This is a genomic window from Lysobacter sp. MMG2, assembly GCF_016735495.2.
In the GTDB taxonomy this organism is placed as follows: Bacteria; Pseudomonadota; Gammaproteobacteria; order Xanthomonadales; family Xanthomonadaceae; genus Lysobacter_J.
Map to the genome: position 1 here is coordinate 1366052 of NZ_JAERQY020000001.1, position 56633 is coordinate 1422684.

At 66.2% G+C, this 56633-nt stretch carries 53 protein-coding genes, 1 tRNA gene and 1 pseudogene (2 of these 55 running past the window's edge); 17 read left to right on the forward strand and 38 right to left on the reverse strand.

The window, feature by feature from the left end; genetic code table 11:
* The 3 genes from JI752_RS06165 to JI752_RS06180 all read right to left on the reverse strand — a co-directional run.
* Nucleotides 1–1150, reverse strand: partial view of a M14 family metallopeptidase gene (locus JI752_RS06165; protein WP_216960775.1) — the 5' portion only. 359 nt of this gene lie to the left of the window's left edge; only the first 1150 of its 1509 coding nucleotides appear in the window; its start codon is at nucleotides 1148–1150; its stop codon lies off the left edge, out of view.
* Nucleotides 1151–1313: 163 nt separating this feature from the next.
* Nucleotides 1314–2855 (reverse strand): oligopeptide:H+ symporter, encoded by a 1542-nt coding sequence (locus tag JI752_RS06170; RefSeq protein WP_216960778.1) that lies wholly within the window; start codon nucleotides 2853–2855, stop codon nucleotides 1314–1316.
* Nucleotides 2856–3443: 588 nt separating this feature from the next.
* A complete protein-coding gene (locus JI752_RS06180) occupies nucleotides 3444–4328 on the reverse strand; it encodes a tryptophan 2,3-dioxygenase family protein (protein ID WP_216960783.1) in 885 nt (294 codons plus the stop codon).
* 165 nt (nucleotides 4329–4493) lie between these two features.
* Here JI752_RS06180 and JI752_RS06185 point away from each other — a divergent pair, with 165 nt between their 5' ends.
* The 6 genes from JI752_RS06185 (at nucleotide 4494) to JI752_RS06210 (ending at nucleotide 12669) form a co-directional block, all read left to right on the forward strand.
* Nucleotides 4494–7748 carry a lamin tail domain-containing protein gene (locus JI752_RS06185; RefSeq protein ID WP_216960786.1) on the forward strand — a complete coding sequence of 1085 codons (3255 nt, stop codon included), beginning with the start codon at nucleotides 4494–4496 and terminating at the stop codon, nucleotides 7746–7748.
* A 363-nt stretch (nucleotides 7749–8111) separates the two neighbouring features.
* Nucleotides 8112–9182: a pyruvate dehydrogenase (acetyl-transferring) E1 component subunit alpha gene (pdhA, locus tag JI752_RS06190; protein ID WP_216960789.1), complete on the forward strand. Its 1071-nt coding sequence runs from the start codon at nucleotides 8112–8114 to the stop codon at nucleotides 9180–9182.
* Nucleotides 9182–10210: an alpha-ketoacid dehydrogenase subunit beta gene (locus JI752_RS06195; RefSeq protein WP_216960792.1), complete on the forward strand. Its 1029-nt coding sequence runs from the start codon at nucleotides 9182–9184 to the stop codon at nucleotides 10208–10210. The genes pdhA and JI752_RS06195 overlap by 1 nt, the downstream gene beginning before the upstream one ends.
* A 12-nt stretch (nucleotides 10211–10222) precedes the next feature.
* The gene (locus JI752_RS06200; RefSeq protein ID WP_216960796.1) at nucleotides 10223–10585 is read left to right on the forward strand and encodes an SH3 domain-containing protein; all 363 of its coding nucleotides are present in this window, start codon (nucleotides 10223–10225) and stop codon (nucleotides 10583–10585) included.
* A gap of 99 nt (nucleotides 10586–10684) precedes the next feature.
* Entirely contained in the window at nucleotides 10685–12076 is a 1392-nt protein-coding gene (locus tag JI752_RS06205) for a dihydrolipoamide acetyltransferase family protein (RefSeq protein ID WP_216960799.1), read from the forward strand.
* Nucleotides 12077–12282: 206 nt separating this feature from the next.
* Nucleotides 12283–12669, forward strand: a complete 387-nt coding sequence (locus JI752_RS06210; RefSeq protein WP_216960802.1) for a VOC family protein — start codon at nucleotides 12283–12285, stop codon at nucleotides 12667–12669.
* Nucleotides 12670–12705: 36 nt separating this feature from the next.
* Here the strand turns inward: JI752_RS06210 and JI752_RS06215 are convergent, their stop codons facing one another.
* The 13 genes and pseudogenes from JI752_RS06215 to birA form a co-directional block, all read right to left on the reverse strand.
* Nucleotides 12706–13806: a sensor domain-containing diguanylate cyclase gene (locus tag JI752_RS06215; protein ID WP_216960807.1), complete on the reverse strand. Its 1101-nt coding sequence runs from the start codon at nucleotides 13804–13806 to the stop codon at nucleotides 12706–12708.
* Between the two features lie 109 nt (nucleotides 13807–13915).
* The gene (locus tag JI752_RS06220) at nucleotides 13916–14875 is read right to left on the reverse strand and encodes an MBL fold metallo-hydrolase (protein ID WP_216960809.1); all 960 of its coding nucleotides are present in this window, start codon (nucleotides 14873–14875) and stop codon (nucleotides 13916–13918) included.
* Between the two features lie 78 nt (nucleotides 14876–14953).
* Entirely contained in the window at nucleotides 14954–15265 is a 312-nt protein-coding gene (locus tag JI752_RS06225) for a hypothetical protein (RefSeq protein WP_216960812.1), read from the reverse strand.
* A gap of 98 nt (nucleotides 15266–15363) precedes the next feature.
* Nucleotides 15364–16602 (reverse strand): annotated as a pseudogene (locus JI752_RS06230) (tryptophan--tRNA ligase); the annotation flags it as partial.
* A gap of 242 nt (nucleotides 16603–16844) precedes the next feature.
* Nucleotides 16845–17045 carry a CsbD family protein gene (locus JI752_RS06235; protein WP_115841280.1) on the reverse strand — a complete coding sequence of 67 codons (201 nt, stop codon included), beginning with the start codon at nucleotides 17043–17045 and terminating at the stop codon, nucleotides 16845–16847.
* A gap of 199 nt (nucleotides 17046–17244) precedes the next feature.
* The gene (locus tag JI752_RS06240; protein WP_216960817.1) at nucleotides 17245–17397 is read right to left on the reverse strand and encodes an entericidin A/B family lipoprotein; all 153 of its coding nucleotides are present in this window, start codon (nucleotides 17395–17397) and stop codon (nucleotides 17245–17247) included.
* Nucleotides 17398–17574: 177 nt separating this feature from the next.
* The gene (locus JI752_RS06245) at nucleotides 17575–17712 is read right to left on the reverse strand and encodes an entericidin A/B family lipoprotein (protein WP_216960820.1); all 138 of its coding nucleotides are present in this window, start codon (nucleotides 17710–17712) and stop codon (nucleotides 17575–17577) included.
* Between the two features lie 154 nt (nucleotides 17713–17866).
* Nucleotides 17867–18001 (reverse strand): entericidin A/B family lipoprotein, encoded by a 135-nt coding sequence (locus JI752_RS06250; RefSeq protein WP_216960822.1) that lies wholly within the window; start codon nucleotides 17999–18001, stop codon nucleotides 17867–17869.
* A 125-nt stretch (nucleotides 18002–18126) separates the two neighbouring features.
* The gene (rocF, locus tag JI752_RS06255) at nucleotides 18127–19050 is read right to left on the reverse strand and encodes an arginase (protein ID WP_216960824.1); all 924 of its coding nucleotides are present in this window, start codon (nucleotides 19048–19050) and stop codon (nucleotides 18127–18129) included.
* 219 nt (nucleotides 19051–19269) lie between these two features.
* A tRNA-Thr gene (locus JI752_RS06260) sits at nucleotides 19270–19345 on the reverse strand.
* Between the two features lie 110 nt (nucleotides 19346–19455).
* On the reverse strand, nucleotides 19456–20205 hold the full coding sequence (locus JI752_RS06265) for an SPOR domain-containing protein (RefSeq protein WP_216960828.1): 750 nt from the start codon (nucleotides 20203–20205) through the stop codon (nucleotides 19456–19458).
* 9 nt (nucleotides 20206–20214) lie between these two features.
* Entirely contained in the window at nucleotides 20215–20955 is a 741-nt protein-coding gene (locus tag JI752_RS06270; protein ID WP_216960831.1) for a type III pantothenate kinase, read from the reverse strand.
* Nucleotides 20952–21950: a bifunctional biotin--[acetyl-CoA-carboxylase] ligase/biotin operon repressor BirA gene (gene birA, locus JI752_RS06275; RefSeq protein ID WP_216960833.1), complete on the reverse strand. Its 999-nt coding sequence runs from the start codon at nucleotides 21948–21950 to the stop codon at nucleotides 20952–20954. The genes JI752_RS06270 and birA overlap by 4 nt, the downstream gene beginning before the upstream one ends.
* A gap of 410 nt (nucleotides 21951–22360) precedes the next feature.
* Between birA and JI752_RS06280 the strand changes: the two genes are divergently transcribed.
* Together JI752_RS06280 and JI752_RS06285 are read left to right on the forward strand one after the other, a co-directional pair.
* Nucleotides 22361–22621: a DUF3827 domain-containing protein gene (locus tag JI752_RS06280; protein ID WP_216960837.1), complete on the forward strand. Its 261-nt coding sequence runs from the start codon at nucleotides 22361–22363 to the stop codon at nucleotides 22619–22621.
* Between the two features lie 63 nt (nucleotides 22622–22684).
* Nucleotides 22685–23392 (forward strand): M90 family metallopeptidase, encoded by a 708-nt coding sequence (locus JI752_RS06285; protein WP_345777333.1) that lies wholly within the window; start codon nucleotides 22685–22687, stop codon nucleotides 23390–23392.
* A 5-nt stretch (nucleotides 23393–23397) separates the two neighbouring features.
* On the opposite strand, the gene JI752_RS06290 is transcribed toward JI752_RS06285, so the two are convergent.
* From JI752_RS06290 to dusA, 5 genes are all read right to left on the reverse strand, one after another.
* Nucleotides 23398–24798, reverse strand: coding sequence for an ATP-binding protein (locus tag JI752_RS06290; RefSeq protein ID WP_216960840.1), 1401 nt, complete (start codon nucleotides 24796–24798; stop codon nucleotides 23398–23400).
* A gap of 138 nt (nucleotides 24799–24936) precedes the next feature.
* Complete coding sequence (locus JI752_RS06295) at nucleotides 24937–25623, reverse strand: response regulator transcription factor (RefSeq protein WP_216960843.1); 687 nt, start codon at nucleotides 25621–25623, stop codon at nucleotides 24937–24939.
* A 61-nt stretch (nucleotides 25624–25684) separates the two neighbouring features.
* Nucleotides 25685–25999: a hypothetical protein gene (locus tag JI752_RS19265; RefSeq protein WP_254200203.1), complete on the reverse strand. Its 315-nt coding sequence runs from the start codon at nucleotides 25997–25999 to the stop codon at nucleotides 25685–25687.
* Between the two features lie 175 nt (nucleotides 26000–26174).
* On the reverse strand, nucleotides 26175–27086 hold the full coding sequence (locus JI752_RS06305; RefSeq protein WP_216960846.1) for an arginine deiminase-related protein: 912 nt from the start codon (nucleotides 27084–27086) through the stop codon (nucleotides 26175–26177).
* On the reverse strand, nucleotides 27083–28099 hold the full coding sequence (gene dusA, locus JI752_RS06310; protein WP_345777321.1) for a tRNA dihydrouridine(20/20a) synthase DusA: 1017 nt from the start codon (nucleotides 28097–28099) through the stop codon (nucleotides 27083–27085). The genes JI752_RS06305 and dusA overlap by 4 nt, the downstream gene beginning before the upstream one ends.
* A 284-nt stretch (nucleotides 28100–28383) precedes the next feature.
* Between dusA and JI752_RS06315 the strand changes: the two genes are divergently transcribed.
* Complete coding sequence (locus JI752_RS06315) at nucleotides 28384–29247, forward strand: site-specific integrase (protein WP_345777322.1); 864 nt, start codon at nucleotides 28384–28386, stop codon at nucleotides 29245–29247.
* A 165-nt stretch (nucleotides 29248–29412) separates the two neighbouring features.
* Here JI752_RS06315 and JI752_RS06320 read toward each other — a convergent pair whose 3' ends face one another.
* A complete protein-coding gene (locus JI752_RS06320) occupies nucleotides 29413–29811 on the reverse strand; it encodes a hypothetical protein (RefSeq protein WP_216960852.1) in 399 nt (132 codons plus the stop codon).
* Between the two features lie 190 nt (nucleotides 29812–30001).
* On the opposite strand from JI752_RS06320, the gene JI752_RS19270 reads away from it, so the two are divergent.
* Entirely contained in the window at nucleotides 30002–30205 is a 204-nt protein-coding gene (locus tag JI752_RS19270; protein WP_256448100.1) for an SDR family oxidoreductase, read from the forward strand.
* Between the two features lie 353 nt (nucleotides 30206–30558).
* A complete protein-coding gene (locus JI752_RS06330; protein WP_216960858.1) occupies nucleotides 30559–31044 on the forward strand; it encodes a DUF1254 domain-containing protein in 486 nt (161 codons plus the stop codon).
* Nucleotides 31045–31272: 228 nt separating this feature from the next.
* Here JI752_RS06330 and JI752_RS06340 read toward each other — a convergent pair whose 3' ends face one another.
* Nucleotides 31273–31608 (reverse strand): hypothetical protein, encoded by a 336-nt coding sequence (locus JI752_RS06340; RefSeq protein WP_216960864.1) that lies wholly within the window; start codon nucleotides 31606–31608, stop codon nucleotides 31273–31275.
* Between the two features lie 479 nt (nucleotides 31609–32087).
* The gene (locus JI752_RS06345; protein WP_216960867.1) at nucleotides 32088–32954 is read right to left on the reverse strand and encodes an NmrA/HSCARG family protein; all 867 of its coding nucleotides are present in this window, start codon (nucleotides 32952–32954) and stop codon (nucleotides 32088–32090) included.
* A gap of 346 nt (nucleotides 32955–33300) precedes the next feature.
* On the opposite strand from JI752_RS06345, the gene JI752_RS06350 reads away from it, so the two are divergent.
* A complete protein-coding gene (locus JI752_RS06350) occupies nucleotides 33301–34308 on the forward strand; it encodes an NAD(P)-dependent alcohol dehydrogenase (RefSeq protein ID WP_216960869.1) in 1008 nt (335 codons plus the stop codon).
* Between the two features lie 23 nt (nucleotides 34309–34331).
* On the opposite strand, the gene JI752_RS06355 is transcribed toward JI752_RS06350, so the two are convergent.
* Nucleotides 34332–35258 (reverse strand): LysR family transcriptional regulator, encoded by a 927-nt coding sequence (locus JI752_RS06355; protein WP_216960872.1) that lies wholly within the window; start codon nucleotides 35256–35258, stop codon nucleotides 34332–34334.
* A gap of 349 nt (nucleotides 35259–35607) precedes the next feature.
* Nucleotides 35608–36051, reverse strand: coding sequence for a hypothetical protein (locus JI752_RS06360; protein ID WP_216960875.1), 444 nt, complete (start codon nucleotides 36049–36051; stop codon nucleotides 35608–35610).
* A 650-nt stretch (nucleotides 36052–36701) separates the two neighbouring features.
* Between JI752_RS06360 and JI752_RS06365 the strand changes: the two genes are divergently transcribed.
* Nucleotides 36702–41897 carry an autotransporter outer membrane beta-barrel domain-containing protein gene (locus tag JI752_RS06365; protein WP_216960878.1) on the forward strand — a complete coding sequence of 1732 codons (5196 nt, stop codon included), beginning with the start codon at nucleotides 36702–36704 and terminating at the stop codon, nucleotides 41895–41897.
* Nucleotides 41898–42388: 491 nt separating this feature from the next.
* Nucleotides 42389–43129, forward strand: coding sequence for an SDR family oxidoreductase (locus JI752_RS06370; protein WP_216960881.1), 741 nt, complete (start codon nucleotides 42389–42391; stop codon nucleotides 43127–43129).
* A 399-nt stretch (nucleotides 43130–43528) separates the two neighbouring features.
* Here the strand turns inward: JI752_RS06370 and JI752_RS19510 are convergent, their stop codons facing one another.
* Both JI752_RS19510 and JI752_RS06380 read right to left on the reverse strand, forming a co-directional pair.
* Complete coding sequence (locus JI752_RS19510) at nucleotides 43529–44572, reverse strand: HAMP domain-containing sensor histidine kinase (protein ID WP_216960884.1); 1044 nt, start codon at nucleotides 44570–44572, stop codon at nucleotides 43529–43531.
* Between the two features lie 382 nt (nucleotides 44573–44954).
* Nucleotides 44955–45284, reverse strand: coding sequence for a hypothetical protein (locus JI752_RS06380; protein ID WP_216960887.1), 330 nt, complete (start codon nucleotides 45282–45284; stop codon nucleotides 44955–44957).
* A 979-nt stretch (nucleotides 45285–46263) separates the two neighbouring features.
* Here JI752_RS06380 and JI752_RS06385 point away from each other — a divergent pair.
* Complete coding sequence (locus JI752_RS06385) at nucleotides 46264–47073, forward strand: hypothetical protein (RefSeq protein WP_216961907.1); 810 nt, start codon at nucleotides 46264–46266, stop codon at nucleotides 47071–47073.
* Between the two features lie 204 nt (nucleotides 47074–47277).
* Here JI752_RS06385 and JI752_RS06390 read toward each other — a convergent pair whose 3' ends face one another.
* The gene (locus JI752_RS06390; protein WP_216960890.1) at nucleotides 47278–48045 is read right to left on the reverse strand and encodes an alpha/beta hydrolase; all 768 of its coding nucleotides are present in this window, start codon (nucleotides 48043–48045) and stop codon (nucleotides 47278–47280) included.
* A gap of 120 nt (nucleotides 48046–48165) precedes the next feature.
* Between JI752_RS06390 and JI752_RS06395 the strand changes: the two genes are divergently transcribed.
* Nucleotides 48166–49008 carry an AraC family transcriptional regulator gene (locus tag JI752_RS06395; RefSeq protein WP_216960892.1) on the forward strand — a complete coding sequence of 281 codons (843 nt, stop codon included), beginning with the start codon at nucleotides 48166–48168 and terminating at the stop codon, nucleotides 49006–49008.
* A gap of 189 nt (nucleotides 49009–49197) precedes the next feature.
* On the opposite strand, the gene azu is transcribed toward JI752_RS06395, so the two are convergent.
* From azu to JI752_RS06420, 5 genes are all read right to left on the reverse strand, one after another.
* The gene (gene azu / locus JI752_RS06400) at nucleotides 49198–49653 is read right to left on the reverse strand and encodes an azurin (protein ID WP_216960894.1); all 456 of its coding nucleotides are present in this window, start codon (nucleotides 49651–49653) and stop codon (nucleotides 49198–49200) included.
* A gap of 56 nt (nucleotides 49654–49709) precedes the next feature.
* The gene (locus tag JI752_RS06405; RefSeq protein ID WP_216960896.1) at nucleotides 49710–50294 is read right to left on the reverse strand and encodes an SCO family protein; all 585 of its coding nucleotides are present in this window, start codon (nucleotides 50292–50294) and stop codon (nucleotides 49710–49712) included.
* On the reverse strand, nucleotides 50291–51040 hold the full coding sequence (locus tag JI752_RS06410) for a formylglycine-generating enzyme family protein (protein WP_345777323.1): 750 nt from the start codon (nucleotides 51038–51040) through the stop codon (nucleotides 50291–50293). Before JI752_RS06410 ends, JI752_RS06405 begins: the two co-directional genes overlap by 4 nt.
* Nucleotides 51041–51047: 7 nt before the next feature.
* A complete protein-coding gene (gene nirK / locus JI752_RS06415; protein ID WP_216960898.1) occupies nucleotides 51048–52103 on the reverse strand; it encodes a copper-containing nitrite reductase in 1056 nt (351 codons plus the stop codon).
* A 139-nt stretch (nucleotides 52104–52242) separates the two neighbouring features.
* Nucleotides 52243–52398 carry a hypothetical protein gene (locus JI752_RS06420; protein WP_216960900.1) on the reverse strand — a complete coding sequence of 52 codons (156 nt, stop codon included), beginning with the start codon at nucleotides 52396–52398 and terminating at the stop codon, nucleotides 52243–52245.
* A gap of 27 nt (nucleotides 52399–52425) precedes the next feature.
* Between JI752_RS06420 and JI752_RS06425 the strand changes: the two genes are divergently transcribed.
* Nucleotides 52426–52674 (forward strand): hypothetical protein, encoded by a 249-nt coding sequence (locus JI752_RS06425; protein ID WP_216960902.1) that lies wholly within the window; start codon nucleotides 52426–52428, stop codon nucleotides 52672–52674.
* Nucleotides 52675–52796: 122 nt separating this feature from the next.
* On the opposite strand, the gene JI752_RS19425 is transcribed toward JI752_RS06425, so the two are convergent.
* The 4 genes from JI752_RS19425 to JI752_RS06440 form a co-directional block, all read right to left on the reverse strand.
* Nucleotides 52797–52931: a hypothetical protein gene (locus JI752_RS19425; protein ID WP_256448101.1), complete on the reverse strand. Its 135-nt coding sequence runs from the start codon at nucleotides 52929–52931 to the stop codon at nucleotides 52797–52799.
* Nucleotides 52932–52944: 13 nt separating this feature from the next.
* Nucleotides 52945–53343 (reverse strand): SirB2 family protein, encoded by a 399-nt coding sequence (locus JI752_RS06430; protein ID WP_216960904.1) that lies wholly within the window; start codon nucleotides 53341–53343, stop codon nucleotides 52945–52947.
* Nucleotides 53344–53350: 7 nt separating this feature from the next.
* Nucleotides 53351–54580 carry an NnrS family protein gene (locus JI752_RS06435; protein ID WP_216960906.1) on the reverse strand — a complete coding sequence of 410 codons (1230 nt, stop codon included), beginning with the start codon at nucleotides 54578–54580 and terminating at the stop codon, nucleotides 53351–53353.
* A 143-nt stretch (nucleotides 54581–54723) separates the two neighbouring features.
* Nucleotides 54724–56633, reverse strand: partial view of a nitric-oxide reductase large subunit gene (locus tag JI752_RS06440; RefSeq protein ID WP_216960908.1) — the 3' portion only. 364 nt of this gene lie beyond the right edge of the window; the window shows 1910 of its 2274 coding nt (coding positions 365–2274); its start codon lies beyond the right edge, outside the window; its stop codon occupies nucleotides 54724–54726.

Genomic DNA, 56633 nt, shown 5'->3' on the forward strand with positions numbered 1-56633 from the left:
CGTACGCCAACGGGCGGCGCACGATGTGCTCGCCGACGAAACGGCCGATGTAAGGCACGCGCACGCTCACCGCTTCGCCTTCGAGCGTGTACGGATCGCGCGTGAGGATCTCCACTTCCCGGTCGGGGAAGGCGTCGAGCCGGTAACGCACGGCGATATCGTCGGGCGGCATCTCGCAAACGGCGAGCAGTTCGACGATCTCTTCCGCGTGCTCGCCCACGTAAGCCAGCGTGTGACGCAGGAAGGCGTAGGTGGTGTGCACCCGGTCGTAGAAGTCGATGTAGGCGTAGGTTTCCAGCAGCAGGTCGAGGCGGTTCGCCAGGCCGCGGTAGTTGCCGCCGAAGCGCGGATGGTGCGTGTAGGTGATCCAGCCCGTGCCCTGCCCGCCTTCGTCGCGCAGGAAGTTGCCGTACCAGAACGTATCGCGCCCGTCCTCGCGCTTCACCGCGTCCGTCACCGCGGGCAGCAGGTGCTCGCGCATGAAGTCGATCGGCTCGATGCGACCGCTCTGCACCGTGTGCGGGATGTCGTATGTCAGGTCGAAGCGGTGGATAGAACCGTTGGTGGCGTGGCAGTCGATGGTGAGGTGCGGGTTCCAGGGGTGCATCACGCCCGTCTGCAGCAGGCGCATCTCCTCCGCGTCCTGACGCATGTAGTCGCGGTTGAGGTTGATGCCGGCGGCGTTCACGCGCGTGCCCACGCCGCTGTCGGGACCGAGCTGGCCGGTGAAGTGCGCGATGTCGAGCGCGCGGTTCGCCGGGTCGATGCGATCGTTGCCGTCGGCGTTGAACAGCGGGACCAGCAGCAGCGTCATGCGATCGAGCAGGTCGCCGTGCGCGCCGTGCAGGATGTCGCGCACGAGCATGAGCCCGGCCTCCTTGCCCTCTACTTCGCCGGCATGGATACCGCACAGCACCAGCACCACCGGCAGGCCGCGGCCGTGCGCTTCCTGCGGGGAACGCGCACCGTTCGCGGAGAGCACGAGCAGCGGAAGCTCGCGGCCTTCCGGCGTCGCGCCGAAGTCCGTGACGTGCAGGCGGTGGTCGCCCAGTTCCTTCAACCCGTGGATGAACGCCATCACGTCGGCGTGGCGCGAGGTCTCCGCGTACTGGGTGCTTTCGGCGCGGGTGAGCAGCGGGGGCTGGGACATGCGGCGGCGTCCGACGGGCGTAGGCGACTACGGTAACCCGAGGGCTTCGCGGCGGGCCTCACCGCTTGTCCGCGCCCGGCGGCGCCGCAAACGACGACGGCGACCCGAAGGTCGCCGTCGTTCCAGCAAGGCCGCTTCCGCCAGACGGAAGCGGGCCGGATCGTCACTTCACGCCATGCATCAACTTCTGCACCAGGGGGGCGACCAGGAACAGCAGCACGCCCGCGCCGACCAGCGCCCAGAAGCCGAAGGTGTAGCCCGCCAGCGCCGACGCCGTGGTCATGCCGCTCTCGCCGCTCACGGCGCCCGCGAAGATGCCCGACAGGTTGTTGCCGATGCCCGTGGACAGGAACCAGCCGCCCATGCCGAAGCCGACCAGGCGCACCGGCGCCAGCTTGGTCACCATCGACAGGCCGATCGGCGACAGGCACAGCTCGCCGATGGACTGGATCCAGTACACCGCGAACAGCGTCCAGAACGGGATCAGGCCGGCGGCCGTGACCAGCTTGGACAGGGCGAACATCAGCAGCAGGAAGGCCAGGCCGTTGAAGATCAGGCCGAGCGAGAACTTGCGCGGGATCGACGGGTTGGCCTTGCCCATCTTCACCCAGCCCCACGCGATCAGCGGGGCCATGGTGATGATGGCGATCGAGTTGATGCTCTGGAACCACGCGGTCGGGAACACGCGCTCGCCGCTGAGCGTGTAGACCAGGTCGGCCAGGCCGCCGCTGAAGATGTCGCGGTCGACGATCTTGTCGGCGAGGAAGGTGAAGGAGCTGCCCGCCTGCTCGAAGAACATCCAGAACAGGATGTTGAAGGTGAAGATGATCAGCATCGCGATGGTCATGTCGCGCTGCTTCGGACCTTCGCGGAAACCCTCCACCAGCAGCATCGCGCACAGGCCCAGGAACATCACCGTCAGCACGCCCTGCAGCGCGCCGGCGCCCATGGCCAGCAGGAAGTACACCACCGGGATCGACACCAGCGCGCCGGCGAACACGTACAGCACCTTGCGCTTGTCCGTGCTGTTGACCGGCGGACGGCCGATGCCTTCCAGCTGGCGACGGCCGAACCAGAACCACACCAGGCTGATCAGCATGCCCACGCCGGCGGCCATGAAGACCACCTTGTAGGCCGGCATCGTTTCTTCGCCGAAGACCTTGCGGGCCAGGTACTGGGTCAGCAGCGGGGCCAGCATCGCGCCCAGGTTGATGCCCATGTAGAAGATGGTGAAGCCCGAGTCGCGGCGTTCATCGCCCACGGCGTAGAGCTTGCCCACCATCGTGGAGATGTTCGGCTTGAACAGGCCGTTGCCGACGACGATCGTCGCCAGGCCCAGCTTGAACAGGTGCTCGTTGGGCAGCGCGATCACGAAAAGGCCCGAGGCCATGATCACCGCGCCCAGCAGGATCGAACGCTGGTACCCCAGGATCCGGTCCGCGACATAACCGCCGAAGATCGCCGCGGCGTACACCAGCGCCAGGTAGGCGCCGTAGACGCGGTTGGCCTCCGCCTCGCCCGAGGCGTCGCCGCCGTAGAACTGCGCGACGATATAGAGCACCAGCGCCCAGCGGATGCCGTAGAACGCGAAGCGCTCCCAGAATTCCGTCATGAAGAGCATCCACAGCGGCTTGGGGTGGCCCAGGCGCTGCTCGAATGCAGGAATCGCGGCCGTGCCGGTCGCGGGTGTAGCGGTTCCGCTCATGCGGTATCCCCTGTGTGGATCAAGTACTGACAAGAAAGGAAAACCCACGCCGGGCGGCACGGGACCGGGGAGATTTACCGGGTGACGTCCATCACGTCAAACCCGCGTGAAGGCGAAAAGGCCGTGCTGCGACGCAGCATTCCGCCTGAACAGGCGCTCCGCGCACTCAACGGGACAAAGCGGCGGCCCTGACCGCCAAGGCGAGCAAACGCGGGAAATCCGGGTGGGCGTCCACGAGTCGCGCCTGCGCCTCCTCCAGCGCGCACCAGCGCAGCTCCGCGTGCTCGGCCAGCGGGGCCGGCGTGCCGTTCCAGCCCGGCACCAGGTACAGCCGCAGGCGCCACGGCTCCGGCGCCGCGCCTTCGATGACATCCAGATAGGACAGGCCAAGGGGGGGCGATGCCGAGTTCCTCGGCGAGCTCGCGCGCGATGGCCTGCTCGCCGCTCTCGCCCGCCTCCACGTGTCCGCCGAACACGTCCCACGCGCCGGCGAGCCAGTCGCAATCGTCGCTGCGCCGTCCCAGCAGGATGCGGTCCTGGCGTACCAGCAGCGCGCCCACGCAGTCGTGCACGCGCCGGTCCATCGCCCTAATTCGCCGGCGGCGCCCCGTAGCCGGCGTCGGCGCCGATCATCGTGCGCACGTCGAACAACTCGGGGAAGAAGGTCAGGTCCAGCGCCTGGCGCAGGAAGCCCACGCCGCTGGAGCCGCCGGTGCCGCGCTTGAAACCGATGATGCGCATCACCGTGCGCATGTGGCGGAAGCGCCACAGCTGGAACTGGCTTTCCAGATCGACCAGGTCTTCGCACAGGTGGTACGCGGCCCAGTGCGCGTTCGTGTCCTCGTAGATGCGCTCGAACACCGGCAGCAGCTCCGGATCGGCGACATGCGCGTGCGACCAGTCGCGCTCCACATGGCGCTGCGGCACCGCGTAGCCGTGGCGCGCCAGGTAGCGCAGCGCCTCGTCGTACAGGCTGGGGGCTTCGAGCACGTCGCGCAGTGCGCCTTCGGCCTTCGCGTCGTGCGCGAACACCTTCAACATCGCCGCGTTCTTGTTGCCCAGCAGGAATTCGATGGTGCGGTACTGCAGCGACTGGAAGCCCGAGGACGGGCCCAGGATCTCGCGGAACTTCATGTAGTCCGACGGCGTCATCGTCTCCAGCACGGACCACATCTCGGTGAGCTGGCGCAGGATGTTCTTGCAGCGCGCGAAGATCTTCTGGCACTCGCCCAGGCGGTCCTCGCGCAGGTTGGCGATGGCCGCCTTCAGCTCGTGGATCATCAGCTTCATCCACAGCTCGGCGACCTGGTGCTGGACGATGAACAGCAGTTCGTCGTGCTGGGGCGGGTTGGACAGGCGCTGCTGGGCCGACAGCAGCGTGTCGAGCTGCAGGTAGCCGGAATAGCTCATCCGCCCTTCGAAATCGGTGTGGATGCTCGATTCCAGTTCGCGCTCGTTCTTCTCGACCGTCATTTCAGGCTCGTGGGGCGCCGGATCGGGCCGGCCAGGGGGCCCAAAGGGTAGCGCATCGGGGGGCGGTCACTCGCGTGAAATACCCGCAACGCAGCATCCGGCACACTCGGCCGGTCCGCGACAGGGGCGTTGGCGGGCGAGGACGCTCAAACAACGGGGAAGACTATGGACAGGTTCGGGGGCCGCTGCGCGGCTGCGTTGTTCTCTCTCGCATTGCTGGCCGGGGCGAACGCCGCCCAGGCGCAGGTGGTCATCAGCCAGGTCTACGGCGGCGGCGGCGGAGGTACGGCGGTCTACGCCAACGATTACGTCGAGCTCTACAACCGCGGCACCGCACCGGCCTCGCTGGCCGGGCTGTCGGTGCAATACGCCAGCGCGACCGGCACCGGCAATTTCAGCGGCGTGGCCGTCCTGCCGGCGGCGACTGTCCAGCCGGGCAAATACTTCCTGGTCGCGATGAGCGGCGGCTCGGCCGGCGCGCCGTTGCCGACGCCCGACGCCACCGGGCCGGCCGCGATGGCCGCCGGCGCAGGCAAGGTCGCCCTGGTGCGCCAGACCGGCGCGCTCGCCTGCAACGGCGGCAGCACGCCGTGCACGGCCGAACAGCGCGCGTTGATCGCCGACCTGGTCGGCTACGGCAACGCCAACTTCTTCGAAGGCGCCGGCGCCGCGCCCACGCTGAGCGCCGCCACCGCCGCGCTTCGCAACAACAACGGCGCGACCGACACCGACCACAACAACGCCGACTTCACCGCCGGCGCCCCGACCCCGCGCAACAGCGGCTCCACGACACCGGAACCCGAACCCGCCACGCCGCTGACGATCGCGCAGATCCAGGGCAGCGCGCTTCGCTCGGCGCATGAAGGCGAACGCGTGGTGACCGAAGGTATCGTCACCGCCTTGAAGTTCAACAACGGTTTCTTCCTGCAGGCTGCGAACGACGACGGCGATCCGTCCACGTCCGACGGCATCTTCGTGTTCACCAGCAGCGCGCCGCCGGCCTCCGCCGCGGTGGGCAACCGCGTGCGCGTCACGGGCAAGGTCGAGGAATTCGTACCGGCCTCCAACGTCAACCAGCTCACCATCACCGAGATCACCGGGCCGACGGTGGAGCTGCTGGAAAGCGGCGTTGCCCTGCCCGCGCCGGTCGAACTGAGCGCCGCCGATCTCTCGCCTTCCACAACGCCGGGCACGCTCGAGCGCCTGGAAGGCATGCGCGTGAGCGTGGCGAACGCGATCGTGGTCGGCCCGTCGGAAGGCCGCATCGACGAAGACGACGCCACCGCCACCAGCGACGGCGTGTTCTACGTGACGCTGCCTGACGTCGCCACGCCGTTCCGCGAGCCGGGCATCGGCGTGATGGACGCCGCGCTGGCGTCGCTGCCGCCGGGCAAGAACCCGCCGCTGTTCGACACCAACCCCGAACGCCTGATGGTGCGCAGCCGCGGCCAGGTCGGCGCGTTCCCGCTGTCGGTGGACACCGGCGCCGACATCGCCGGCCTGTTGGGCGTGCTCGACTACTTCGGCGGCACCTGGGCCCTGCTGCCCGACACGGCGACGCCACCGACCGCCAGCGGCGGCCGACTGCCGCAGGCCGTCAACGACGCCGATTACGACGCGGTCACCCTCGGCGGCTTCAACCTGCTGCGCTTCTTCGATGAAGTCGCCGACAACAACGGCGCGCCGACGATCAAGCCCGAAGCGGTCGACAAGCGCCTGGGCAAGACGGCCGGCGCGATCTGCGACTACCTCAAGACGCCTGACATCCTCGGCGTGGTGGAAGTGGAGAACCTGCGCGTACTCGGCCTGCTCGCCGACCGCATCAACGCCACCTGCGCGAACTCGCCGGGCTACGTGCCGTACCTGTCGCAGGGCAACGACGTGGGCGGCATCAACGTCGGCTTCCTGGTCGCCACGCGCGACAGCGGCGCCGGCGTGGCGCGGGTGGAAGTGCTCGACGTGGTGCAGTTCGGCAAGGACGCTACGCTCGCCAACCCCGACGGCAGCACCAGCCTGCTCAACGATCGCCCGCCGCTGCGCCTGCGTGCCCGCGTGCACCAGGGCAACGGCGCGAGCTATCCGGTCACGGTGGTCGTCAATCATCTGCGCTCGCTGAGCGACATCGACTCGGTCGCGCCGGGCAGCGGCGGCTGGAGCAGCGAAGGCGCGCGCGTGCGCGGCAAGCGCGCGGCACAGGCCGCGTACCTGGCCACGCTCGTGCAGCAATGGCAGCAGGCGAACCCGGGCGAGAAGATCGTGCTGGTCGGCGACTTCAACGCGTTCGAGTTCAACGACGGTTACGTGGACGTGCTCGGCGTCATCAAGGGCACCGAAGCGGCCGAAGACCAGGTGCTGACCTACGTCGACAGCCCGCTGACGACGCCGCTGATCGACGGCTCGGAGCTGATCGCCGACGCGTCGCAGCGCTACTCCTACGTGTTCAACGGCAGTGCGCAGACGCTCGACCATGTGCTGGTGAACGAAGCGGTCGTGCTCGACGCCTCCGCCGTCACCGTGGAGCATGCGCGCATCAACGCGGGCTTCGGCGTGGACAACTTCGGCGACACCACCGTGCCGCTGCGTGTGTCCGACCACGATCCGGTGCGCATCAGCATCCGCGTGCCGGCGTTCCGCAGCGCGGACCTGTCGGTGGTCGCGTCGGCCACGCCTTCGACGCTGCGCGCGGGGGAAATCGCCACCTGGACGGCGACCGTGCACAACGCCGGCCCCAGCGCCGCCGACGCCACCGCCGTGGCGTTCGCCTTCGACGCCAATGTGGCGCCATCGGTCGACGTGCCGCCAGGTTGGACCTGCTCGGCGCCGACGCACGACGGCGCGACCACGACCGTCGCCTGCACCATCGCCACGCTCGCGACACAGGCAGGCGCGTCGTTCACCCTGCGCACGCCGATGCCGGCGCTGGCCAACGGCACCGCAGTGCGCATGGCCGTGGCCGTGCGTTCGCAGACGCGCGATCCGGCCAACGCCGACAACGACGCCACGGCGCACGTCACGGTGGTCACCGCCGCCGATCTGTCGGTGCGCATCGAAGGCGCGGTGTTGCCGGTGCGCAAGGGCGCGATCGCGACCTTCCTCGTGCCGGTTCGCAACGACGGCCCCGACAGCGCACAGGCGCCGACGCTGACGATCGACGGCAACGTCGCGGTGTCCGCCGCGGCGGTCGCCGCACCGTCGGGCTGGAGCTGCACGCGCGTGGCGACGAGCACCGGCTTCCGGGCGCAATGCGCACGCAGCGGCAGTATCGGCAAGGGCGTGCAATGGTTCGCCTTCGCCATCGTGGTTCCGGAGCGTCCGCGCACCGGCACGGCGCTGGAATTCAACGCGAACGTCGACGCCGACACGCCGGATCCGGATGCGTCCAACAACGCCGACAGCCTGAGCGTCGCGATCCGTCGCTGAGGTACCGGCATGACGAAGAGGGCGCGGTGCGAACCGCGCCCTTCTTCGTTGCAGGCCCGCGCATTCAGGCGATTCGCGGCCGCGTCCATACCGCTGCGTCGGGCGGCGTCTACCGTCTTTCCCGCAAAGTTGCATGCCGCACCGCGCAACGGCCCTTAACGCGAGCTTGGTTATGATTCGCGCACCAGCGTGTCGGCGCGGCCCTTGATTGGCCGTCTGCCGACACCTCGGAGCCAGGCCGGGCGCATGCCCGACCCAGCCTTCCGAACGGTCCCTGCCGGCACTGGATCCGGGATGCGGCCGCTTCGGGCTCCCCCTGCTTAAAACAGGCACTTTCCAGGCATCTCAGTCAGGACTCCCGCGATGACGGTCGCCGCGACCTTCGAAATCGAATACCTGCAATACCTCGGCCAGGACGGCACGCCCGTCGCCGAGCTCCCCGCCGCGTTCCGCGACCCGAAGGCGCTGCTGCCTGCGTTCGAGCAGATGCTGTTCGTGCGCACCTTCGACAGCAAGGCCATCGCGCTGCAGCGCACCGGCAAGCTGGGAACGTACGCCAGCTGCCTGGGCCACGAAGCCACGCATGTCGGTATCGGCGCCTCGATGCAGCCCGACGACGTGTTCGCGCCCAGCTACCGCGAGTACGGCGCGCAGTTCATGCGCGGCGTGCTGCCGCGAGAAGTGCTGCTGTACTGGGGCGGCGACGAACGCGGCAACGACTTCTCCGGCCCGAAGCAGGATTACGCCTGGTGCGTGCCGATCTCCACGCAGTGCCTGCATGCCGCCGGCGCCGCGCTGAAATTCAAGCTGATGAAGCAGAAGCAGTTGGCCGTGGCGTGCTGCGGCGACGGCGGTTCGTCGAAGACGGACTTCTACGCCGCGCTCAATTCCGCCGGCGCCTACCAGCTGCCGCTGATCCTGTGCGTGGTCAACAACGGCTGGGCGATCTCGGTTCCGCGTTCGGCGCAGACCGGCGCCAAGACGCTGGCGCAGAAGGGCCTGGCCGGCGGCCTGCACTGCCTGCAGGTGGACGGCAACGACCTGATCGCCGTGCTGGAAGGCATGCGTCGTGCCAGCGAACGCGCGCGCAACGGCGAAGGCGGCAGCGTGATCGAGTTCATGACCTATCGCCTGCACGATCACACCACCGCCGACGATGCACGCCGCTATCGCGACGAGAGCGAAGTGAAGGACGCCTGGACGCGCGAACCCATCGCGCGCCTGCGCACCTACCTCACCGCACAGGGCGTGTGGAGCGACGAGGAAGAGAAGGCCTGGGCCGAGGAATGCGCCAAGAAGGTCGACGTCGAGATCAACGCCTACCTCGAAACGCCCGTGCAGCCGGTAGAAGCAATGTTCGATTACCTCTACGCCGATCCGCCGCCGGACCTGCTGGCGCAACGCGCCTTCGCGCTCGCGCAGGAGGGCCGCTGATGAACGCCGAAGACAAGAAGAAGGTCGAAGCGGCCAAAGCAGCGACACCGACCGCCATCACACTGATCGAAGCAATCACGCAGGCGCTGGCCTACGAGATGCGCGTCGACGACAAGGTGCTGGTGCTGGGTGAGGACGTGGGCGTCAACGGCGGCGTGTTCCGCGCCACCGCCGGCCTGCAGCAGCAGTTCGGTTCCGAACGCGTGCTCGACACGCCGCTGGACGAAACCACCATCGCCGGCCTCACCGTCGGTCTTGCATCGCAGGGCATGAAGCCGGTCGCCGAGTCGCAGTTCGACGGCTTCGTCTACCCGATGGTGGACCACATCATCTGCCATGCCGCGCGCTTCCGTTACCGCACGCGCGGTCGCCTCACCTGCCCGATGGTGCTGCGCGTGCCGTGGGGCGGCGGCATCCGCGCGCCGGAGCATCACAGCGAAGCCAACGAAGCGATCTTCACCAACGTGCCCGGTTTGCGCGTGGTGATGCCGTCCTCGCCGGCGCGCGCGTACGGCCTGCTGCTTGCCGCGATCCGCGACCCGGATCCGGTGATCTTCATGGAGCCCAAGCGCATCTATCGCCAGTACAAGGAAGTGGTGCCCGACGACGGCGAAGCGCTGCCGCTGGACGTGTGTTACGTGCTGCGCGACGGCACCGACGTGACGCTGGTGACGTGGGGCGCGCAGGTCAAGGAATCGCTGGAAGCCGCCGAGAAGCTGGCGGGCGAAGGCATCAGCGCCGAGGTCATCGACGTCGCCACGCTGCGCCCGCTCGACTTCGCCACCATCGCCGAATCGGTCAGCCGCACCGGCCGTTGCGTGATCGTGCACGAGGCGCCGAAGACCGCCGGTTTCGGCGCCGAAATCGCCGCACGCCTGGCCGAGGAATCGATGTTCGACCTGCTCGCGCCGGTGGAGCGCGTGACCGGCTACGACACGCACATCCCGCTGTTCCGCCTGGAAATGAAGTACCTGCCCAGCGTCGAACGCATCGTCGCGGCGGCCAAGCGCACTCTGGCGGCGAGCTGAGGCGCGCCGCGCATGCGCCACGCACGCGTCGTCGTATCGCACCACGCCCCGGACCGCACGCCGGTCCGGGTCGCGCGCGGCGATGCCGTGCACCTGGGCGAACGCGACAAGGATTGGCCGGAGTTCGTGTGGACGACCATCGCCGAAGGCCATGAAGGCTGGGTGCCGGCAAAGCTGTTCAACCGCGAACAAGGGCCCGCAACCGCGCTGGACGACTACGACGCGCGCGAACTCGACGCCCAGGCCGACGAAGTGCTGACCCTGCATTACGAACTCGCCGGCTGGTGGTGGGCGCAGAATGCCCTCGGCCACCAGGGCTGGATTCCGGCGCGCGCGCTCGACCTGCTCGACGACGACGACGGCGAGGACGCATGACCGTCCGGCGCCTGCGGCTTACGTTCAAGACCTGAAAACCCGGGCGCGGCGCGCGTGGCGCGACGGCCCTTCACCGCACTCCAACGAGACACGACCCGTATGGCGAACGCAAAGAAGACCTTCTTCCTCCCCGACCTCGGCGAGGGCCTGCCCGACGCGACGATCGTCGAGTGGTACGTGAAGGAAGGCGACACGATCCGTCTTGACGACAACCTGGTGTCGATGGAGACCGCCAAGGCCGTGGTCGACGTGCCCTCGCCCGTGTCGGGCAAGGTGGTCAAGCTGGCCGGCGGTCCGGGCGACATCATCGTCACCGGCAAGATGCTGGCGGAGTTCGAGATCGATCCGTCCATGCCGCAGCGCGCCGAAGGCCAGGACACCGGTCATCACCACGGCGCCGGAAGCCATGCGCCTGACGACGGCGACAAGGTCGTCGCCTCCGACGAAGGCGGCACGATCAGCGACGCAGGCGAGCCGGCGCCCAAGGGCGAGGCGCGCGCGGATTCGGGCACGGTGGTCGGCGCGATGCAGAGCTCCGATGCGGTGCGCAGCGAACAGGCGGTCGCGGTGGGCGGCGTCAAGGCGATGCCCGCCGTGCGCGCACTGGCTCGCAAGATGGGCGTGGACCTCTCGCGCGTGCGCGCCACCGGCAGCGACGGCGTGGTGACGATGGACGATGTGAAGCGCGCCGCCGCCGACGGTTCGGCCAAGGCCGGCGCCGCGCCGGTCGTACGCGCCGCCGATCGCGCCGTGGCCGCTGCACCGACACCCGCTCCCGCACCGCAGGCCGCGCGCAGCACGCTGTCGCAGGCCGGCAAGCCGATGCGCACACAGCCGCCGGGCGTGGCCGCCAGCGGCCAGCCGGAGCAGCTCAAGGGCGTGCGCCGCAACATGGCGCGCGTGATGGCAGACGCGCACGCGAAGGTCGTGCCGACCACGCTGTGCGACGACGCCGACCTGCACGCATGGATCGGCAAGCAGGACATCACCGCGCGCCTGGTTCGCGCGATCGTCGCCGCATGCAAGACCGTGCCGGCGCTCAACGCGTGGTTCGACGGCGACACGCTGACCCGCACCCTGCATCCGCAGGTGGACATCGGCATCGCGGTGGACACCGAGGACGGCCTGTTCGTCCCGGCGCTGCGCAATGCCGACATGCTCGACGGCGCCGGCGTGCGCGGCGCGATCCAGCGCTTGCGCGCGCAGGTGGAGGACCGCACGATCCCGGCGTCGGAACTCAGCGGTTACACGATCTCGCTGTCGAACTTCGGCATGTTCGCCGGCCGCTACGCGACGCCGGTGGTGGTGCCGCCGTGCGTGGCGATCATCGGCGCGGGCAAACTCAGCCACGACGTCGTCGCCGTGATGGGCGGTATCGAAGTGCATCGCCGCATGCCGATCTCGCTCACCTTCGACCACCGCGCCTGCACGGGCGGCGAAGCGGCACGCTTCCTGAAGGCGCTGCTGGACGACATGGCATCGCCGAACTGATACACACGTAGCCCGGGGAAGCACAGCGCACCCGGGTCTCTCGCCGGAAGGCGCGCAACGCCCCGGGTGCGGCTTCGCCTTACCCGGGCTACATGAGTCGCGTGGCTGCGTGTAGTCGGGAGAAGAACGGCTTGCGCCACTGCTGACATGACCCTGTCAGCAGCTGCGTTACAAGGTGCAGTACGTCCTTCCACAGGAGTCTCGCCATGGCCCATCGCAGCCGTCTTGCCGGTTTCATCATCGACTGCAACACGGACAACCTCGACGCCGCGGCGGATTTCTGGGCGCAGGCGCTGGGCGTCACCATCGCCGATCGCAATGCGGGCGACGAAACCTGCGAATACCAGCAGTTCGGCGACACGCCGGGCGATCTGTACATCGAGGTGCAGAAGGTCGAGCACCCTTCGCGCGTGCATCTGGACATCGAGTCCGATGACATCGACGCGGAAGCCGAGCGCCTGGTGAAGCTCGGCGCGAAGAAGGTCGCGTTCGTGAAGCGCTGGTGGGTGATGGAAGCGCCGACGGGACAGCGCTTCTGCGTGGTGCGGATGAAGCAGCCGGAGATTCGCTCGACGCCGAACGAGTGGGCGTAGGCAGGCCGCTTGCGCTGCACTGCCGCGTGGCCTGCCTCACCCCAACATCGGCGTGTCGTCCACCACCACGCGATCGCGTCCGTTCGCTTTCGCCTTGTAGAGCGCCTGGTCGGCGCGGTCGAATACCTGCTCCGACCAGTCGCGTGTCGGCTCGCCCGCCGCAAGCCCGATCGACACCGTAAGCGCAAAGGGCAACGGTGCAGCCGCGATGCGCTGGCGAATCCGTTCGGCCACCTGCACCGCCTGCGCCAGGCGCGTGTCGGGCAACAGGATCAGGAACTCCTCGCCGCCGTACCGCACGGCGATGTCGCCCTCGCGTATCGACGCGGCGACGGCGTCCGCCACCGCGCGCAATGCGCGATCGCCGAGCAGGTGGCCGTGGCGATCGTTGACGTCCTTGAAGTGATCGACGTCGAGCAGCATCAACGTGTACGGCGCCTGCTGCAGCTGGCGCATCGCGTCGGGATTCTCGCGCAGTTGCGCCAGTGCGGCACGGTTGAGCAGGCCCGTCAGCGCGTCGTGCGTGGCGCTGTGCTGGAGCAGATCATTGCGGCGTTGCAGGTCGGCGCGCGCATCTTCCAGTCGCTGCGCGAACGCCTCGCGCTCGGACAGCAGACGACGTTGCTCCAGCGCGTACCGGCGCAGTTCGAGCAGGTGCTGCGTCTGCCGCGCCAGCACTTCCAGTCCCTCGCGCTGCGCGTCGGTGAGCGTGCGCGGCTTGTTGTCGAGCACGCACACCACGCCGAGCGCCTGGCCGTCGGGACTGAGCAGCGGCACGCCGGCATAGAAGCGCAGCGCATCACCGTCCACGCGCAGCGATGGCCGCGGCAGTTCGGGATGATGATGCAGGTCTTCCACCACCAGCATGCGGTCGGGCTGGCGGATCGCGCGGTCGCAGATCGCTTCGCTGCGTGCGGTCTCGCGCACGTCCAGGCCGATCTGCGCCTTGAACCATTGGCGATCGTGGTCGATCAGCGAGATCGCAGCCGCCGGCGCATCGCACAACGTCACGGCCAGGCGGACGATGTCGTCGTAGGCCTGCTCCGCCACCGTGCCCACGACCGCATAGGCGTCCAGCGCGGCCTGTCGGCGCGCCTCGTCAGGCGGGGTTGGCGGGAGCAGGCGGAGGGCGGACATGGGCGGCGCCAAAAGGTCGCTCAGGCTACTCTCCGGCCCGGTCGCGACCCGTGACGCGCACCACAACCTGCGCGGCTGCGGCCCGCTTGTTCAGCCTTCCGGGCCGGTTTCAGCGAACCTGAACGGGCCGGCGTGGCGCGGTCTCGCGCGCCAGCCAGATTTCCAGTCCCTGGGCGTTGAGTTCGATGTCCATCGCCAGCAGCTCGGCCGCTTCCTGCGCCGTAAGCGGTGCACCGTGCGCAGTGGCGCGTTCAACGTAGAGGTGCGTCAGCGATTGGACGAGGCGTTCGTGACGATCCGCATGGCCGTGCGCGGCGTGCGCCAGTGCCACCATCGCGTCGATCTGCGCGATCAGGTCGTGCGCCAGACGCGCCACGTCACCGACGCGGCCGTAATGCGTGAGATGCATCGCGACCGGATCGCGCGACAGCATGGCGCGTATGGAGGCCTTCAACGGCTCGGGTTCGAACTGCACCGGCGATGTCGTGGGAATCACGAACGGCTCGCCGCGTGCATTGTCGAACTCGCGATACGAGAGGCCGAAGGTGTCGCCGGTGAACCAGCTGCGGCTGCGTTCGTCCCACACGCACACGTGGTGGCGCGCATGACCGGGCGTGTCGATGCACAGCAGCGGACGACCGGCGAGGTCGACGGTGTCACCGTCGTGCAGCTCGCGCACGCGCGCGGCGTCGACGGGCACGATCTCGCCGTAGCTGCGCGCCATTTCGGCTTCGCCGTACACGGCCGTTGCGCCAGCGACGAGGCGCTCGGGGTCGATCATGTGCGGCGCACCGCGCGGATGCACGGCGAGTCGCGCGTTCGGCAACGCGCGCATCAATGCGCCGGCACCGCCAGCATGATCGAGGTGCACGTGGGTGAGGATGAGCCAGTCCACGTCCTCCGGACGAAGGCCCTGCCACGACAACGCATCGAGCATCGCCGGAAGCGAATGCTGCGTGCCGCAATCGACATAGGCACCACGGCCGTGCTCCACGATCAGGTACGCGGCATCGAAATACGGTCGATGGAATCCGGTGTCGATGGTGACGATGCCGTGCGCGTCATTCATGCCATGCACTCCATGGAGGACGGGGTCCAGTCTAGGTCGCAGGCCGTGGCGCGGCGATGCGGCCTTTGTCGCAGGCCGTCAGTGACGCCGACGCAGCCAGCGGCGGCGCACGAAGAAGGCCACCGTGAGCACCGCCAGGAACACGCCATAACCGACCGCCGTGGCGAGGATCTGCTGCCACATCTTGCCGTACGTCGGATCGGCGTTCTCGTGCGACCAGTACAGGCTGAGCAGGAAGGCGGTGAACGCAAGCAGCAGCGCGGTGCAGTCGAAAAGCTTGCGCGAAGCCGTGCGCGGCTTGCGCGGGAACATCCAGTACAACGCGCCCAGGATCGCGAACCACGGCAGGAACAGGATCAGCGCGAGGTTGAGCTCGATGAGCGGGTTCATGCGTCCTCGGCCGCGAACTGCGCCAGCGCTTCGACCACTTCGGTCAGTTCGACGCCCTCGTGCAGGTGGGCGATCAGTTCTTCGCCCAGATGCACCGCGTTCGCCTCGACCTGGCGAAGCGGTGCACCCCCTTCCTGTTTCAGGCGGCCGATGAGCTGGCCAGCGGTGCGCGCCGAATCGAATCCGGCGCTCTGCAGCAGCACGCGGTCACCGTCGACCAGCTTGAAGTAGAAGCGGCCATCGGCCTCGCGGTATTGCTTGAACGTCGGCGCCGCGGTCTTTGCGGCCTTCTTCGCGTGGGTGGACTGCACTTGCGAGAGATCGCGCAGGCCCACCGCTGCACGCAGCGTGTCCAGCGTCGGCCGCGCGTAGCGCTCGCGCAGGCGTTTGGCGCCGTCACGCAGCACGGATTCGATGTGGGCAGGTTGCGCGATCAACGCGTCGTAGCGCTCGCGCAGCGGCGCCACTTCACGGTCGATGCGCTCGAACAGCGCCTGCTTCGCTTCACCCCACGCGATGCCGTCGGCGAAGGCCTTGCGCATCGCCGCGGTTTCTTCGTTCGATGCGAATGCCTGGTAGAGCTGGAAGACGTTGGAATTGTCCGCGTCCTTCGCCTCGCCCGGTGCACGCGAATCGGTGACGATGGAATAGATCAGCTTCTTCAGCGTCTCGCGCGGCACGAACAGCGGGATCGTGTTGTCGTAGCTCTTGCTCATCTTGCGGCCGTCCAGGCCGGGGAGCGTCGCCACGTTTTCGTCGATCACCGCTTCGGGCAGCGCGAAGAACGTTTGGCCCGACGGTTCGCCATAGAGATGGTTGAAGCGCTGGCCGATGTCGCGCGCCATCTCGATATGCTGGATCTGATCGCGGCCCACCGGCACCTTGTTCGCGTTGAACAGGAGGATGTCGGCCGCCATCAGCACCGGGTACATGAACAGACCCGCGCTGACGCCGGCATCGTCGTCCTCGCCCGTCTCGCGATTCTTGTCCACCGCCGCCTTGTACGCGTGCGCGCGGTTGAGCAGGCCCTTGCCCGCGACGCAGGTCAGGAACCACGTCAGCTCCTGCACCTCCGGCACGTCGCTCTGGCGGTAGAACCACACCTTGTCCGGCTCCAGCCCGCAGGCGAGCCACGTCGCGGCGATCTCCAGCGTCGAGCGCTGCACGCGCGCCGGATCCTGGACCTTGATGAGGGCGTGGTAATCGGCGAGGAAATAGAAGCTCTCCACACCGGGATCGCGGCTGGCGGCCACGGCGGGGCGGATCGCGCCGACGTAATTGCCCAGGTGCGGGGTGCCCGAGGTGGTGATGCCGGTAAGTACGCGGGTGGGGCTCATCGAACACTGACTGCGGGAAACGGCCCCACAGTGTACCTGCCGGGGCCCGCGGCGCAGGGCGTCTCGGACGCGCCTTCCCGGACCGTTTTCAGGCGGCCCGACCCGGCACAGCTGCCCTGCGCAGAAGGGCGGATCGTCGGATCCGCCCTTCTGACTTCTCTTCGTACCGGGCAATCGTCCCGGTTGGCGCGTGCCGTTGACGGCCCTTGCCGCCCCGCTGCGGCACGCGCCGCATCGTGCAATCAGTTCAGCGATTTCTCGAAATCGCGAACCTCTTGCTGGGCACGATCGCGCTCCCAGCCGTAGCGCTCCTGCAGCTTGCCGGCGAGGTATTCGGCGTTGCCTTCGGCGACATCGAAGTCGTCGTCGGTCAGGTCGCCCCAACGCGCCTGTGCCTTGCCCTTCAGCTGGGTCCACTTGCCGGCGATGATGTCTTTGTTCATCCGTTGCATTCCTCTTGTGTGGGAGTGCGGTTGCCTCACCGCGTCATCAGCTTCGCAATGCACGCATTCGAATGAGGTCGCGATTACGTTAGGCACTGCTTGATGTCGGTGAACGCGCGCGTAAGCGGGTCGCGCTGCAAGCAAAGAAAAGGGCCGGATTGCTCCGGCCCTTCTCCATCCACGTTTGCGGATCTCTGCATCAGCACTTGCCGTCCTTGCAGTCCTCGGCCTTGTCTTCGACCTTTTCGCCGGCCTTCTGCACGTCTTTGCCCGCGCCGGCCATCGTGTTGCAGGCACTCAGGGTGCCCGTCGAGAACAGGGCCAGCAGCAGCAGAGCCATCAGACGCTTCATGAAATTCTCCTCGACCACGTGCACGCCGTTGCGTGCGGTGGCTGCATGAGACGCGAGCGTCCGTGAATGTGGAGTGGAAGTGCGCATGCATGATTCAGCGCGCGGCAAGGCTTCGTCGACGCAAACAAAAAGGCCGGCATGCGCCGGCCTTTCTGCAACACACTGGGCTTGCAGGCGTTACTCGCCCTTCGCCGCGTCTTCCACTTTTTCGCCCGCCTTCTGCACATCCTTGCCGGCGCCGGCGACCGTGTTGCAGGCGCTCAGCGTGCCGACGGAAAACAGGGCCAACAGGAGCAGGGCCATCAAACGCTTCATGGGTATCACCTCGGCTCGATTGATCAAACGCACGTCACGCCGCAGCGTGCGTGTGCATCTGACGCGAGCGGCCGTGAACGCCAAGTGGACGCGCGCCCCGGAAGGCGGACAGCAAAAAGGCCGGCGGATGCCGGCCCCGGACTGCCTGCCGGCGTCAGCGGCTGGCCTTGTCGTCGATCTTCTGGCCGAGCTTTTCCACGTCCTTGCCCAGGCCTTCCATGGTGTTGCAGCCATTGAGCACGACGAGGGAAACGGTGGCGAGCAGGACCAGACTGATGAAACGCTTCATGTGTCTCTCCGGGAGACGCGTGGGTGATGGGGAAAGGATGGCATGCCCGCGATCCGCCCGCATCCGCCCTGCCCCTCCGGGCAATGGCGGGATGTCAGCAGAAGTTCAGGCCCGCGCCGCGCGGCTCAGTCGCGCATCAGCGTGGACTTGCCGAACAGGCTTTCCACCAGATCCACGGCAAGCCTGGCGGTGCGGTTGCGCTTGTCGATGATCGGGTTGAGCTCGACGATGTCCAGCGACGCCATGCGTCCGGTGTCGGCGATCATCTCCATCACCAGCTGCGCCTCGCGGTAATTGGGCCCGCCCGGCACGGTGGTGCCCACGCCTGGCGCGATGCTCGGGTCGAGGAAGTCCACATCGAAGCTCACGTGCAGGTGCGTGTTGTCGTCCACGCCTTCCAGCGCTTCTTCCATCACGCGCTTCATGCCGATCTCGTCGATGTAGCGCATGTCGTACACGTCCAGGCCGTACTCCTGGACGAGGCGTTTCTCGCCTTCGTCCACGGAACGGATACCGATCTGGCGGATCTCTTCCGGCCGCATCGCCGGCCCTTCGCCGCCGAGGTGGGTCAGCGCGTCCGGCCCCAGTCCGCACAAGCATGCGACCGGCATGCCATGCACGTTGCCCGACGGCGTGACCTGGCTGGTGTTGAAGTCGGCGTGCGCATCGAGCCAGAGCACGCGAAGTTGCTTGCCGGTCTGGCGGCAGTGGCGGGCGACGGCGGTGATCGAACCCAGTCCCAGGCAATGGTCGCCGCCCAGAAGAATGGGCAGGCGCCCTTCGTCGAGTTCGGCGCCGACCGCGTCCATCACGGCCCGGTTCCAGGCCACGACTTCGGCAAGGTGCCGATAGCCATCGACCGGCTTCTGCCAGGGATTGCGCGGACCGTCCAGATTGCCGCGATCGATCACGTCGACGCCGCGCCTCACCAGCGCCTCGCCCAGCCCGGCGATGCGCAGCGCCTCCGGCCCCATGCGCGAACCGCGGTGGCCCGCGCCGACGTCAGTGGGTGCGCCGATCAGCGAAACCGGAGGGTAAGTACGACTCATCGAACGACGTCCTCGTAAGGGTGTGGATCCGCCGATGCGCACAGCATCCCGGGAAAAAACCAGGTGGCGGATTCGGAAGTCCAAGTGTAGTCGAGCCCAGCACACGGCCGTTCGAGACGGCGCGTCGTCGCGGCATGAATGGGACGACGCAATGGCGGCTGGGCGACATTGCCCCAGAAGCGCGAAGGCAGCCCGCGGGCTGCCTCTGCGTGCCTGGATTGGTGCCGCTTGTCCGATTCGAACGGACGACCTACTGATTACAAATCAGTTGCTCTACCGACTGAGCTAAAGCGGCGTTGCGATGCTTCGCGGATCCGGCCGGAGCGACCGGCCCGTCGACCGGGCACGTGCCGGCGACGTGCGCATTCTAGCCTGCACCGCCCCGCACGCCCATGACACCGCCTCTCAGCGGATGCGCGCGCAGTCGAGTTCGCGCGCGGGAACCTGCACGGCGGCCTCGGCGCGCGCCGGGTCGAACTCCGGCTTGGCCACGAGGTCGAGCCAGACCGTGGACGGGCCGCCGTCGCCCAGCGGTTCGGCGCGCACGGCGAAGCCGGCGGCAGCGAGGCTGTCGGCGCGGCGGCGGGCCGATTCCTCGTTGCGATAGCGGCCCAGCGCGATCGAGTTGGCCTCGTTGCCCTGGCGGACGATGAAGTAGTCGCCAAACCCGGCGCCGGCGATGCGTTGCGCGGCCGCCTGTGCCTCGGCCAGCGAGGCCATCGGCGGAAGGTAGACGCGCCAGCCGCGTGGCGAACCCGTGCGCTGTTCGCGCGGCACCACGCGCGATGCCACGGCCATCAGCACCTCGCGCGCACTGTTGGCCGCCGAGGCGTTGGCGAACGGTCCCACGCTGTAGCAGCGCGCGGACGCGGCAGGCGTCGCGGGTGGCGGCGTGGCAGCGATCGCCGTGTCGGGCGTGGGCGTGGCAGGAGGCGTGGCCGACGCCGGTGACGCAGCGGGCAGACCCTGCGCGACCGGAGCAGGTGCGGGCGCGGCCGGCTTCGCACCGGGCTTTTCGCTGACCAACTGCAGCCTCGCCACATCCGACGGCGGCACGAACGCAGGCGCGGGCGCCGGTGGCGCACGCAGCGTCCACCAGGCGGCCACACCAAGATTGAGCACCAGCAGCAGGACGACCAGGGCGCGAGCGAGCATGGGGCGATTCTAAGCGGCGGTCTCGACGCAGGCCCAGCGGGCCAGGCCTTCCAGCACCAGCGTTGCGACTTCGGTCGCGTTCGGCAGGTGGTGGGCCAGCGCATCGGACCCGCCGCCGTGCAGCAGCAGCGCGGGCGCCCGGCCCAGGCGCTGCGTCGCGGCCGCCAGGCTTTGCTGGATCAATGCGACGCCCGCGCCTTCGCAACCCGATGCCAGCGCGTCCTCGGTGTCGCGGGCGAAGTCGTCGTACTGGCCGCCGACGTCGGGCAACTGCGGTGCGCGGGCGTGCAAGGCTTCGCGCATCAGCGTGGGCGACGGTGCGATGCGACCGCCGACATGCCGGCCTCCCGCATCGATCAGATCGACGGTCAGCGCCGTGCCGACGCCGCACACCAGCGCCGGACCGCGTACGCGCGCGTGCACGGCGAGCAGGGCAAGGAAGCGGTCCACGCCGAGCTTGCGCGGATCGGCATAGGCAATGCGCACACCGCCGAAGCGCGGCTGCGTCCGGGCGATGGAAATGCGACCGCAGCGCGCGACCAGCGCATCGAGCACCGCCACCCGCAGGCCGGGCTGAGCGACGCTGGCCAAGTAGGCCACGTCGATCCGCGCGGGCAGGTGGTGCGCCATCGCCGCGGCGACATCCTCCTCGCGATGGGGCAACGCGATCGCCTCGCCGATGCCGCCATCGGCATTCAGCGGTGCGCACTTCAAGCGCGTGTTGCCGAGGTCGAACAGCCACGCGCTCATGTATCGGCTCCGCTGCGCACGCTCACTTCGCCGGAATGGAAACTTCGCTCCCCGCCCTCGTCCAAGCGCACGCGCAAGGCGCCATCGTCAGCCAGGCCGAGCGCGCGACCGTGCAGCACGGCGGTGGGCGCATGCACGGTGACGGGGCGGTCCGCCAGCGCGTCCACGGCGGCATAGCGCGCACGGAAAGGAGCGAGCCCGTCGGCATCGAACGCGTCCAGCGCCGGCAGCAGTCGCGCGAGGACGGCGGAGGCTATTGGGTTGCGGTCGACGGACGCCCCCGGTTCGGCAAGGCCGGCGAGGTCGCACCATGGTTGATCGATTGCGGCCGCTACCGTGGTCGGCATACGCACGTTGATTCCCAGGCCGATCACGGCGCGCACCGGCCCGGCATGTTCACCGCCGCCTTCGACGAGGATGCCGCCGAGCTTGCGCATGGGCCCGCCGGGCTCTGCAACCACCAGATCATTGGGCCATTTCAGCCGGACGGCCGGGAAGCCAGCGTCGTGCAGCGCCTCGGCCGCGGCGACGCCCGCGACCAGGCTCAGTCCGCCCAGCCGCGCCAGCCCGCCACCGAAGTGGCGCGACACCGACAGGTAGAGATGCGCGGCCAGGGGCGAGGTCCATTCGCGTCCGCGTCGGCCGCGCCCGCCGGTCTGGCGCTCGGCGAGCAGCACCAGGGCACCCTGCTCCGGGGCCGGGCGTCGCAGGAGTTCGCTGTTGGTGCTGTCGATCGTCCACGCGGTTTCCAGCGCCGCCACCGACGCATGCACGTCAGCCGGCAGCCCGGCCCGGATGACATTCACATCGATCAGATGCACCGGCGTGGCCAGGGCATAGCCCTTCCCCGCCCGCGCCTCGATCGGCACGCCGGCCTCGCGCAGGGCTTCGATGCGCTTCCACACGGCGGCACGGGTCTGCCCGCCCTCGCGGGCCAAGGCATCGCCCGACACCGGCCCGGCGATGAGCCGCTGCAGCAACTGGCGCTCGTCCATCAGCGCAAGCGCCCTGGCGGGTAGCGGGCGGCGGTCATGGAGGATGGGGGGCGGGCATCGGGCGTCATCGCGCGGATTATGCGGGAACGGCACTGGCCGACGAACGGCGCCCGGGCGGCGAACGACCCACGGGAAAGCCCGATACGGGACATCCCCGGGGACTAATCGGCGGGACGGTGGCCGAGCGCGACGAAGCGTTGCAACCCTTTGCGCCAGGCGCGCATCGATAAGAGATGATTGCGTCTGCAAGGCGCCGTCCGGAGGACGCCGCCGCCGGCCCATCCGGCGGTACCGCCCGAACAAGGAGAGTTGCTGCAATGCACCACCCGCCCGTCCGGCCTCTGTCCTGTTTTCGCGCTATAGTCCAGTCTTGCCCGGGGTCTACCCCGGGTCCGTCCGAGGATTCCGCCATGTTCCGGATCTGCCTGTGCCTGCTGATCGTGGTCGCCAGCTCGACCGTGGCTGCGCGCGAGATCAAGCTCAGCTCCGCCAACAGCGGCAGCTGCCCGGAAGCGTCCTCGATCGCACGCGAGAGCGCCCGCTCGAATCCGCGCGCGACCGCGCCGGCACGCGACACCAAGCCCGCCCGCCCCAGCGTCCATAGCGACGCGAGCAGCGGTCGCATGCAGTCGCCGCGCTGGCACAGCTTCCTGCCGGGCATGTTCCGCTGATCAACGCGCGAGCGTCGTGATTTGCTAGGACTGTTCCGGCGCCTGCGGTTTTCGCCCGCTCCGATTCCCGATGACATCTGGCACGCCGCGCATGCGCGCGTGCCTTGGTTGCGCGCGCTCGATCCCGCACGCGATGCGCGCCTGCGTGAACTCACCGCACGCTTCCTCCATGAAAAGACCATCACGCCCGTTGGTGATCTCGTGCTCGACGACGCGCAGCGCTGCACGCTTGCCGCGGTGTGCTGCCTTCCGCTGCTGGAGTTCGGCGCGGAAGGACTGCGCGGCTGGTCGCAACTCATCGTCTACCCCGACGCGTTCCGCGTGAATCGCACGCATGTCGATGCCGCCGGCGTGCTGCACGAGTGGCAGGACGAATTGATCGGCGAGGCCTGGGAAATGGGGCCGGTGATCCTGTCGTGGGCCGACATCGTGGCCGATTGCGAAGACCCGCGCGCAGGCTTCTGCGTCGCCGCGCACGAGATGGCGCACAAGATCGACGTCCTCGACGGCGCGCTCGACGGCACGCCTCCGCTGCCGCGTCCGTGGCAGAAGGAGTGGGCGCGCGACTTCCAGGCCGCCTACGACGCATTGTGCAAGCAGGTCGATCGCGGACGCGAAACGGCGATCGACGGCTACGCCGCCGAAGCGCCCGAGGAATTCTTCGCCGTCGTCACCGAGTACCACTTCAGCGATCCGCACCTGCTGCGCGCACAAATGCCACAGGTCGCCGCGCATCTGGAACGCTTCTACGGCCCCTCGCCTTTCGCCTGAGCGCCTTACAAGCCCGGCGGCAAAACCACTTCGAACCGCGCGCCGCCCAGTTCCTGCGAGCGGCTCACGTCGAGCGTGCCGCGATAGCTGCGCACCACGTCCTGCACGGTCGCCAATCCGATCCCGTGCCCCTGCACACGCTCGTCGCCGCGCACGCCGCGCTGCAGGATCAGATCGATCTTGTCTTCCGGCACGCCGGGGCCGTCGTCGTCGACGGCCAGCAGCAGACCCGGGCGACGGTTCGGCGCGATCTCGCCCTCCTTCACCGTGAGCAACACGCGCGAGCGCGCCCACTTGAAGGCGTTTTCCAGCAGGTTTCCCAGCACTTCCTGCAGGTCGCCCGGCTCGCCGTAGAACTTCACGCCCTCGTCGATATCGAATTCGCAGATCACGCCCTTGGCGGCGTAGATCTTCTCCAGGCTGCGCACGATCTGGTCGGCGTAGGGTTCGATCTCCAACGGCGCGGCGAACAGCACATGGCCCGAGCGCGCGGCCCGCGCGAGCTGGTACGACACCAGATCGCTCATGCGGCGCACCTGCGTGTCGATCTCCTCGCGCAGTTCCTGCACCGGGACGTCCTCGCCGACGCGCGCGCGCAGAACCGCCAGCGGTGTCTTCAGGCTGTGCGCGAGATCGGCCAGCGTATTGCGCTGGCGGTCGAGGTTCTCGCGCTCGCTCTCGATGAAGGCGTTGATGCTCTCGGTGAGCGGTTCCAGCTCGCGCGGATGGCGTCCGCTCATGCGCGAGGCCAGGCCGCGCTGCACGCGCTTGAGTTCGTCGATCACGCGCCGCAGCGGGCGCAGGCTCCAGCGCAGGATCACCGCCTGCAGCAGCATCAGGATCAGGCCCGCGCCGCCGAGGTAACGCCACAGGGCCTGGCGGAACACACTCACCTGCCGGCTCAGCGCGGTCGTGTCCTCCAGCACGTAGATCGTGTACGGGAATTCCGCGCGCGCATCGTCGCTGCCGGCACTCCAGATCAGGCCGCGACCGTAGCGGTACGCCTCGCCGGCCTTGCCGCTGATTTCGGTGATGGGCAGCGCGCGCTCGAAGCTTTCCTCGTTGGGCTCGAGCATCTTGCCCGCCGGCAGGATCGGCCCCTGCGCGGAAGTCGAATCCCAGTGCCCATTGGGCAGCACGACCTCCGCGTACAGGCCGCTGCCGGGACGTTCCAGGCGAGGATCGACGGTTTCGTAGGGCGGGATGAACTCGCCGTTGCGTGCGAATTCACCGCCGGCGACATACGCGAGCGCGAGGCTGCGCAAGCGCTGGCGCATGTTGCTCTCGGCCGTTTCCAGGAACGCGCGGTCCAGCGCGTAACCCGCCAGCGCGAGGAACGCGATCAGGCCCAGGCTCGCCGCCAGCAGCTGGCGGGCTTGCAGCGAACGCGGCTGGCCCCAGCTCATGGGCGACCGGCCAGGCGTCCGGCGTGGAAGGAAAGGATCGGCGACGGCATCGCCGCCAAGGGTACCCACCGCGCCGCGCGTTGACGATGACTCGCCGACGCCCGGCGCTGCTGGCTCATCGAATCCGTGCGCTGGTGCTTATTGCTCTCCGCTGCGCGCGATGGCGAAGCGGTAGCCACGGCCGCGCACCGTCTCGATCGGCTTGAGCGAGCCATCGGGATCGAGCTTCTTGCGCAGGCGGCCGATGAAGACCTCCAGCACGTTGGAGTCGCGGTCGAAGTCCTGCTGGTAGATGTGCTCGGTGAGATCGGCCTTCGAGACCAGTTCGCCGGCATGCATCATCAGATATTCGAGCACCTTGTACTCGTAGCTGGTCAGGTCGACATTGCTGCCGTTGACGCTCACCGTCTGCGCGGCGAGGTCGAGCACGACCGGGCCGCACTCCAGCGTCGGCTTGCTCCAGCCGGCCGCGCGGCGCACGAGCGCGTTGAGGCGGGCCAGCAGTTCTTCGATATGGAAGGGCTTGACGAGGTAATCGTCGGCGCCCTGCTTGAGGCCCTCGACCTTGTCCTGCCAGCTCGAACGGGCGGTCAGGATCAGCACGGGGAACTTCTTGCCTTCGTCGCGCAGGGCCTTGATCAGCTCCATGCCCGACATCTTCGGCAGGCCCAGGTCGATGATGCCCAGGTCGAACGGGACTTCGCGGCCCATGTACAGGCCTTCTTCGCCGTCCTGGGCGGCGTCCACGGCAAAGCCTTCCCGCTTCAGGCGGGCGGCGAGGGTTTCGCGCAGCGGAGCTTCGTCTTCGACCAGCAGAATTCGCATGTTGACTCCAATGTCTGTCGTTCTGTCCCGGCCGCAACCGGGCTCCGGAGAGCGTGGCGGGTCAGTCGTCGTCGCGGCGTGTAGGGGGTTCCTGCTGCGGGCGATCGCGCGACTGCGGATCATCCATGTAGATGCGGACCCGGCCGCTGGAATCGACCACCTTCACACGGTTCACGTCACGCCCGTCATAGGGCACCCGCTCCGCGCTCAGGACCTGACCGCCCGTGCGGCGTTCGACCCGACGCACCGAATCGGACAACGCCTGCCGGTCGTTTCCGCGCTCGTGTCCCCGGCCGCCGCGATCATGGTCACCCCGATCCTGCGCCCAAACCATGCCCGCCGTCGCCATGAGCGCGGCAAGCAGAAGCAGGGACATCGGACGGGCTGACGGCATCTTCATCGAGGTTGGGCACACAAGCGAGGCAATATCGCACGGCCGTGCGACAGTGTGCATTCTCAACCGAAGCGGTGAATCCGGTCTGAACTTTTCCGATTGCCCATGGCCGGCATTCAGACCCTGCCGCGTGGCGACCCTGCCTGGGCGCGCTGGACTAGTAGATCTCGCCCACGCAGCAGCGCAGGGATCCCCCGCCGGCCTCGATGGCATCCAGTCCCACGGTGCGCACCTGAAAGCCCGCAGCGGCCAGCACCTCCCGATTGCGCGGCGCCAGGGCGTCGGCGGCCCGGGCGCTCATCCACACCATGTCGCCCGACAGGGCAATCGCATTGCCGACCAGCGCCCGGTGCTCCCGCTCCGACAGCTGCACCACGTGCGGGGTGTAGAAGTCGGCGATGGCGCGTGCGATCGCCGGGTCGGCGAAGCCCCGCTCGCTGATGATCGCCGCCCGTCCGGCCAGCACCGACAGGACCACGTTGGTGTGGTACTCCCCCGACGCCAGGTCGAACAGCAGCGTCGCGCGCAGGCCCAGCGCTTCGTGCATCAGCCGGGCGCCGGCTTCATCGCAGCGTTCCGACAGACCGCATAGACCCAGCCCGCGGGCCCGGTCGATCACCAGCGCGCCCGTCAGCTCGCACGGGTGCGGCTGCAACGACAGGTCGATCTCGGCGTAGTCGAGGACTCCGCCGAAGAAGCCGCGAATATCGGCCCGCTCGGCCTCGCGCTGCCGCACGGGGTGGCGCATGCGCCCCACCACGTAACGCCCGGCCGCGGTGGCGAAGACGTTGTTGGGAAAGACCGCATCGGGCGTGGCCGGATCGCCGGGAAAGCACACGGTCGGCAGCACGTCCGAAAGCGCGCGGTGCAACGCGTGGTGCTGGTCCGCAGCGCGTGCGGCATCGAACCCGGCCGCCTGCGCCATGTAGCGGTTGTCCTGCGCGGACTGCTCGGCCAGGCGGAAGCCGTCGGGCGCCACCAGGAACGCGGCACGCGCCGTCGCCGGGCCGAAGTCGTGCGCAAGCGCCTGTGCATGCGCGAAAAACGCCTGCGCATCACGCGTGATCATGCTGCGTCCATCCGCTCGCCGGCAAAGGACTCGGTGACCTGCAACGCATGTTCGACCAGCGACCAGTCCGCCCCCGGCTTGTGCGCGCCTTCGCTGAGCACCTGCCGGAACGCACGCCCGCCGCGCTCGCCGGCGAACAACCCAAGCAGGTGGCGCGTGATGTGCTTGAGGAAAACACCGCGTGCAAGCTGATCCTCGACATAGGGACGCAACGCGCGCAGAAGATCGCCGCGGCTGCGCAATTCGCCGCCGAACCAGGCGACGTCGAGGCGATGCAGCAGGTAGGGATCGTGGTACGCCGCGCGGCCGAGCATCGCACCGTCGGTATGTGCCAGATGCGCGGTCGCCTCCTCCTGGGTGGCGATACCGCCGTTGACGACGATCTGCAGATGCGGGCGTTCGCGCTTGAGCTGGTACGCCCAGTCGTAGCGCAGCGGTGGGACCTCGCGGTTCTCCTTCGGAGACAGCCCCTGCAGCCACGCATTGCGCGCATGAATCACGAACATCCCGCAGCCCGCCGCGGCGACGGTGTCGACGAAGGTGAGGAAGCGGCCCCAGTCGTGGTCGTCGTCCACGCCGAGGCGGCACTTCACGGTGACCGGTACGTCGCAGCTTTCGACCATCGCCGCGACGCTTTCGGCGACCAGCTGCGGCTCGCGCATCAGGCACGCGCCAAAGCGCCCGGCCTGCACGCGATCGGAGGGGCATCCGCAGTTGAGGTTGATCTCGTCGAAGCCATGTTCGGCGCCAATGCGGGCCGCCTGCCCGAGCAGCTCCGGCTCGCTTCCGCCCAGTTGCAGCGCGACGGGATGTTCGATCGGATCCATGGCCAGCAGACGCGCGCGATCGCCGTGGATCACCGCGTTGGCATGCACCATCTCCGTGTACAGCCGCGCATGCGGCGCCAGCAGCCGGTGGAAGACACGGCAGTGGGTGTCGGTCCAGTCCATCATGGGCGCAACCGACAGTCGGATAGCCTGCGGATTCAACGATTTCTGTTTATCTACAGTCACTTATGGCTCTCTATTGATCCTGCCCGCTCCCGAAATTTCCCCGTCATATCCTAGCCTCGGTGCACCATTCGTGTACCACGCCCACTTGGTACAACACGGCGACCTTTCAACAGCGCGGCGATCGGTGGAGGGCTATTGTCCGCCGAAAAGGCTTTGCGCCCAAATCGCGGACCTTTCCGACGAAGAGTGCAGCCCGCACCTGGGCGGATCGAATTGAGCGCGAACTAGCGGACCAGGAAGCTCGAGGTGTCGCCGAGCATGACGGAGCCACCGTCGCGGAGCTCGTGGATTGGTACAGCACGTACGTCGGCCAATTGAAACGAATCAGCCTCACTCAGCGGGGAAATCTGTCGAGGGTCAAGGAGGGACTTGGGGACAAAGTGGCCAGCAAGCTCACAGCTGCGGACGTCATCGAGCACACGCGGAAGAGGCGCCAGGGCGAGCACATCAACAAGGATGGGCACCGCGTGCCAGCCTGCGGTGGCGCCACTATGAATGTCGAACTGGGCTACCTGTCCGAAATGCTCAAGGTGGCCAAGTCGATGGGCAAGCTCACCTTGCCCCACGACCCAGTGGCCGAGGCACGGCCTTCGCTGCGCCTAGTAAAACTGGTTGCCAAGTCGGTCAAACGCAACCGACGCCCAACCCCCGAAGAGCTTTCGAGATTGAAGGCGCATTTCGAGGCCAATGCTTGGCGAATGAAGCTGCCAATGGCCGACATAGTCGACTTCGCCATCGGAACCGCCAAGCGCGAGGGCGAAATCACGAGACTTCTTTGGGAAGACTTGGACGCGCCTACCAGAACAGCAGTACTTAGAGATGCAAAGCACCCGCGGGCGAAAGAGGGGAATCACAAGCGCTTCCCCTTGCTCGCCGACATGTGGCCCCTAGTCGATCGCCAGCCCACGAAAGATCGACAGAGAATCTTCCCATTCAAGCCCGATTCGATCGGGACAGCGTTTCGGCGCGCATGCATCGCTCTTGGAATACAAGATCTTCACTTCCACGACCTTCGGCACGAAGCGACGTCCCGCTTATTCGAACAAGGGTACAGCATCGAACAGGTCGCCACAGTCACGTTGCACGAGAGCTGGCAAGAGCTGAAGAGATACACACAGCTACGCCCGGAGAGCCTGCATAGGGACTGATTGTCGCCGGTGGCTGCTTCCAGTCGGGCACTCCTTCGTCAAGCATAGAACGATTAAGGTCGCCCTTCGGATACCGGATATCCGCTTCGAGTCGAAGACGGACCTTACATTGATTCGTCGTGCCTCCGCGCCCAATGCCCGCTATCGGCCAGAAGCGGACATTGCTCAGAGATCCGCAGCGTCCTCAGCGAGCGACCAGTCCTTCATGTCTGGGAGCACGCGCGCCCTGACAAATTCGAACACGTCTTCGTAGACGTCGCTAACGATGTTCCACGTACGGGGCGATGCCTGATTGCTTTCGCCAAAGACTGGATGAAAGTAAACGACCTGATCTGTGATCTGGCCATTCACCACCAACAGCCCCGCAAAGTCGTCGCAGTCCTGCTGACTGGCAAAAACAAAGACTTCGCCGCCGCTTACGTCTTCGCGCTGGAAAGCGCGGGCCGCGAACTCAAAGTCCGAGGCGTCGGAAAAGAAATGCCATGGCGTGAACTTGGCCAAGCCCTGATTAAGGAACCAACGCAGGGCGTTTGGCCAGGTCGGATCAATCTTGCTTCGTTCCATGACGTTGCGTGGTCCGTATGTCCGCTATGGGTCGGAAGCGGACATTAGCAGCCCGGCCGCATGCCGTCCTGGCCGAACGTCCGGTATCGGCCAAAGCGGTCATTCAGGCCGACTTCGATTGCTGGTTCAGAGGATGGAACGAAACGTGCCGCCTTCCACCCGGACCGCGGCGCCGTTCGATGGGCGCCGCATGGTCGAAGCCATCATGGATGATGACGCGCTTCTCGAAAAGGCCTGGGACCGTATTCCGCTGAGACGGGCAGGCCGACCTGAAGAGATTGCCTCGGCGGTCGCTTTTCTTGCTAGCGACGAAGCTGCCTGGATCACCGGGATTGTCTTGCCGGTTGATGGGGGGCAGACCTGCACGGATGGGGGTCCGGAGTGGGGCAAGTAGGGGCGCGAGAAGCCCGGACCATCGTCCGGGCTTTTCGTTCGATCGAGTGCTTTGCTTTGTGATGACAGGCCCTTGCAACGGAGGGTCGAACGCAAGCAGGCCTACAAGGACAGCGACTGGGCCAAGGAGAACGTTTTGATCGCGGTGGCCGGTGCATCGGGCGCCGGTACCAGCAATCAGGCATCCGCTATCGGCCAGGAGTGGACTCTTCGGGCTTACAGGTACTTCGCCTTGAAGTTCCGGCGCCAGGTGCGCCATCGGCGTCCGCCCCAAAAGGAGAGCCGGCATCCACCAGCCAGGTCACGCAGCCCCAGGCCGCGGCCGACATCGCGGGGATACCGCCCGGAACGGTGATGACGCCGGGCTTTGTCGAAGCGGCAGGTCGGATGATTTACGTGTGGGGTTGGCCACTGGTCAATTACAACCGTTCGCTGGCCATGGCCGGCGTGCCCGAGCCGGGGCGTAATGGCGGCGTGCTGCCGGTGGCACCGCTCGGATCCATCAGCATGCTTACCGACTACATCCAGGCGGATCAGAAGTTCGTTACCTGCCCCAATCAAGACACTGTCTATGGAGCGGGTTATCAGCACCTCGACACGCAGCCGGTTGTCATCCAGGTACCGGATCTCGGCGATCGCTTCTTCGTCTATCAGATAGCGGACTCGCGTACGGAATCATCTGCTCGATCGGACAGCAGTACGGCACGAAGCCAGGTTTCTACCTGTTGGTCGGGGCAAATTGGGAGGGCGAGACACCGAAGGGCATTAATGCCGTATGCCGAGCATCCACTGACTTGGTCGCGGTCCTCTGTACGTGCAGCATGCCTCCCCGGGACCTGAAAGGGAAAGCAATTGGCTGCCGGCGCCCGAGGACGAGTTTTCGCTCTATATCCGTGCGTACTGGCCGGACGCGCCAATCACGAAAGGACGACCCGCGGTCACCCGGCGTCACTCGTGGGGTTGTCAAGTGTCCGCTTTGGGTCGAAAGCGGACATTAGCAGCCCGGCTGCCGGGCGTCGCGGTCAAACGTCCGCTATCGGCCAGAAGCGGACATGCCCTGCTTGGCGATCAGCGGCCGACCGTGATGGGGTTGAGCTTGTCGCCTTGCTTGTAGAACGCAGGCAACCCGGCAGCACGAGCAATGATCGCGACATCAACAATGTCTTGAACGGTGGCATCGTCCCCGAACAGCAGAACGACCGAGGTGAGGCCCTCAGACGCCTTGGCTGCACGAATCGCATCGCCCATACGGTCAGGGGTGTAGTTCCGTCCTCGCCACGAGAACTCGTCGCCTGGCATCGCTGAAATCTCGGCGGGAACGTCGCCTGCGTATGTCGCCGGCTTCGGGACAGATGCACACGCAGCCAAGAAAGCCGAAGCCGCGACAATCGCCATCCGTTTCATGATTTCCTCCCCCAGTCGCCCAACATGCCTGAAGCGAGATCTTCAGTGTGCGCTTTGGGTCCAAAGCGGACACCAGCAGCCCGGCTGCCTACCGTCCCGACCGAGCGTCCGCTATCGGCCAGAAGCGGACATTCTCGACATCACCGCTTCCATTCACTCAGGGCTTTGAACATTTCCCTGACCATAACGATCAGAGCAAGTCCGACGACAACGTAGAAGATCCATGGCTCATCAATGTGCCTGGACAGCCATCTCGCAACAAGGACTGCAGCGAACGCGATGATCACGTTCCTGCGGAAGATCGGATTTGGATTCCGCTCGCGCATCGCCTTTGTCACGCAAGTGGCCGCTTTGGTCGAAAGCGGACATTAGCAGCCCGACCGCCGGGGCGTCCCGTCCGGACGTCCGCTATCGGCCACAAGCGAACGTTCCCGACGGGCGCTGGGCAACAACCCAGCGCTACTCCTCGCGTCTGGATGCTACCGGCTGGCCACCGGAAAGTTCGTCGCGGCCCACGCAGAGAACGTGCTCGGCTCCCGGCCTGCAATCCTGATTGCAAGGTCGATCTGGTCCAACGAGGGCGAGCCGAGATAGGTGTACTCCTGGAAGTACCGGAACGTCTGGGCAATCTCCGCCGGAAAGGCCTCGTCCTGGACTTGCGCGAAGGAGAATGCGTGCCCTTGGCTATTCAGTGTGCGGATGATGTCATCGAAGCTCATGAAGTCGCCGACGAGGGGCAGGTACTCCCCGTTGCCCGCTCGGCCGGGGTCGGCGAAGGCGCCTGCCACTATGTGCCCGATCTCGTTGATGTCGCCCATATGGATTCCGCGGACGCCGGGATCGAGCGGTAGAGCCCACCCCAGTGACCCATCCGCCTGCTTTTGTGGCGCCAGCGGGCCCGTCAGATTCTGGTAGTACATCGGCGGGATCACGAACGTATGGTGCTCGAAGCCGGCTTCGCGGATGATCGCGTCCACCTTAGCTTTTCCGGTGTAATGAGGAACGTTGTACTTCCCACCGCTGATCTCTTCGACGTTAGGCAGCGTGGACCAGATGAGATGCCGGACGCCAGCGCGCTTGGCGGCGCGGATCGCCGCTGTAGCCTGCATGATCTCGTCGGCGCCTTGTTCCCAGAAATTGGTGACAAGAAAGACGCCGTACGCTCCAGTGAAGGCAGCCTCAAGGCCGCCAGGCTGGTTAAGATCGGCCTTGTGAACTTCATGACCCAGGTCGAGGTGACGACTTGGATTGCGGCTCAAGGCGCGTACGTGATACTGGTCGTGAGCCCGAAGGGCACGCACTACGGCACCGCCCTGCTGGCCCGATGCGCCGATGACGGCGATCACTTTTTTTGCTTTCGATGTCACGTGGGTTCCTCATTTCCTGAAATAGCCGCCCGCGAGATCGCTGCTATCCGCGGGTTTGCGCGCGACTCGCCATGGCTGGCATGTGTCTGGAGTAGCGCACCGCGAATCTAGGTGCAGGAGTCCGGTTTGATTAGCCGGCAAATATGGGTTTCAGTCATCCATACGCAGGAGCGCTTGGTGGCTTCCGTTGGGCACCCGTATTGCTCGCATGGATGGACGGGTCTAATCCACGGCCGCATCTGGCAGACGGGGAGGCCGCGCAGGATGATCCAGCAGCGACGCACCGAGTGCGTCAGCAACTCGAATTGCCCTCCGGAACCACGACATGCTTGCTTACAGACTGACCGCTCCCGACCTGAATGCACTTCACCTGTTTGACGAGGCGATACCCGAGCCTGGCCCGACCGAAATCATCGTGAGGATGCGCGCCGCATCTTTGAACTACAAAGACACCTTCTATCTCGCCGGAGACAAGGGCATTCGACTGCCTCGCCCCACCATTCCGCTGTCGGACGGTTCTGGCGAGGTGATTGCCGTGGGGTCGCACGCAACACGCTTCTCGGTCGGCGATCGCGTCGTCGGAAACTTCGTGAAGGATTGGTTGTACGGCTCGATCCCCGAACATGCCGTGGACTCCAGTACGACGCTCGGCCATGGCATCGACGGCTGCCTGGCCGACTACCGGGCCTTCAACGAACAGGGCCTGGTCCGCCTGCCCAAGAATCTGTCGTGGGAGGAAGGTGCGACACTCCCCTGCGCCGCGCTGACCGCGTGGAACGCGGTCCGTCACGTCCGGGCCTGGGAGACGGTGCTCATTCTGGGCACGGGCGGTGTCGCCCTGTTTGCACTTCAGTTTGCGAAGGCGCTCGGGGCCAAGGTGATCGTCACCTCGTCCAGCGACGCAAAGCTGGCACGGGCGATCGACGTTGGGGCTGATCAGGTCGTCAACTATCGCAACAACCCGGAATGGCACCAGCAGGTCCGTAAGCTTACTGGTGGCCGTGGTGTCGAACACGTCGTGGACACCGTAGGACCGGACACGCTGGAACGGTCGATTGCGGCCACTGCCCGGGATGGCCATGTCCACCTTGTCGGCCTGATCAACCCTGCCGGGTCGGTCAACCCCTTGTCGATTCTCGGTGGAATGGTGAGCGTTCGAGGCGTCCGCGTAGGTTCGAGAAAGATGTTCGAAGAAATGAACGCCTTCATCGAAAGCAAGGACATCCACCCCATCATTGGCCATCGGTATGCATTGGACGATGCCAAGGCGGCGTTCAACCGCCAGCTCGACGGACCCGACTTCGGAAAGATCGTGGTCAATATCGACAATTGAGAGGCGCCGCGCAGACCTCCTTATCAAGTCTTTGCGCGCGAGCTCGATAGCGGGTGCACGAACCCTTCATCGACGATCTTTGCCATGGTGAAATCGATGAACTCGGTCACCGCGCGTGGCTGTTGCCGGCGGCTTGAGTAGACCAGGTAGATGCCGGCGACGTTGGTGCCGTACTCGGGAAGCACTTCGACGAGTTGCCCCTCTTCCACATAGGGAGCGGTGGCGGTGGTTGGCAGCAGGCCGATGCCCACGCCCGTCAGCGCTGCGTCCAGCAGCGGATGCATCATATTGGCCTGGAACCGCGCAATGACCACGACCTCTTCGTCACCGCGCGGTCCGGTCAGCTTCCAGACGGTCTGGCCTGCGGTCTTCGACGCCACGATGCAATCGTGCTCTGCCAGTGATGCGATCGAGACTGGCGTTCCACGCGATGCGAGGTAGCCTGGGCTTGCCACTAGAGCGTTACGAACGGTACCGATCTGTCGAGCCACCTGCGTCGGGTCGGCTTCCAGGCCGCCGCGAATAGCGACATCGATGCCCTGATCGATCAGGTCCACCTTTTCGTCGCTAAGCAGGAACTCCAGGCGAACCTTGGGGTGGTCGGCCAGAAAGTCGGCCATCCATGCCACTGGAAACCAGCGAAAGAAGTCCGCGGGCGCTGCCACACGCACGTTGCCGCTGGCAAGCTGACTGCCTTCCCCGACCTGCCTGGCCGCTTCGACCAGGGCTTCCACCTGCTCCGCGCTGTGCTCGTAGAACGTCGTCCCCGCGGAGGTCAGCGTCAAGCGGCGGGTGGAGCGCTGGAACAAGCGCACACCAAGATGTTGCTCGAAACCCTGTATCCGACGGCTGACCGTGTTCGACGGCATCCCCAGACGCCGCGCTGCCGCGGCAAAACTGCCGGCCCGCACGACGTGGACGAAGAGGGCGATGTCGTTCAAATCAAGCATAGCTATCCTCATGCTTCGTGGGGCGGGCGAAGTCCCGCCGCCGTCGCCCACTACTCACACCAGCGACAGCCATGGCCTCGGATCTGACATTGGATGATCCGTCACAGACAGGATGGAAGCATTTGCTACGACCACGCCTGGTTTCGCATTGTCGCGCGGTTCGGGAGGCCCGGTCACGACACGGACCGATTCCATGAGCAGGTGACGCATCTCCGAGGCACAAAGCGACGCCGGGTAGTCCGTCAGTAGCTGCCGAAGCACGAATGTCCGCTTTGGGTCGAAAGCGGACATTAGCAGCCCGGCGGCCGGTCGTCCGGCCGAGCGTCCGCTTCGGCCAGAACCGGACGTTTCAAAGACGGGTGACCGCTCCACCATCGTGCTCGAACTGCTCCCGGGATTGAGTTGAAACCTCCTCGGCAACGGAATCCGGATCGAAGATATCGCGGTAGAGCAGTCGTACAGGCCGATGCGTTTTCAGGAAGCCCTGGAATGAATCCGGAGCTGCATGCCGCTCATCTGGCTCGGCGGATGCCAGCCAAGGAACACGCAGGTCATTCCTGCCGAGAATGGCGTTAACTCGGCCCTCTACTTCGGTGTACGACGGTGACTCACTCCCTGCTGCTCTGAATTCATTGCCAGTGAGCTGCGTCACGATGATCTCGGGTCGCTCAACACTGGTGAGGGAAACCCAGCCGCTGGTAGCCATATCTGTGTCTGCGGTGAACTGCACGGAAGGGAAGCACTTTCCGGTTGAAAGGGACCGCAGCCAAATGATCGTGTCGTAGATCGCCATATGTCATCTTTGGTTTGGATGCCTTGGTGTCCGCCAGATGCCGTTTGGCGGATGTCCGCTTGGGGTCGAAAGCGGACATTAGCAGCCCGGCTGCCGGGCGTACCGGTCGAACGTCCACTATCGGCCAGAAGCGGTCATTCGTCAGCCGGCGATTCGGATGACTGGAATTCCCGTACGGCACAATCAATAAGCTCGTCGATCCCGATTCCGAACGGGTCCAGCCATGCGGCTTCTTCGCGCTTTGCTTACCCAAATAGGGTCGCTGAATTGCGGGAACGCAATGTAACCGACGACGCAGAATCTGTCGGTCTGCAAGCCATGCGCTATCCACCTAGCTCGAGCTCACGCTTTGCCCAGTCAGCCGGCGCCGTAACGGGATGTGCACGTCCACTGCGCGATAGTCCCGGCGGTTTTCCCCTAGGAAAGTCCTGAGCTTTCAGGACGGTATGTGTCGCTGCGCGGCGCAGCCCATCACAAGGAGGAGTGCGCCACGAGCGCAGCTGATCAGGGAGAGGGAAAACGCCATGAACGGTCTACCCTTGGTGCTAGTCGCCAACCGTCCGTATGCCCCACCCGCGCGGCTGATTCTGCGCAATGCTCGAAGGCTTCATTCGCGATTCGTCCGCAGGGCGACGCTCCCGCTTGCGATCGTGATCGCGCTGTCCAGTCTGCCACCTGCTGCCAAAGCGCAACTCGTGGTCAACGACGGTGAGACGGTGACCGTCGATGCGCCGCGCGCAGAGACGACGGTGACCGTCGGCAGTTCCGGCAATGGAACCTTGAACGTGATGGGGGGCGGCGCATTGGTCGTCGACGGCCTCACGCAGTTGGGCGTCGGCGGCAGCGGACTGCTGTTCCAAAGCGGCGGCATCGTCACCCTGACCAATGGCCCTCTCGAACTCGGCGGCGGAGGCATCTACCGCCTTGCTGGCGGTGTCCTCCAGGCCGGCGGGACGAACGGCATCACCGGCACGGGGACGTTCGAATTTTCCGGCGGCGCGCTGATGGTGACCACCTCGCCACTTACGGCCAGTGTGGCGGCATCGTTCGCGGCAGGCACCACGTCCACGATCAACACCAATGCACAGTCAACCACGTGGAGCGGTTTGTTCACCGGCAGCGGCGCATTGAACAAGGCCGGCACCGGCACGCTGACCTTGACGCAGCCAATCGGCTACAGCGGGCTCACCACGATCTCCGGGGGGACGCTGGCACTGGCTGGCGCCAGTCAGATCATGAGCGGCGGCGTCTTCGTCGATACTGCGGGCACGTTCGACATTTCGGCCGTGACGGGTTCGATTCCGCCGGCGTTTCCCGCCCCCACCATCGTGCTGCCGAGCCTAACCGGCTCGGGTACGGTCAATGCCGGCACCAATACGCTTGCGGTGGACCTGGCGGGAAATGAAAGTTTCTCCGGCACCGTCAATCTTGGCGGCGAAGGTTGGCTGCCCGCGCACGGGCTGTTCATGAAGGCCGGCGCCGGCACGCTCATCGTCGATGGCGCGACCATCAGCGGCGGCCAGACCTTCGTGCTCGCGGGTGCGCTGGCGCAAAACAGCGGCAACACGGCGATCGACGCGCTGGTGCTCGGCATCAGCACGGACCCGCTGGGTCAGCCCACCAACGGCACGCTGCTCGTATCGGGCGGCTCGCTGACGATCGACACCAGCCTGACCATCGGTTCGTTCGGCGCCATCGGCCAGGTGAACCAGAGCGGTGGCGACGTGCGGATCTTCGCCGGCTGCGGCGATGTTGCGCGATGCGCTTCGTTGAACATCGGCAACCAGGGCGGTACGGGCACGTACACCATCTCCGGCGGATCGCTGGTCTTCGACGGTCCCGGCTTCGTCATCCTCGGCCGCAACGACGGCGCTAACGCTAGCACCGGCATCCTCAACCTCAGCGGCACCGGGCAGGTGACGGTGAACCAGGGCCAGATCGTCGTCGGCAACAACCTGGCCGCGAGCAATCCCGGCAGCGGCACCATCAACCAGACCGGCGGCACGTTCACCGTCGCCAACGCCGCGAACCTCTTCCTCGGCGGCAGCGGCACCGGCACCTACAACCTGGCCAGCGGCACGTTGCAGATCGGCGGCTCGTCGCTGACACACAGCTACCTCAACCTGGGCGGCAGCTACGCGTTCAATCTCAGTGGCGGCACGGTGCAGGTCATCGGCTCGACGTTGAACACCAGCGTCGATGCCACGCTGCTCGCCGGCACCACCTCGACGATTGATACCAACGGCTTCGGCGCTAACTGGTCGGGTGTGTTGTCGGGCGGTGGTGGCCTGACCAAGACAGGCGTCGGCACGCTGACCCTGACGCAACCGATTGGCTACAGCGGCCTCACCACGATCTCGGCCGGCACGCTTGCGTTGACCGGCGCGAGCCAGGTGTTCAACGGCGGCGTCCTGGTCGATGCTGCGGGCATCTTCGACATCGCTGCGGTGACAGGTTCGATTCCTCCGGCGTTCCCCGGACCGGCCATCGTGCTGCCGAGCCTCACCGGCACCGGCACCGTCAACGTCGGCACCACGTCGCTGGCGTTGAACCTTGCCAGCAACGAAGCGTTCGGCGGCGCGGTCAATCTCGGCGGCGAAGGCTGGCTGCCCGCGCACGGACTGTTCATCAAGACCAGCGCGGGCACACTCACCGTGGACGGCGCCACGTTCAGTGGCGGCCAGACCCTGGTGATGGATGGCGCGTTCTCGCAGTCGAGCGGCAACACCGCAATCGATGCACTCGTGCTCGGCCTGAGCATCAATCCAGTGACGGGCCTGCCCTCGGCAGGCACCTTGACCGTGAGCGGCGGTTCGCTGGCGGTGGACACCAGCCTGCAAGTCGGCTCGTTCGGCGCCACCGGCCAAGTGACGCAGACCGGCGGCGATGTGCGCATCTTCGCCGGCTGCGGCGACATCGCGCGATGTGCTTCGCTCAACATCGGCAACCAGGGTGGCACCGGAACCTACGACATCTCCGGTGGATCGTTGACCTTCGACGGCCCCGGCTTCTTCATCCTCGGCCGCAACGACGGCGCCAACGCGAGCATCGGCACCTTGAACCTCGGCGGCACCGGCGTGGTTGCGGTGAACCAGGGCACGCTCGTCGTGGGCAACAACCTTGCCTCCAGCAATCCCGGCAGCGGCACGATCAACCAGACCGGCGGAACGCTCGCCATCGACAACGCGGTCACGATGTACCTGGCCGGCAGTGGCAACGGCACCTACAACCTGCTCGGCGGCACGTTGCAGATCGGCGGCACGTCGCTGGCGCACAACTACCTCAACCAGGCCGGCACGTATGCCTTCAACCTCGGCGGCGGCACCGTGCAGGTCGCCGGCACGGCGCTGACGACGGACGTCAACGTCACGCTGCTTGCGGGCAGTGCGTCGTCGATCGATACCAACGGTCTGGGCGCGACCTGGTCCGGCGTTCTTTCCGGTCCTGGCGGACTGACCAAGGGCGGCGCCGGCACGCTGGCGCTGATGGCCGTCAACACCTACGCCGGCCCCACCGCCATCAACGCCGGCACGCTGCAGTTGGGGGTCGATGGTGCATTGCCCACCGGCACCGCGTTGGTGGTGAACAGCGGTGGCACGCTGGACATGGCCGGCTTCGATACGACGGTCGGCGATCTCACCGGAAACGGCGCGATCGCCAACGGCGGTGGCACGCTCAGTGCGGGCGCGGCGGCTGACACTACCTTCGGCGGCGTGATAAGCGGCGCGAGCGGCTTCATCAAGCAGGGAAGTGGAACCCTGGCGCTTTCGGGTGCCAACACCTACAGCGGTGGCACCACGGTCGCAGCCGGGACGCTGCAACTGGGCGCCGGCGGCGCCAGTGGCTCGGTCGTCGGCGACATTGTCAACAACGGCACGCTGGCGGTGAACCGATCCGACACCTTCACGCTCGACGGCACGATTTCCGGCACGGGCGCCCTCGTGCAGCAGGGAACGGGAAGGACGGTTCTGTCGGGAGTGAACACCTACAGCGGCGGAACGCAGATCAACGCCGGCACGTTGTCGGTCGCCTCCGACGCCAACCTTGGCGCGGCGATGGGGCCCATCACGTTCGATGGCGGCGCGTTGGCCAACACGGCTGCATTCGTGCTCTCACGACCGATCACGCTCGACAACGGCGGCGGAGCCTTCGACACGGTTACCGACCTCACCGTCAGTAGCGCGATCACCGGACCGGGCGCATTGACCAAGGCGGGCAATGCCACGCTGATCCTCACCGGAGACAATACCTACACCGGTCCGACCAGCGTCAACGCCGGCACCCTGCAGGCCGGCGCCGCCGGCGCGTTCGGCGCGACCTCGCAGATGACCGCGGCGGCGGGCGCGACGCTGTTCCTGGATGGCATCAGCCAGACCTTCGCCAACCTCGACAACGCCGGAACGGTGCAGCTGGCCGATATAGGCGCCACGCCGGGGACCAGCGTGACCATCACCCACAACTACCTCGGTCGCGGCGGCGCAATCGCCCTGAATACCGTGGTCGAAAGCGACGACTCCCCCACCGACAGGCTCGTGCTCGACGGGCCCGATGCCAACGCCACCGGAGCCACGCGACTGTTGATCACCAACGTCGGCGGCGAAGGCGCCATCACCGAAGACAACGGCATCGAAGTGGTCCACGCCCACAGCACCACCACATCCAATGCGTTCACGCTCGGCGCGCCCGTGTTTGCCGGACCTTACGAGTACACCTTGCAACGCAGCAGCTTCGACGACAGTGCGCCGGAGAGTTGGTTCCTGCGCTCCACGATCGACTGCAACGCGCCGGACGCCCCATCGTTGCCGTGCGACGACGTCGAACCGGGGCCTGGGCCTTCCCCACCGCCACCGAATTATCGCCGCGAGGTCTCGCTGTACGCGGCGCTTGCGCCTACCGCGCTGCAATACGCACGCACCCTGCTCGACACCCTGCATGAGCGCACTGGCGAGCTCGACCAACTGCGCGGACGTAGCGACCTCGGCAGCGGCTCGGGCCTGGAAGGCAGCTGGGGCAGGCTCATCGGCGTGGACGGCGAACGCGAAGGCCGCGACGGCATTTATGGCGAAGGGCCGACGTACGACTACCGTTTCTTTGCGTTGCAAAGGGGCGTCGATCTGCTGCGTCGCGAGCACGATGGCGGCCACAGCGATACCGCGGGCGTGTACTTCGCCCTGGGACTGGCCAAGAGCGACGTGAAGCACTACGACGGCACCCTCGCCGGCGACAACTTCATCGAGGGTTACAGCCTGGGCGGCTACTGGACGCATTACTGGCCCAACGCCGCCTACCTGGACGGCGTCGTGCAGGCGACGTGGGTCGATGCGCGATCGAATTCCTCGCGCCCCCTGCCATCACTGGAGAGCGATGGCTGGAGCGGTGCGGTGTCGCTCGAAGGCGGGTACCCGTTCGGCATGGGTGGCAGCGGCTGGATCATCGAGCCGCAGGCACAACTGGTGTACCAATCGATCGACATGGACGACGTCGCGGTAATCAACACGCAGGTCCGCTTCGACGACGTGACTTCGTTCGCAGCGCGTCTTGGCGCACGCGCCGCAAGGAGTTGGCAGCGGGGCGACGCCACCGAGCCGCTGCAGCTTTCCGGCTGGGCGCGATTGTCGGCCTGGCATGACTTCGAGGGCGAACCCGAAACCGAGTTCTCAACTGCGATCGGTTTCGCCGCATTCCCGACCGACATCGGCGGTAGCTGGGGTGAGTTCAAAGTGGGCCTCACCGCCGAAATCAGCCGCAACCTTTTCATATTTGCGAGCGCCGGCTACCAGCAGTCGGTCGATGGAAGCGACACGCATGCGTGGGACGGAAAACTGGGAATTCGGGCGAACTGGTAGCGTGACGAGCGCTCCGCAACGTTCGTCTGGCCGCACCTCATTCGAGGCTGTCCACTCCTTTAGCTCGCATGCTCGCAGGTCCCCTGTCGGCCAGAATGAGTCATTCGCCAGCGCCTGAATCACGCCGCGCGAAGCGGAGTCGGCTTGGATGAATCTCCGTCTTCCCGGGCGAGATCTACCGCGCGCCCGGGACGTGGACCGAGCATGCGCACCCAACGCTGTGCTACTTCGACGAAGTGAGCAGGAGAGGTCACTTCGCCGCGTGGGAACAGCCCCATCTGTTCAGCGCCGAACTCCGTGCGGCCTTCTACCCGTGGCGCAAAGCTTCGCCGGTCAGCCCCACGCCCGTCGTATCGGAAGGCGTCGCAACGAACTTGTGATGCATTGGCTTACAAAGCGGCGGCAATGGCGACATCCGCCGGATACACCGCAGGCGCGTAATGGTCCAAAGCCAGCGGATCGTCTGCTGGCTCCATCCAAAGGACTCGAACATGACGAACCTGCCCTCACAGACCCCAAAGGCCGCGCTGGTCTTCGGGGGTTCGCGCGGCATTGGCGCCGCCATCGCCCGCCGCCTCGCCCGTGACGGTTACGCGGTGGCCATCACGTACGCGTCCCGTGCCGACAAGGCGGCGGAGGTGGTCGATGCTATACAGGCCGATGGTGGTCTCGCCATCGCGCTGCAGGCCGACAGTGCGGACGCGGAGGCAATCACGTCCGTCGTGCGTGGAGCGTCCGCCCGGTTCGGTCCGCTCCATGTGGCCGTGGTCAACGCCGGCATTTACAAGGGAAGCCCGCTACAGGAGTTCTCGCTCGACACCCTCGACCAGATGCTGGCGATAAACATACGTGGCGTGTTCCTGGCGATCCAGGCGGCGGCTGCAGGCATGGCCGAGGATGGGAGGATCATTACCATCGGCAGCAACACCGCCGTGCGCGGAGGCGTCGTGGGCAGCAGCGTATACGCGATGAGCAAGGCGGCCGTCGCAACGCTGGTGCGTGAACTCGCCTTGGACCTAGCGCCGCGTCGGATCACGATCAACAACATCCAGCCCGGCCCGATCGAAACCGACATCACCGCCGACTTCCTCGAACCCCTGATCGCGCGAAACCCGTTGAAGCGGGTTGGCCGGCCGGACGAAGTCGCCGCGCTGGCTGCTTTCCTCGCCAGTGCGGACGCCGGATACATGACCGGCGCGAGCCTGACGATGGACGGTGGCTACTCGATCTAGCGAGCGAAAGCCTCGTCACGCGCCCGCATGAACCGAACCGGCCGGACACGTGGGCGACGTCATCGATCTCATCGGGTCTTCCAGCCTCCGCCCAGCGAAATCCGCTTCGGGGCGAAAGCACCCGCTAGTACTCCACTTCGGCTCTGGCCGAATGTCCGCTATCGGGAAGCGGACATTCGCCACGCCCCGTGACCTCCGGCACCGATGAGGTGCTGCCTCGTCAAGTCGAACTCATGGGATTGGAAGGAACGCACTCGGCAACCCGATAGGTTTGATTCCAGTCTACTGGTTGAGCGCGGATCTGCTCGGGCGACGTCATCAGCAGCACCCTTTGGCCGCGCGATTTGATGCGCCGGCTTACCTCGCCACTTCCTGAGCCTTCTGCTGCGGAGGGTCTGGTTACTGCTCCACGACTGCAGCGGGTTCATCGCCCAGCGCGTGCCGGGGGAGGTCGATGGTGAAGACGCATCCGATACCAGGCACGTCACGCACGCTCAGCACACCGGAGTTGGCTTCGATGCTGCTGCGGGAGATGGACAGTCCCAGACCCAAGCCGCTTCTGTTCTGGCCTCTCTGGATGAAGGGCAGGAACATCTTCTCCGCATCGCCTGACGGCAGGCCACCACATTGGTCTTCAACGTCGATGAGGATGCGATCCGCCACGGCGTAGGCATTGACGCTGATCTCGCTGTGCGGGCGCGAGAACTTGAAGGCATTCTGCAGCAGGTTTCCGGCTGCCGAGAGCAGCAGGTCACGATCCACGTCGACGGCCAGCAAGGGATCCACGTCGGACACCTTCAGCGTGAACCCACGCACGTTGGCCTCTAGCGAGGCGGAAAGCTTGAGCTCCGCCAGAAAATCGCGGACGGAGAACAATCGGCTCTGAAGTGGCAGGCCGGCTGTCATCCGGACCTCAGCCAGGGAGCGGTCGATCAGGTTGCCCAGATTCACCAGAGATCGCTCGAGTACGCCGCCGGTGGCACCGGTCACGCCCACGCTGCCATTCCTGATCGCAGAAAGTGCCAGCGTCGCCGTCGCCAGCTGGTTACGCAGTTCGTGGGCGAGAAAACCCAGCCGCGCGTTCAGATCGTGCGCGTGCTGGTCCGCGACGACGATATCGCGTTGGTACCCGAATTCGGTGACCGCATTGGCGATCGCGTTGTCCAGGCAGCGATTGAGAACCCGGAACTCGTCCACTTCGATCTGCGCATCCAGCTCGAATGCCAGATCGGTGATGGCCTGGCAAAGGTCGCCGTAGTCGTGGACCACTTCCTCGACAGTGAAGCCATGCTGCATCAACTCCTTGCCGTGCTGGGCCGCCGTGTCGCCTATCTCCGATAGGGCCGGCTTGCCGCCACCGGTGCGCCCAGAAATGCGTCGGCTCTGCCGCGGATCTGAGGTCTGCTCCAGTTCCAGCGTCCTGATGACCTGTTCGAGAAACACAGATATTCCGTGTTCAAGCTCCGCCCCGGACACGCCACGGGCCGACCTCGCCTTGACCTTCACCCTGCATCGAGCAGCCAGTTCGTCCCGATTCGCGATTAGAAAGCGGTGCATCATCACAGCACCATACCCCTAGCGCGCAATCGCGAAGCGGCGGAGCGATCTACCGTCTGTCGGCGGAACCGCCTGTGCAAGCGGCAGGCGAAGGCCGCTGCGGTGAGGACCGAACACATTCTCAGATCCTTTGGGTCATGAGTGACATTGGCCGCGGCGCCGGACACTTCCGTCGTCGCAGGTACCAAGCGGAATGGCGAGCGACGCTGCCGTGCGTTCTCACGGTGGCGTCATTGGAGCGAGGCCCTTCCCTCATCCGCGTCGCGCGTCACCAGCCATGCAGCGCCAACACCAGCAGGGCCGCAATGCCTGTGATCGCCGTAATCCAGTATGCGAGCAGCATCAGGTCGCGATGGTGGCCGCAGTAGCGAATGCCGTCCCTGTCCATGCTGTCCAGGTATTCCCGGTTATGCAGATAAAGCATCGTGCTGCGCGCGCTTAACAACGTCCTGTGCTGCCAGAGGACCGGCTGGGAAGCATGCAGCCACTGCTGCGGGTGGCGAGTCCTGAGGCGGTGCAAAAACGCTACCCACACCAGCGTCTCCACTGCCATGGCGAATGCAAACGAAACACATGCGATGACCGTTACCTTGTTCATGACCGCACTGCAGCAATCTTGCTGACCGTTGTTTCTCGTGCGCGCGCGCGTCTGACACGGGTTCGGACGACCATTTCTTCGTCAACCGCCCGCACGCCCGTCGCTCCTTCCATGCCCGCTTGGTGCGCAACATTTAAGTGCCTCGCGCCGGGCAGGCAGCGCCTGGCGACTCGATCTCTGGCACCTGTCGCACTCCTGCCGGCTCGACGCGTCCGGCGGTATGGCCGTTGGATTCGCGTTTCTTGACTGCGTCCCGACCGACACAAAGAACATTGGCGAAGCCGCGAAGCTTCGCCAATGGCAAAATTCGACTCGAACCGCGAATCTGGCCGGTCGTTCTGGCCCGCTTCAGCACCAACATCAACGGGCTTTGGACTCCGCCGATTAACCGCGTGGCTTCACTTCTTCTCGATGCTGCGCCGCGTGACGTGAGCAAGCTGTTACGGTCTCAGGATCGCATGCCCTTCAGGGCAGTGCTTTGCGAGGCATCCGGGACGACCGAAGTCACGCAGGCTTTGTGTAAGGAGCCGGACGGGCTGCGATCATCGGTAGCCGCCCTCCACCCCGGGTCGGGCGACCACAGTGGAAGGGGTGTTATCAGGGACCTGACTGCATCCGACAGCGTAGACCAGAGCATCTCGACGATGGTTTTCATATGCGTATACCACCCCTGGGTGAGCCTCCATAGGAAGGTCACAGGGGCGCGAGGGGCTCGGCGCATCTGCGGCTTTGACGACGGCTGGTCGTGAGCCCTCACACTATGGGCGTCCTTGACATGCGTACCTCGAATCTGCGGAACGCGGTTCATCTCGCGTACCCGCAAGTGCGCAGGCCACCGCAAGGGGCAGACGGCCAGGTACCGAGATCGCAACGACTGGTCTTTCGGAACGCGCACTCCGGGGGCCCGTCGTAGCCGGGCTGCAGTGGAGAAGTCCGCGAGCGCTTAAGGCATTGCCGACTCACGTTGAGATCACCCGGAATGGCGCAGCTTGAGTACGCACTACGACGCAACGTCGTAATGGCTGTTCAGCCGCGCCGCCCTGCCCGTCCTCTCCGCATAGAGCCCGACGCTCTCCTGTCACCCGACTTGGGCGGCGATCTGCACAGCAGCGCGGCCGGTGCCTCCGTCGTGGACGCTACCCATCCCGACGACGTCTCCCGTCTCAAGCAGAGCAGCCGCTCGACCGAGAACATCATGAACGCCTCCAGCAGCCCCTTATTCACCGACCCCCTCAAATCGATGCCCGGATTCTTTGGCATCCGACTTGATACCCAACCTGCGTATCGCATCGAGGATACTGATCTTAGCGCGCAAACGTTAGCGCTTGAGTACGATATCGCCGTGCAACGCGCTGAGAACGAAGGTCTGGCGATCCAGACGTTTGGGAGGGCTGAGAGTCCGAGCCTTTTTGCTCGCATATCGAAGTACGTGAGGAAAGATTTCGACCCGGCCGCCAAGGAGCAGGAGCGCACCCTCGAGCAGCTTCTTGTTGATCTCAGGACTGCGACGAACTGCGATACGCAGCTGCGCATGCGATCAGCCCCGTTGATGGCCTTGATGGCATCCGATCTTCGGGACGCCAGGCGCTTCCCTACCGAAGGAGCCCTCTCGGCAAGGCCGATGCGGGCATGGCTCCAGCGCTACAACGGAATTGAGTTCCTTCAAGCGGCGAAGCGACACCACGCTCAAGTAAATGCGCAAGCATTGCGCATGGCATGGCTGGCTGCCACGCGGCGCATACGGGCTGGCTGGGCACGTTTGGACTATCTAGTTCCTCCGACCCGCTAACGTGCCGATGAGATGTCCGCTATTGGCCAGGAACAGACATCGAACAAGGCAAATCCTTAGACTGGAACGCTTCGTGAATCGCGGTTTCGTAGATTCGCAGCTGGATAGGCCTTCAGTCTGCTTTTCGGCAGATCGCTCGACGACTGATCAACGCAGTTCGTCGGGAAGCCCCTGCGGACTCCCCGACAGACCCTGTGGGCAGGATTACTTCGCGGCTGCGCGCGCTGCCTCGATAATCACCTTCGCCACCGCTTCCGGGCTCGACACCATCGGCACGTGGCTAGTCGGCACTTCGGTGGTGGTGGCGCCGATCTTCTTCGCGAGCGCACGCTGAGCGCCCGGGTCGATCATGCGATCCTGGCCGGCGACGATGTACCACGACGGCTTCGCGGTCCACGCGGCCACGGTGACACGCTGTTCGAAGTTCGCACCGCGCACCGGACCCTGGGTGGCGTGGATCAGGTTGGCTTCGGCGGCGCTCACGTCCTGAGCGAAATCGCGGGCGATGGCGTCGGCGGGCAGAGTGAGGAAACCGTCGGCGTCGGCGATGAAGTGCGCGAAGCCCGGAGGCGCCGGGAAGCCGGTGGTGTCGGCGGCCGAGTGGGCCCCGAGCGTCGGCGCGAAGGCCGCGACGTAGACCAGCGACTTCACCTTGGCGTTGCCGCCGGCCTGGGTGATGACTGCACCGCCCCAGGAATGGCCGACCAGCACGACCGGACCTGTCTGGGCGTTGATGATGCGGTTGGCGGCGGCGACGTCGTCTTCCAGCGAGGTCAGCGGGTTCTGCACCGCGACTGCGTTCAGGCCCTGAGCCTGTAGCAGCGGTATGACCTTGTTCCAGGACGAACCGTCGGCGAAGGCGCCGTGCACTAAGACCACGGTCGGGCGAGTGTCGGCGATCGGGTCAGGGGTCGCGGCGGTGGCGGCGGCGCTCAGGCCGAGGGCGGAGGCGAGGACCAGCGGGGCGAGCAAGTTCATGGCGGAGTTCCTTAGGTGTGTGTCGGCCGGGTCGTTCCCGGTGAGGCCACTATCCCGGAGTCGCCCGCACGTCATGTGTTGTAAAGTCCAGAAAACTTGCCATGGAGTCCAAACATGACCGACAGGCTCGATGCCCTGCTGGGGAATTTCTCGGTGCGGGCCACGGTCCGCAACACCGGCACCATCTGCGGCACCCATGAATTGGCGGCGGAAGACGGCGTGGGCCAGCTGCATCTGGTCAGGCGCGGCACGGTGGTGGTGCACCACGCCGTAGGCAAGCCGATCACTATCGATACGCCCAGCCTGCTGCTGTACCCGCGGCCCTGCGGCCACCGCTTCGTAGTGGAAGGTGAGGATGGCGCCGACTTGGCCTGCGCGGCCCTGGTCTTCGAGTCCGGCACCGAAAATCCGCTGGTGTCCGCGCTGCCGGCCTGCCTGTGCCTGCCGCTGGACCAGCTGATGGGCGCCCGCCTGCTGCTCGACCTGCTGTTCGAGGAAGCCTTCGAGCAGCGCTGCGGCCGCCGCGAAGTACTGGGCCGCCTGTTCGAACTGGTGCTGATCCAGGTGCTGCGTCACCAGATGGGAAGCGAGCAGCTGCAGACCGGCCTGATGGCGGGCCTGGCGCACCCGCGCCTGCGGCGCACGATCACCGCGATGCACGAACGGCCGCGCGAGGAGTGGACGCTGGAAGCGTCGGCGGCGGTGGCGGGCATGTCGCGTAGCTCGTTCGCGCAGACATTCCGCACCACGGTCGGATGCACGCCGGGCGAATACCTGCAGCGGTGGCGGATCCTGCTGGTGCAGAAGGGGTTGCGTGGCGGAAAGCCCTTGAAGTTACTGGTCGACGACGCCGGCTATGCCAGCGAGTCGGCGCTGTCGCGGGCGTTCAAGGCGCAGGTGGGGGTAACGCCCAGGGAGTGGAGGGGGCGAAATCATGTGCAGCGCAGGCCTGACTAGTCCGCTATCGGCCAGAAACGGACATCGTCAAATACCGACTTCGCATCATCGGGGCGACGGACAGGCGGAGCTGTTCGGGGGGAATGCGATCCATGCGGCCATTATCCCTCAGCCGACGCAGCTCGCGCCGGGACTTCGGGCATGGCCGGCCGGGGCGCCTCGCGACACCCCGGCGCAGGTACTGCTTGGTTACTTCGTCACGACCAGCTTGCCCTTCATGAGCATCGAATGGCCCGGGAAGCTGCAGAAGAACGTGTAGTCGCCGCCGGCGGTGAGTTTCTTGCCTGGGAAGGTGGCCGTCGCCTTCTCGCCACCACCGATGACCTTGGTGTGAGCGATCACGCGCGTGTCGGCCTTGTTGACGTAGTTGTTCGGCAGGCCGGCCTTGATGCCGTCGCGCCCGATGGCGTCCACGTCCTTGGTCGCGGCGATGACGACGTTGTGGCCCATCGCGGACGCCGGCAGCTTGCCCGTGTGCGTGAGCTGGATGGTGATGGTCGGGCACGAGGCCGAGACGGTGATCTGCTTCTGGTCGAACTTCATCGCATCGTCGCCCTTGAGGACGATCGTGCAGTTGTTGGCGGCCTGTGCATGGCCGGCAACGAGCACGCCCAGCATCAGCAGCGAGGTGGACAGGACTTTCATGGCATCTCCTTGGGGGACGGGTTTGGACGTGAGGTGGTAGCGGGTGAAGGTAGGTGTCAGTGCAACGTGGCCAGATGTGCGCGTACCGTGGCGACGAAGGCGGGGTCCGGCTGCAGGCTTTCGACCTGGCTGCGTGCGACCTCCCGTCCGTCACCATCGAGCAGAATCAGCACGCTGGTGTGGCTGAAGGAACCGTCGGCCTGCGCGCGATAGCGCACGCCCAGCGCTGCCGACAGCGTGCGGACATCGCGCGCCTGCGGTTGTAACAGGCGCCAGCGCCTTGTATCCAGACGGTGCTGGCGTGCGACATCGGCCAGGACGGCCGGCGTGTCGCGCGCCGGATCGATGCTGATCATCGCGAAGTCCAGCCGCGCCTGCTCACCGGCGGTCAGCTGCGTCTGCAAGGACTTTCCGCTGCCGATGATCAGCGGGCACATCACATGGCAGCCGGCATAGAACATCGAAACCACGGTCGGTCGGCCGCGCAGGGCATGCCAGGCGAGATGGCGCCCGGACTGGTCGGTCATCGTCGCCTGCACTTGATAGATCGAGTCGCCGGGCAGCGCCCGCTGCGCCAGTGCCGGCATCGCCGACAGCAGCATCGCGGCGCCCAGTACGAGCGCATGGATTGCGCGTCTCATGAAGCCCCCCGCACACAACGAAAGCCCAGGTTTCCCAGCGTGCTGCGCGGCGCCATCGCCGACAGCAGCGCCACGCGCTTGAGGACCGCGTAGTCGTCGCGATCGGCGAACGACAGGCCCGTTGCACCGCAGAAGCGCAGGCGGTCGCCATCGTCGGAACCGCGCTTGTCGGAGTCGCCGAGCAGGCTGGCATGGTCGCCGACCCACTCCCAGTTCGTACCGTGCAGGCCCGACACGCCGTAGGCATTGGCGGGTGCGCCGGGACGCGCGTCGAAGCCACGCGGCGTACCGTCGTCGAGCAGACGCGCGCGCCAAGCCGCATCGCCGCGCGCGTCACGGCGCGTGGCGTCGGCGGCGGCGGCGAACTCCCACTCGGTCCAGTCGGGCAAACGCGCCCCGATGGAAGCGCAGTACGCGTCGGCTGCGAACCAGCTCACTTGTGTCACCGGGGTTTCGGGAGCCTGCCCTGCCGCATCGGCCTGGCGCCAATGCGCCAGATACGCCGAGTCCGCCAGCAGCGATGGCACCCGATCGCGCCGCCACTGCGGCTGTACGCGCAGGAAGGCTTCGAACTCGCGCACGGTCACGGCCCGCCGCTGCATCGCGAAATCGTCCACGCGACGAAGGCGCTCGTCGCCCTCGTAGCGCACGGTGGAACGGTACATGCCGCCAGGCACAACGGCGAAGTCGGGCGGCGCCGTTGCGGGCGCCGCCAGCAACCACCACAGCAGTGCACTGGTCAGCACGATCGCCTCAGTCTCCCTTGGCGGGCGCGCGGGCAGGTTCGGGGAACTCGCCGGTGGACTGCTGCCCGGTGTAGATCGAGGGATTCTTTTCCCCGTCCACCTTGAGGATGCCCAGCGTGCCCTTGTGGAACGTGCGGAAGATGCTGTGATCGACCAGGACGAAGTTGCCCGGCACATCGGTCTTGAACTCCACGATCGCCGAACCACCCGCCGGCACCAGCGTGGTCTGCACGTTCTCCTGGTACTTCGATCCGCCCTCGCTGTAGACACGATCGAAGATCTCGCCGATCACATGGAAGCTGGACACCAGGTTGGGCCCGCCGTTACCGACGAACATGCGGATGCGATCGCCGGCCTTCGCGGTGAGTGCGTTGTCGCCGGTCAGCGAACCTTCCGAACCGTTGAAGACCACGTACGTCGGATGCTCATCGATGGCCTTCTCCAGACTGAAAGGCTGCAGGCCCGGATCGCCGTGCTTGCCTTCGGTGTAGAAGTCGCCCTGCATGACGTAGAACTCCTTGTCCACTTTCGGCAGGCCTTCCGGCGGCTCGACCAGGATCAGTCCGTACATGCCGTTGGCGATGTGCATGCCCACCGGCGGCATCGCACAGTGATACACGTAGAGCCCGGGATTCATCGCCTTGAAGGTGAACTGCGTCTGGTGCCCCGGCAGCGTGAACGTCGCCTCGGCCCCGCCACCGGTACCCGTCACTGCATGCAGGTCGATGTTGTGCGGCATGTGCGAGTCATGCGCGTTCTTCAGCTTGAACTCCACCGTGTCGCCCTGGCGAACGCGGATGAAGCTGCCCGGCACCGTCCCGCCGAACGTCCAGAAGTTGTAGGTGACGCCGTCGGCCAGGCGCATGTCCTTCTCGATGACTTCCAGCTCCACCAACACCTTGGCCGGCGCGTTGCGCTGGATGGGCGGCGGCACCATCGGCGGCGCCGTGAGGATGGCCTTGATGGGCGCGCCTGCCGGCTCGGATGCAAAGACAGCGGGTGCGCTGATTCCCAGGGCGACGACAAGCGCGTAATGCAGCACGTTGCGGGAGGCGCGAAGCATGGACTGTCTACCTTGATTGGGCCCGAGGCCGATGCGCGCACGTTAGGGTTCGCAGGTACGTACCCGCCTTGACCTATGTCAATCCCATTCAGCACGACTGCAACTTGATGCAAGACGGCATATACGGATTTGATCCGGATCATTTTTTGCGCACGGCGATGTCGGCCGCATGGCGTTGCGTGTCGATGCATTCGACCCACTCGCGCACGCCGCTTCCCCGATCCGCAGCGGCATTGACCTTCGTCAAGGAATCGGCGGCCGCATCCACTAGCCTGAGCGCCGCACGATTCTGCATTCCAGCCCACTCAAACGGATACCGACCATGATCTCCGCCGTGAACCCGCATCTGCACACCGAACGCGAAGCCGCCATCACCCGCGCCCTGCGTACGGCCGACCCAGACGCCGTGGTGAACATCGACCGCGAAAGCGGACGCCTCAGCGTCCACACCGTGCTCGATGAACGTCAGGTGCGCGCACTCCTCACCGAAGCAGGCGTGGAAGCCGCCCCTTCCCGTGACGAGCAATGCAACGACGACGCGTCCGGCGGATGTTGCGGCAGTTGCGGTTGATCCTTGCCGATGTAGACGCTTCACATGGATGCGACCGGCCGCGTAGCGCGGCCTCTCCCGACGGGGCGAGGCCGCGCCGTCGGCGCTGATGCATTACCCGGTCGAGGGCTGCCTGCGTCGCTTTACGGTTCGGACGGCACGTCGCCGTCGTCGTCCGCCGCGCCCGCCAGCGTGCTCAGTCCCGCGGCGTCGAGCGCCTCGACCACAAGCGCGAAGGCGGGCGATGCCGCTTCGCAGGTGTCGCTCCAGTGAGCCATCGTGTCTCTTCCTTCATGCCAACAAGTGGATGAGTCCCAGCGGGTGATGCGAGCGCGCGATGAAGTAGATCTGCGCGTAGACCAGCAGCGCCGCGACGAACGCGGTGATGCGCACCAACCGACTGCGTACTCGATGCAGCGCGAAGTAGCCCAGCACGATGTACGTCACCACCAGCATCACCTTCACCGCGAGCCAGCCATTGGCGAACAGGGCACCCGGCAGGATCGTCAGCAGCATCATCGCCGCGGTGAGCAGCACGGTGTCGATCGTGTAGGCGAGATAGCGCGCGGGGGCGGCCGTCGGCCAGCGCATGCCCGCCAGCAGCGAAGCGCCGCGCAACAGGAACCATGCCCCGCTGCACGCTATGGCCAGCACGTGCGCCAGCTTGATGTAGGGATAGAAGGCGATCATTGCGGCCTCAGCCCGGCTTTCCGTCGGCGCGAGGCGTGAGGTAGATCCAGCCCAGACGGCCGACCCACGGCAGGAAAGCCAGCAGCCATCCGATCGCCGCGGCGACATGCCAGGCGTACGCGTCCGGCATGACCTCCGCCATCACGCGCATCAGCGCCACCACCTGCACCGCGACAAAGGCGAACCACGCCACGGCGTACATCACCAGCGGCCGTCCCGAATGCCCCTGTGTCACGCGCGTGACCATCGCCACGAGCAGGCTGCCGAAGAAGCCGATGAACAAGGCGTGCGCCGGCGCGCGGCCAAGCTCGAAGCGGTCGGTGACGGCGAAGATCAGACTTTGCGCCGAATACAACGCGAACGTCACCGGTAACCACGCCATGCCGATGAAGAGCACCGCCAGCAGCCCGGGCATGCGCCCGCGCGGCCACCAGCGCCACAGTGCCCACAGCGAAAGCGCCAGCAGCGGCAGGTCGGCGCCCCACAGCCACGCGTATGCGTGGGCCAGTTCAAGCAGCAGGTGCAGGAACAGCAGCGCCCACGCGCTCGCCAGCCACCCAAGGGGACGCCACACGACATACCCGGGCACCGTGTTGCCGGCGAAGAACGGGAACATGCGATGCGCCACGGTGAGGTAGATCGGCAGCAGCAATCCCACCGTGCCCAGGCGGATGCTCAGCATCACCAGCACCGGCGGTCCGCCGAGCACGTAGGCGAGGAATGCCAGCAACCCCACCCATCCAAGCACCAACGCCAGGAAACACGAACGCGCGTGCCAGGTCGTGCCCGACTCGCGCAGCAACAGGCGGCCGAGGAAACACAGTCCCGCGGTCCAGCCGGCGACAGCCATCAGCACGCCGATCACGATGGCCGCTTCCAGCCCGCACGCGCCCAGCAGCAGGGCCAGCTGACCGCCCATCAGTCCGACGCCGACGGGCACGTAGTGCCAGCGCTCCAGTGCCGGCAGCCCCATCCAGCGCGGGAACACGGTCAGCAGGAAGCCGAAGATGAAACTCGGCAGCACGAGGTACTGCATGATGAAGGCATGCAGCCAGCCGGCGGGAACCGAAGGCTGCGACGCGCCGAGCAAGTCCGGCCAGCGCGTGGCCGCGAGCCACAGCGCCCACCAGCCCATTGCCAACAGCACGTTGCCCGCGCCGATGAAGAACATCAGACGATGCGGTGCCTGCACGAGGTGGCGCGCGGAGGCGTCGTTGGATCGGATGGCCTGCAACATGGGCGCAGTGTAGGAATCGCACCGGTGGCAGGGCCTTGATCTATGTCAGATGCGATGCAGACGCGCGCCGGACAGAGAGGGAGACGGAGACGGCAAAGCCCGACCGTTTCCGGCCGGGCTTTGCGCGATTGCCGCGATGATGATCAGGCCTGAGTCGGAAGTCCCCGCGGCACCGCCACGCGCCGCGGCGCCACCCACAGCCGCAACACGAACCACGCCAGCGACACGGCGCCGACACTGAAGATCGTGTCCGACGGCACGCGCATCCACACCAGCAGATCGACGATGGGCTGCTGCATGAACTCGGCCGAACGCGCGTACCAGTAGCCGTGTTCCAGCGCCGCCTTCAACTGCAGGATGCCCAGGGGCAGCAGCGTGAACAGCGCCATCCCCGCCAGGCCGATGTTGAACGCCCAGAAGCTGGTGCGCAGCACGTTCTCGTTCCACTGCACGTCTGGCTTGAGGCCACGCAGGCAGAACAGCATCAGCCCGATGCCCAGCATGCCGTACACGCCGAACAACGCGGTGTGGCCATGGGTAGGCGTCAGATTCAGGCCCTGCATGTAGTACAGCGACAGCGGCGGGTTGATGAGGAAGCCGAACAGCCCCGCGCCCACCAGGTTCCAGAACGCCACCGCGATGAAGAACATGATCGGCCAGCGGTAGCGCTGCATCCACGGCGTCGCCTTGCCCATCTTGTAGCTGTGGTACGCCTCGAACCCCACGTAGGCCAGCGGCACCACTTCCAGTGCGGAGAAGCTTGCGCCCAGTGCGATCACGGCCGTCGGCGTGCCCGCGAAGTACAGGTGGTGCAGCGTCCCCAGCACGCCGCCGGCCATGAAGACGATGGTGGCGAACAGCACCGCCGTCGTCGCCGTGCGCACCTGCAGCAAGCCCAGGCGCGTGAACAGGAACGACATCACCGCCACGGCGAAGACTTCGAAGAAGCCCTCCACCCACAGATGCACGACCCACCAGCGCCAGTACTCCACCATCGACAGCGAGGTGTGTTCGCTCCACATCAGGCCGGCCGCGTAGAACAGGCCGATGGCGACGGTGGACAGGAACAGCAGCACCACGATCGAACGCGACTCGCCGCCATTGCGGATCGCCGGCCACAGCGCGCGTCCCACCAGCGTCAGCCACAGCACCAGGCCGATGAAGAGGAACCACTGCCAGAAGCGGCCCAGGTCGACGTATTCCCAGCCCTGGTGACCGAACCAGAAATTGTGCTGGAGTCCGAGCTTCTGCATCACCGCCAGCCATTGCCCGGCGAACGCGCCCACGACGATGACGATCAGGCACGTCCACAGCAGGTTCACGCCCAGTCGCTGGAACCTCGGCTCATGCCCGGAAATCGCCGGTGCGATGTACAGGCCCATGCCGAGCCAGGCCGTGGCGATCCACAACACCGCCAGTTGCGTGTGCCAGGTGCGCGTCAGCGAATACGGCAGCACGTCGGCCAGTGCGAAGCCGTACGCCTGCTGGCCTTCGACCTGGTAGTGCGCGGTGATCGCACCCAGCAGGATCTGCGTCAGGAACAGTGCGATCACCACCCAGAAGTACTTGGCGGTGGCCTTCATCGACGGCGTGAGCCGGATCGCGGCCAGCGGGTCGGTGCGCGGCAACGTCGGGGCCATTTCCTCGCCGTGGTTAACCGCATAGTGCCAACCCAGCAACGCGATGCCGGCAATCAGGAACAGCACGCTGAAAACCGTCCAGAGGAACGCGCCCGACGTGGGCCGGTTGCCTACCAGATCATCGGCCGGCCAGTTGGCCGTATAGGTGATCTCGGAGCCCGGTCTTTGCGTGACCGCCGCCCACGCAGTCCACCAATAGAACGCGGTGAGCTGCCGGCGATGCTCCGCATCGGGCACGGTGTCGTTGCGCATCGCGTAGGCCTCGCGCAATCCGGCGGTGGCCGGATCGGCGCCGAACAGGCTCTGGTAATGCGTCGCCACGGCGGCGATGGCCGCGACGCGGTCCGCGTCCAGGCGAATCGTCCCCGTCGCTTCGTCGTAGGTATTCGGACGCAGCAGCGCCTGCACGCGTG

What these genes read in the sequence shown, in the direction of transcription:
- JI752_RS06170 (WP_216960778.1), bottom strand. Translation starts at nt 2,855, where the DNA reads ATGAGCGGAACCGCTACACCCGCGACCGGCACGGCCGCGATTCCTGCA.
- JI752_RS06180 (WP_216960783.1), bottom strand. Translation starts at nt 4,328, where the DNA reads ATGACGGTCGAGAAGAACGAGCGCGAACTGGAATCGAGCATCCACACC.
- JI752_RS06185 (WP_216960786.1), top strand. Translation starts at nt 4,494, where the DNA reads ATGGACAGGTTCGGGGGCCGCTGCGCGGCTGCGTTGTTCTCTCTCGCA.
- pdhA (WP_216960789.1), top strand. Translation starts at nt 8,112, where the DNA reads ATGACGGTCGCCGCGACCTTCGAAATCGAATACCTGCAATACCTCGGC.
- JI752_RS06195 (WP_216960792.1), top strand. Translation starts at nt 9,182, where the DNA reads ATGAACGCCGAAGACAAGAAGAAGGTCGAAGCGGCCAAAGCAGCGACA.
- JI752_RS06200 (WP_216960796.1), top strand. Translation starts at nt 10,223, where the DNA reads ATGCGCCACGCACGCGTCGTCGTATCGCACCACGCCCCGGACCGCACG.
- JI752_RS06205 (WP_216960799.1), top strand. Translation starts at nt 10,685, where the DNA reads ATGGCGAACGCAAAGAAGACCTTCTTCCTCCCCGACCTCGGCGAGGGC.
- JI752_RS06210 (WP_216960802.1), top strand. Translation starts at nt 12,283, where the DNA reads ATGGCCCATCGCAGCCGTCTTGCCGGTTTCATCATCGACTGCAACACG.
- JI752_RS06215 (WP_216960807.1), bottom strand. Translation starts at nt 13,806, where the DNA reads ATGTCCGCCCTCCGCCTGCTCCCGCCAACCCCGCCTGACGAGGCGCGC.
- JI752_RS06220 (WP_216960809.1), bottom strand. Translation starts at nt 14,875, where the DNA reads ATGAATGACGCGCACGGCATCGTCACCATCGACACCGGATTCCATCGA.
- JI752_RS06225 (WP_216960812.1), bottom strand. Translation starts at nt 15,265, where the DNA reads ATGAACCCGCTCATCGAGCTCAACCTCGCGCTGATCCTGTTCCTGCCG.
- JI752_RS06235 (WP_115841280.1), bottom strand. Translation starts at nt 17,045, where the DNA reads ATGAACAAAGACATCATCGCCGGCAAGTGGACCCAGCTGAAGGGCAAG.
- JI752_RS06240 (WP_216960817.1), bottom strand. Translation starts at nt 17,397, where the DNA reads ATGAAGCGTCTGATGGCTCTGCTGCTGCTGGCCCTGTTCTCGACGGGC.
- JI752_RS06245 (WP_216960820.1), bottom strand. Translation starts at nt 17,712, where the DNA reads ATGAAGCGTTTGATGGCCCTGCTCCTGTTGGCCCTGTTTTCCGTCGGC.
- JI752_RS06250 (WP_216960822.1), bottom strand. Translation starts at nt 18,001, where the DNA reads ATGAAGCGTTTCATCAGTCTGGTCCTGCTCGCCACCGTTTCCCTCGTC.
- rocF (WP_216960824.1), bottom strand. Translation starts at nt 19,050, where the DNA reads ATGAGTCGTACTTACCCTCCGGTTTCGCTGATCGGCGCACCCACTGAC.
- JI752_RS06265 (WP_216960828.1), bottom strand. Translation starts at nt 20,205, where the DNA reads ATGCTCGCTCGCGCCCTGGTCGTCCTGCTGCTGGTGCTCAATCTTGGT.
- JI752_RS06270 (WP_216960831.1), bottom strand. Translation starts at nt 20,955, where the DNA reads ATGAGCGCGTGGCTGTTCGACCTCGGCAACACGCGCTTGAAGTGCGCA.
- birA (WP_216960833.1), bottom strand. Translation starts at nt 21,950, where the DNA reads ATGGACGAGCGCCAGTTGCTGCAGCGGCTCATCGCCGGGCCGGTGTCG.
- JI752_RS06280 (WP_216960837.1), top strand. Translation starts at nt 22,361, where the DNA reads ATGTTCCGGATCTGCCTGTGCCTGCTGATCGTGGTCGCCAGCTCGACC.
- JI752_RS06290 (WP_216960840.1), bottom strand. Translation starts at nt 24,798, where the DNA reads ATGAGCTGGGGCCAGCCGCGTTCGCTGCAAGCCCGCCAGCTGCTGGCG.
- JI752_RS06295 (WP_216960843.1), bottom strand. Translation starts at nt 25,623, where the DNA reads ATGCGAATTCTGCTGGTCGAAGACGAAGCTCCGCTGCGCGAAACCCTC.
- JI752_RS19265 (WP_254200203.1), bottom strand. Translation starts at nt 25,999, where the DNA reads ATGTCCCTGCTTCTGCTTGCCGCGCTCATGGCGACGGCGGGCATGGTT.
- JI752_RS06305 (WP_216960846.1), bottom strand. Translation starts at nt 27,086, where the DNA reads ATGATCACGCGTGATGCGCAGGCGTTTTTCGCGCATGCACAGGCGCTT.
- JI752_RS06320 (WP_216960852.1), bottom strand. Translation starts at nt 29,811, where the DNA reads ATGGAACGAAGCAAGATTGATCCGACCTGGCCAAACGCCCTGCGTTGG.
- JI752_RS19270 (WP_256448100.1), top strand. Translation starts at nt 30,002, where the DNA reads ATGGTCGAAGCCATCATGGATGATGACGCGCTTCTCGAAAAGGCCTGG.
- JI752_RS06330 (WP_216960858.1), top strand. Translation starts at nt 30,559, where the DNA reads ATGACGCCGGGCTTTGTCGAAGCGGCAGGTCGGATGATTTACGTGTGG.
- JI752_RS06340 (WP_216960864.1), bottom strand. Translation starts at nt 31,608, where the DNA reads ATGAAACGGATGGCGATTGTCGCGGCTTCGGCTTTCTTGGCTGCGTGT.
- JI752_RS06350 (WP_216960869.1), top strand. Translation starts at nt 33,301, where the DNA reads ATGCTTGCTTACAGACTGACCGCTCCCGACCTGAATGCACTTCACCTG.
- JI752_RS06355 (WP_216960872.1), bottom strand. Translation starts at nt 35,258, where the DNA reads ATGCTTGATTTGAACGACATCGCCCTCTTCGTCCACGTCGTGCGGGCC.
- JI752_RS06360 (WP_216960875.1), bottom strand. Translation starts at nt 36,051, where the DNA reads ATGGCGATCTACGACACGATCATTTGGCTGCGGTCCCTTTCAACCGGA.
- JI752_RS06370 (WP_216960881.1), top strand. Translation starts at nt 42,389, where the DNA reads ATGACGAACCTGCCCTCACAGACCCCAAAGGCCGCGCTGGTCTTCGGG.
- JI752_RS06380 (WP_216960887.1), bottom strand. Translation starts at nt 45,284, where the DNA reads ATGAACAAGGTAACGGTCATCGCATGTGTTTCGTTTGCATTCGCCATG.
- JI752_RS06385 (WP_216961907.1), top strand. Translation starts at nt 46,264, where the DNA reads ATGGCGCAGCTTGAGTACGCACTACGACGCAACGTCGTAATGGCTGTT.
- JI752_RS06395 (WP_216960892.1), top strand. Translation starts at nt 48,166, where the DNA reads ATGACCGACAGGCTCGATGCCCTGCTGGGGAATTTCTCGGTGCGGGCC.
- azu (WP_216960894.1), bottom strand. Translation starts at nt 49,653, where the DNA reads ATGAAAGTCCTGTCCACCTCGCTGCTGATGCTGGGCGTGCTCGTTGCC.
- JI752_RS06405 (WP_216960896.1), bottom strand. Translation starts at nt 50,294, where the DNA reads ATGAGACGCGCAATCCATGCGCTCGTACTGGGCGCCGCGATGCTGCTG.
- nirK (WP_216960898.1), bottom strand. Translation starts at nt 52,103, where the DNA reads ATGCTTCGCGCCTCCCGCAACGTGCTGCATTACGCGCTTGTCGTCGCC.
- JI752_RS06420 (WP_216960900.1), bottom strand. Translation starts at nt 52,398, where the DNA reads ATGCAGAATCGTGCGGCGCTCAGGCTAGTGGATGCGGCCGCCGATTCC.
- JI752_RS06425 (WP_216960902.1), top strand. Translation starts at nt 52,426, where the DNA reads ATGATCTCCGCCGTGAACCCGCATCTGCACACCGAACGCGAAGCCGCC.
- JI752_RS19425 (WP_256448101.1), bottom strand. Translation starts at nt 52,931, where the DNA reads ATGGCTCACTGGAGCGACACCTGCGAAGCGGCATCGCCCGCCTTCGCG.
- JI752_RS06430 (WP_216960904.1), bottom strand. Translation starts at nt 53,343, where the DNA reads ATGATCGCCTTCTATCCCTACATCAAGCTGGCGCACGTGCTGGCCATA.
- JI752_RS06435 (WP_216960906.1), bottom strand. Translation starts at nt 54,580, where the DNA reads ATGTTGCAGGCCATCCGATCCAACGACGCCTCCGCGCGCCACCTCGTG.